The sequence below is a fragment of the Sphingopyxis sp. H115 genome, from assembly GCF_001468465.1.
In the GTDB taxonomy this organism is placed as follows: domain Bacteria; phylum Pseudomonadota; class Alphaproteobacteria; order Sphingomonadales; family Sphingomonadaceae; genus Sphingopyxis.
Genome location: NZ_LNSA01000001.1, coordinates 168,631 through 223,752, shown reverse-complemented (window position 1 = coordinate 223,752; position 55,122 = coordinate 168,631). Strand labels below are relative to the sequence as shown.

Sequence of the window (55,122 nt, the reverse complement as noted above, 5' to 3'; positions counted from 1 at the left end):
GACGCGGCGACGCGGATGAAGGCATTCATCGCCTATGCCGAAAAAGTCCCGGCGGCGGCGGCGCAGATCAAGGCGAACCTGAAACTTCCGCTGCCTGCGACCTTCGTCAAATATGGCACTGCCGGCTTCGGCGGCTTTGCCGATTATTATAAGGGCGACGCCAAGGCGGCGTTTGCCTCGGTCAAGGACGAAGCGCTGCAAAAGCAGTTCGACGAAGCGGTGGCCAAGGCCGGCGCGGCGATGACCGACCTTGCCGAATATGTCGGATCACAGCCCGGCACCCCCGACGGCTATGCGCTCGGCGCCGACAAATTTGCGAAGATGATCCTGACCAACGAAGGCGTCGACACCCCGCTCGACGAGCTTGAGCGCATTGGCCAGGCCGACCTCAAGCGCAACCAGGATGCGCTGAAGGCCGCCTGCGCCACCTATGCTGCGGGGATGACGATCACCGATTGCATGAAGAAGATGAACGCCGACAAGCCCGCCGACGGCCCCGTCGCCGAGGCACGGCGCCAGCTCCCGGTCCTGCGCGCCTTCTTGGTCGAAAAGGATATCGTATCGATCCCGGGAACCGAACAGGCGCAGGTCGAGGAATCGCCGCCCTACAACCGGCAAAACAGCGCTTATATCGACATTCCGGGACCTTATGAGAAAGGCCTGCCGTCGGTCTACTACATCTCGCCGCCCGATCCGGCGTGGGACAAGGCAACGCAGGACGCGTTCATTCCTGGCAAGAAGGACCTGCTTTTTACCTCAGTGCACGAGGTGTGGCCGGGCCACTTCCTCAATTTCCTCCATTCGAACCGCGCCGAAAGCATCTTCGGCAAGCTGTTCGTGGGCTATGCCTTTGCCGAAGGTTGGGCACATTATACCGAGGAGATGATGTGGGATGCTGGGCTCGGCGAAGGCGATCTCGAAACGCATATCGGCCAGCTGTCGAACGCGCTCCTGCGCGATTGCCGCTACCTCTCGGCGATCGGCCTGCACACCAAGGGCATGACCGTCGCGGAGTCCGAAAAGCTGTTCAAGGAACAATGCTATCAGGACGAGGGCAATTCGCGGCAGCAGGCGGCGCGCGGCACCTATGACCCCGCTTACCTCAACTACACCATGGGCAAGCTGATGATTCGCAAGCTCCGCGAGGATTGGACCAAAGGCGACCGGACGAAATGGAAGGCATTTCATGACGAATTCCTGTCCTACGGCGGCCCGCCGATTCCGATGGTTCGCGCGGCGATGATGAAGGAAGAGGCGCCCAGGGCGGTATTCTGAAGTCTGGCTGGAAAATCGATTGACGGACGGCTAGCCTCTTCACAACAGGGGGCTAGCCGATGGTCGATGTGTTCATTTCCTACTCGCGCGACAACAAGGCGCGGGTCGCGGATATCGCAGCTGCGGTCGCGGCGGCGGGCTATGACGTTTGGTGGGACGCCGAACTGCCGCCGCACCGGTCCTATGGCGACGTGATCGCCGAAAAGATCGGCAGCGCCAAAGCGGCGATCGTCGTCTGGTCGCACACATCGGCGCAGTCCGAATGGGTACGCGCCGAGGCAGACGTCGCGCGTAACCAGAAAAAGCTGGTGCAGACGGCGATCGACGATGTGATGCCGCCGCTGCCCTTCAACCAGATCCAGTTTGCCGATCTCAGCGACTGGCACGGCGACCCGGACCATCGCGGCTGGCGAAAAGTCCTGATGAGCCTTGAGGAACTGTGCGGTCGCGAGGCTGCGGCACCGGTTGCGGCACCAAAGTCGCCTCCGACGCCCAAGGGCAGGGACGCCGAAGCCCGCCCGGCGGGGCACAAGACATCCTTCCTGCCGTGGGCACTGCTGGGCCTTGCGACCATTGCGGTCGCGCTGCTCGCATGGAAATTGTTGCAACCGGCCGCAACGCCCCCGGAAAAATCGGAAGCAGCGATCGCGGCCATATCGTCGACACCGACCTCCGATGAGCCCGCCGCCCAGGCCGATCGCCAGCCTGCCGAAGCCTTCACGCTCGCCGCCACGATCGAGGACCCGGACGGCTTCACCAATATCCGGGCAGGAAAAAGCACAAAGACCGCGATCGTCGGCAAGGTGCTGGAGGGTGAGAAGTTCCTCACATATAGCCAGCCGGGGCAGTGGTGGCGCGTCCGCAAGGCCGACGGCACCACCGGCTTCATGTTCCGCAAATATATCCGGCTGATCGAGGGCGGCGCGGCTGCCGCGCCTATCGTCGCGGCGCCAACCGGCGTCGGCGGCAGCGGGGTCGTCATCCCGGATTCCGCCGACCGGCTGCTGAGTGCGGAAGAGCTAGGCAATTACAGCGCACTGGAGCTTCGCATCGCCCGCAACGAGATATTCGCGCGGCATGGGTTGCGGTTCAGGGATCCCGCCCTCCAAGCCCATTTCGCCCAGTTCGGCTGGTATCGCGCCACGACCGATAATGTATCGTTGTCGCCCACCGAAAAGGCCAATGTCGCATTGCTGAAATCGGCGGAGGACGCGGCACGATGAACGACGCGGCCGCTGTCGAGGCGGACGTCGCACATCGGCTGGGCGAAGGCGATGCACTGAGCGCGTTCGACCGCGCTGCGGCGGCGCGGCGTGACGGGACGGATAGCCCGCGCCTGCGTTACTTGATGGTCCGCGCGCTTGCCGCCTCGGGCGACAGTCAGGGCGCGATGCGCCTGTACGAACGGTTAGACCTGGCCGTGTCGGGCGACGTCGACAGCCTTGCGCTCGCCGGGCGGATCTGGAAGGACGATGCCTTCGATCGCGTCGGCGCGGCGCGGACCAAATCGCTGCAACATGCTGCAGCCGCCTATGATCACGCCTGGCAGGCCTCGGGGGCGTCTTTCCCTGCGATCAATGCGGCGAGCCTTTATGCGATGCTCGGCGAAAAGGAACGCGCCGCCGCCCTTGCCGCACCGATCGCCGCGAACGGCGCCGCCGAAACCTATTGGGACCGCGCGACGCTGGTCGAGGCACTGCTGCTACTGAACCGCGGGGACGAGGCGCTCGTTCACGCGCGCGCGGCCCATGCGGAAGCTGGCCCCCGTGCGGGCGACCGCGCGTCGACATGCCGCCAGATTGCGCGGCTGGCGGACTGCGGTGTTGTCGAAGCCGCGTTGGCGCGACAGATTGTCGACCTGCTGCGTCCGCCGCCCGTCGGTGTCTATTGCGGCCGCATGTTCCGGGCGGGGGGAGTTGGGGAAGCCAACGCCCGCGCCGCCATTGCGTCGGTCTTCGATGCGCAGCCGCTATCGGCGCTGATCGGCCCCCTCGCCTGCGGCGCCGACATATTATTTGCCGAAGAAGCCTTGGCACGGGGGATCGACCTGACGGTTGTCTTGCCGTTCGCCGAAGACGATTTCATTGCCCAGTCGGTCGCATCGGGCGGACACGAATGGGTCGCACGCTATGTCCGTTGCCGCGACAGCGCATCGATGGTCCATTTCGCGAGCAGCGCGCGTTATGTCAGCGACGATTGCCAGTTCATTCTGGGATCGCACACGATGATGGGCCTCGCCAAATTGCGCGCGCGCGAACTGGAGACGAGCGCGATCCAGCTCGCCGTCGTCGATCCTGCGGTTGCGGCGCGGCCCGCCACCTCGATCGCCGGCACCAATGCCGATATCGCCCTGTGGCAACGCCACGGCGGCGAGACGCTGACGATCCCGGTCGGCGATCTTGACCGCAATCTCGATTTTCCGGCGGCGCCCAAGCCGCCCGAAGATACGCGGCGTGGCCTCTACGCGATATTATTTGCCGATTTTGCTGGTTTCTCGAAACTCGGCGAAGCCGAACTGCCAATTTTCGCGCGCGAAGTGATGGGCGGCATCGGCTGCATCCTCGACGATTTCGGCGAGGCCGTTCTGTTTCGCAACACCTGGGGCGACGCGGTTTACGCGATCATCGACGATCCCGCGACGGCGGCGCGCATCGCGCTGGCGATGCAGCAAAAGCTGGACGTCCTCCCACCCGAACTCGGCCTCGAAGGGAAAAAGGCCGGGATGCGGACCGGTATTCACTTCGGTCCGATCTATCGCGGTCTCGATCCGGTGGTCGGCAACGAGCTGTGGTATGGCACCGAAGTCACCCGCACCGCACGGATCGAACCGGTCACGCTCGTCGGGCAGGTCTATTGCACCCAGCCGCTTGCGGCGATGCTCGCGCTCGGTAACGCGCGCGACTTCGATTGCGATTATGTCGGCAAGGTCCGGCTCGCAAAGGATTATGGCGATCTGGCGCTCTACCGTCTGTCGCGTCGATCAGCCTGACGGCGCGCGCAGCCGCGCGACGAAAAAGCCGTCGAGCCCGCCCTCTTCTGCCAGCAACCCCGGCAGCGTGCGGATGAATCCATCGCGGTCGGGGACAATGGCAGCGGGCAGTTCGCCGGCGCGCGGGGCTTCCACCGACCAGCTGGGATTGGCTTTCAGGAAGGCCGATATCTGCTCCTCTCCTTCGGCCCGCTCGAGCGAGCAGGTGGCATAAACCAGCACCCCCCCGGGCTTGACCCAGTTTGCCGCGCGCGCGAGCAGGGCGGCCTGCAACGACGCCATTTCGTCGATCTGGCGCGGTTCGATCCGGTGCAGGACGTCAGGATGGCGGCGAAAGATGCCGGTCGCCGAACAGGGCGCATCGAGCAGGATCGCATCGACCGGCGCAACAGGTTCCCAAGAGCGAATATCGCCTTGGACGATTTCCGCCGACAGGCCGGTGCGCGCCATGTTGGCGCCCAGCCGTTCCAGACGCTTTGTGCTGGCGTCGACCGCGATGATCTTCCACCCCGCCGCGGCGAGCTGCATCGTCTTTCCGCCGGGCGCGGCGCAGAGGTCGAGGACGGTGCGACCTTCGCCAGTGCCGAGCAGCCGCGCGGGCAGGCTGGCGGCCAGGTCCTGCACCCACCAGCCGCCTTCGCCATATCCGGGCAAGGATTCGACCGCTTGGCCGCGCGGCAACCGGCGCTGGCGGGGAGCAAGCGAAACAGCTTCGGGCCATTCGCGGGGATCGGGCTCGACCGCGAAGCTTAGGTCGATCGGCGGCGGGGCGCTCCAGCCGGCCTCGGCCGCTTCGACCATGGCCAGCCCCCATTGTTCGGCCCAACGCTCGGCTGTCGCGAGGGGCAGGGTGGCGCGGTCGGGGAGTTGCCATTCTTCCGTTTGCGCGCGCGACAGGATCGCATGAACTAGCCGCCGCGGCCCGCCGTCGACAAGCGGCAGCGCGGTCGAGACCACCGCATGCCCCGGACTTTTGAGTACCAGCAACTGTGCGAGCGCAATCCTCAGCACCGCACGCGATTTGACATCATCGGGCAGGATTTGCGCCGTGGCGCCATCGATCAGCGCGTCGATGTCGACCATCCAGCGCAGCGCTTCGGACGCGATGGCGATCGCAAAAGCCCGGTCGGGACCGGTAAGCCCCTGCGCAGCGGCATGCATAGCAACGTCCAGCGGATCACCGCGACGCAAAATCGCATCCATCAGCCGCAACGCGGCGCGGCGTGGCGACATGCCCGGCGGCTCGGCTTCGCGCGGCGAGCGGCGGCGGACGGGTCGCCGGTCAGCCATGAAGGGCAATGCTGTGGTTGGCGTGGCGCACGATCGATCCTATACTATATCATCATGGCCGACAGCAGACCGAATATGACCATTGGCGGAACACCACGGGCTGTAAAGCGCCCGGCGCATGTCAAGGCGCCTGCCGAATGGACGAACAGCGCCGTGCCGGTGCCCGAACCGATCCGGGAGGACAAGGCCGAAGACCAACCCGGCGGCCGCAATCCGGTGCGCTATGGCGATTGGGAGCTGAAAGGGCTGGCGATCGATTTCTGACGCCGGCGCGAAGTCAAGAGGCTCGACAATATGCAAAATGGCCGCCCCGGTTGAGGCGGCCATATGCATCCGGCGTCAAACGGTCGGTAGTTCCATGACGGCGGGCATCTTGCCGGCCTTGACCTGTTCCGCAAAGATTTCGCGCATCAGTTGCAGCGAGAAAAGATGCGCGAAGATCAGCGCGAGAATGCCGTTCTGCGTCAGCTTGCGCAGGACGTCGCCGCGCAGTTCGCGCAGCTTGTTCTCGTCTACCATCTGGAAACCGCGATAGACAAAGGGCTTGTCATTGCCTTCCTGCTGGATTGCGACTTCGCCGTCCATCAGAAGGTCGGCCTTTTTCAGTTCTTCCATGAAAAAGCCGGTGCGCTGGCCCGCTTCTTCGAAATTCTTGCAGAATTCGAGGACCGCTTGAACCGACGCGGTCGGCTGGCCATTCTCGAACAGCGGATCGCCTTCGTCGAACTTGCCGATCGCTTCCGAGGTCGGGTCGAAGCAAAGCGACAATTCGTCCGAACCTTCCTGCAGGCGCGCGAGCAGGAAGGGATAGCGGCGCACATAGGCGGGAACGTAGACGGGGTTCAGCAGCTTGCCATCGTCGTCGACGAAGGTGTTAACGCCCTCGTTGAGACCCATCAGCGCCAGCGGAACCGGATTGTCGCCCGCCGAGAAAACGATCGGGTAATAGCGGCAGGCCGAAACGAATTCGTCGGAGGTCAGCGGAATGGCATGCTGTTTGACAAGGAAATCGGCCTTGTCGAGCGGGCGGGCGCGATAGTCGGCATGCTCGACGCTCGAAAGCGGGGAGAGATCTTTATAAAAAAGGGGCAAGTTGGCAGGTGCGGGCGCGGTGGCCATGGTCGAACTCCGGTAAAAGTCCCGCGGAACGGGACGCAAAAAGATAAAGCGCCTTATTGACACGCGCCGCTACGCGCAAGGGGGCGATGGCGGCGAAAGATGGTCAGGCGATGAGTTTGCCGGGATTGAAAAGGCCGTAGGGGTCGAGCCCTGCCTTGATCCCGCGCAGCGCCGCCAGTCGCGCCGTGCTGTCGAGTTCGGCGAGGATGTCGCGTTTCATCTGGCCGATACCATGTTCGGCCGAAATTGATCCGCCGAGCTCGATGACATGCGAATAGACGAGCCGGCTGACTGCTGAGCCATGCTCGGCGAGCCAGGCCACCCCATCGACATCGAGCGGCGGCTGAACGTGATGATGGACATTGCCGTCGCCCAAGTGGCCGAAAGACAAGGCGCGGACGCCGGGGTAGACCGCCGCAAGCCGGCGCGGGCTTTCGGCGATGAAGGCCGGCATCAGGTCGACCGGGACGCTGATATCATGCTGTAGCGCCGGCCCTTCGGCCCGTTCGGCTTCCGAAATGGAATCGCGCAGGCGCCAGAAATCCTCGCTCTCGCGATCGCTCTTGGCGATGACGGCATCGTTGGCCAGTCCGAGGTCGATCGCGGCGGCAAGTTGCGCTTCGAGCGCCTCACCCAGCGCCGCATCCTTTTCGCCTGCCAGTTCGAGCAGGACGTACCACGGATGCTGGCCGGCGAGCGGCGCGCGCGTGTTCGGGATATGGCGCAGGACATCGTCAAGGCAGGTCTGCGGGATAATTTCATATCCCTCGAGTTCGCGTCCCAGCGCCGGGTCGAGGCGGCGGAGCAGCAAAAGCGCGATTTCGGGTGAATCGATACCGATCCAGGCGGTTCGCCGGGCGGCGGCGGCGGGAACCAGATGCAGAGCGGCGGCCGTGACGATGCCGAGCGTCCCCTCCGCGCCGCAAAACAGATGCCGCAGATCGTAACCGCGATTGTCCTTCTTGAGCGGGGCGAGACCATCGAAAATGCTCCCGTCGGGCAAGACCGCTTCGATTCCTGCGAGCAGCGCACGCATTGTCCCGTGGCGCAGCACCTGCGTTCCCCCGGCATTGGTCGATACCAGCCCGCCGATGGTCGCCGACCCCTTGCCGCCCAGCGTCAACGGAAAGCGGAGCTCGTGCGCAAGGACGGCGTCATGGAGATTCTCCAGGATGACCCCGGCTTCCGCCACCGCGACCTGCGCGGTCCCATCGATATCGCGCACGCGGTTCATGCGGCGCAAGCTGACCAGCAACTGGTCGCCGCTCGAATCGGGCGTGGCGCCGCCAACCATGCCGCTGTTGCCGCCCTGGGGCACGAGCGCGGCGCCCGCGTCGGCGCAGAGGCGGACGATGGCCGCGACCTCAGCGGTGGTCGCCGGGGACAGCATCGCAGCCGCCGCTCCCCGATATTTCCCGCGCCAATCGGTGAGCCAAGGCGCCAGGGCGTCGGCATCGACGCTGAAACCCTTTGGCCCGAGCAGATCGGCGAGGCGCGCGAGCAACGCCGTTGACGGCGGGCGCGTCATGTCCTTTCACCTTGGACATGTCCACGGTGGAAGCAGCGCAGGGATCGACAGCAGTTCATTTGATGTTCAATCATCCTTGTTAAAAGCCGCGATGGACGAATAGTATGTTTTCGTCCAGCGGGCATGGACGCGGGAGCCACGGGTGAGCAGCATCTTCTGTCAGGACGCCGAAACAGCGGCAACGCGGCTGTGCTGACTGCGGCATTTCTGTGGATCGCGGCTGCACCGGCGGTCGATGCAACGACGCCCCCCATGCTGCCCGAGCCGCTCGTCCCGATATCGGCGCCGCTTCCTGAACAGAACACTTCCTTCTGGCAAATGGTGATCGAACAGCAGTTGATCATTCGCGTGCCCGCCCGGCGCTCGCCGCTCAACAATTTTGCGGCGGGCCCCGCGCCGTCGCGGCGGGCGACCGAAATCCCGATCGTCTGGAAAGAAAAGAAGGCGCCGAAATGCGTTGCGATGCGCAATATCATGGGAATGCAGGCAGTTCAGCGTGACAGCATCGACCTGATTACCCGGCAGAAGCAGCGGTTACGCGCGCAGCTCAATAGGGGGTGCCGCGCGCTCGACTTTTATGCCGGTTTCTACATGCAGGGCAGCAAGGACGGGCAGCTTTGCGAGGATCGCGACCAGATCCACGCGCGGACGGGCGCGAAGTGCGAGATAGACAAATTTCGCCTGATGGTTCCGGTGCCTGACGACGATTGATCGCGTTTATCGCGGCCTTTCCTTGACTTTTCTTCGTCATTTGCCCTAGGCGCGCGGCAACGTTCGCCTGCGTGGGAGGCCGGACGCCACCTCTTTTTCCGGACATGCGACCTTATGAAATTTGCCGACCTCGGCCTTTCCGACGAACTTTTGCGCGCCATCGACGAGGCGGGCTATAGCGAAGCGACGCCGATTCAGGCGGGCGCGATCCCGTCGGTGCTGATGATGCGCGACATGATCGGCATCGCGCAGACCGGTACCGGCAAGACCGCATCTTTCGTGTTGCCGATGATCGACATTCTTGCGCATGGCCGCGCTCGCGCGCTGATGCCGCGCTCGCTGATCCTCGAACCCACGCGCGAACTTGCGGCGCAGGTCGCGGAAAACTTTGAAAAATACGGCAAGCACCACAAGCTTTCGATGGCGTTGCTTATCGGCGGCGTCCAGATGGGGGATCAGGTCAAGGCGCTCGAAAAGGGTGTCGACGTGCTGATCGCCACCCCGGGCCGCCTGATGGATTTGTTCGAACGCGGCAAGATACTGCTCACCGGCTGCAACCTGCTCGTGATCGACGAAGCCGACCGCATGCTCGACATGGGCTTCATCCCAGACATCGAGAATATCTGCACCAAGCTGCCCGCGAATCGCCAGACGCTGCTTTTCTCGGCAACGATGCCGCCGCCGATCAAGAAGCTGGCCGACAAATTCCTGTCGAACCCGAAGACGATCGAGGTCGCGCGACCGGCGAGCCGGAACGAGAATATTGAGCAGTTCCTCGTCAAGACGTCGGAACGGGGCAAACGCGACACGCTCCGCGGCCTTATCGAAGCTGAGGATATCCATACCGCGATCATCTTCTGCAATCGCAAGACCACCGTACGCGAACTGGCCAAATCGCTCCAGCGTTACCGCTACAAGGCGGGTGAAATCCACGGCGATATGGATCAGTCGAGCCGCATCGCCGAACTTGATCGGTTCAAGAACGGCACGATCAACATCCTCGTCGCGTCGGATGTCGCCGCGCGCGGGCTCGACGTCAAAGGCGTCAGCCACGTCTTCAACTTCGACGCGCCCTGGCATCCCGACGACTATGTTCACCGCATCGGCCGCACCGGCCGCGCGGGCGCAAAGGGGCGGGCCTTCACGCTCGTCACCCCCTCCGACGACGAGGCGATCGACAATATCCAGAAGCTGACCGGATACAAAATTCCGGTGCACACCGGAGACGCGTCAGAAACGGAAGCTGCCGCCAGCGAACAGGGCAAGGAAATTGCCGAATCGACCCGCGGCCGATCGGCTCGCGGTGGACGCGGGAAAGGTGCGGCGAAGGCGGAAAAAGCTGCCAAGCCCGCGTCCGCGCCGGTCGAGACGAAGGCTGCCAAATCGCCCCGCGGCGACCGCAAGCCTGCACCTTCGGCTCGTCGGGACGATCAGGATGGCCCTGACGACGGCTGGAATGGCCCGATGCCGGACTTCCTATCGGTGGGCTTTGGCAGCTGATGTCGGGTTGCCGCCGGCCGGGGCTGATCAGAGCCTGACCAGCATCTTTCCGATGTTGCGCCCCGAAAACAGCCCGAGGAACGCCTCGGGCGCCGCTGCCAGTCCATCATGTACCGTTTCGCGGATCGTCACCGCCCCGCTGGCGATCAAGCCGCCCATATCGGCGTAAAATTCTTCCATACAATCGATGAACTGGTCGGTGTAAATAAAGCCTTCCATCCGTATCCGTGCGGGGATCGACCGGACCAGATATTTCATCTCCTGGGCCTTGCCGTCGTTGTAGACGTCGATCATGCCGCAAATTGCGAAGCGCGCGAAATCGTTTGCTGTCGCAAAGGCCGCGTCGAGATGCTCTCCCCCGACATTGTCGAAATAGACATCGATACCCGATTTCCCGAGCCGTTCGAGCGCCGCGCCGAGCTGCGGCAGCACCGGCCCCGCCTTATAATCAATGGTCGCGTCTGCGCCGAGATCGTCCACCCACGCACATTTGTTCGAACCGCCCGCCGATCCGATCACGGTCATCTCGCGCGCCTTGGCGATCTGGACAACGGCCGAACCGACCGCACCTGCTGCCGCCGACACGAAAACCGTGTCGCCAGGCTTCGCTGCTGCAATGCGCAAGAGGCCGATCCACGCTGTCCCGCCGGTCAGTCCCATATTGTGAAGAAAGGTTTGCGGCGTCATGCCCGCCGCCAGCGCCGCCGCCGGGAGCTTGTTCGGCATCATGTCGAGGCCGATGATGCCGCCGTCGCGCCAACCGCCCATATGGAGGATCAGGTCGCCCGGCGTAAAACCTTCCATCCGGCTTTCGACCACCTCGCCGATCGCGCCGCCGGTCATCGGCTGGTCGATCTGAAAACTGGCGGCATAGCTTTTGGCGTCATTCATGCGGCCACGCATATAGGGATCGACCGACAGCCACAGGTTGCGCACGCGGAGCTGGTCGACTTCGAGTGCGCTGTCAGGCAAGTCCCGCAGCGAAAAATTTTCCATCGTCGGCAGCCCGTGAGGTCGGCTGCTCAAATGCCATGCCTTGGCCATCGGAATCCCCCCATTCCCATATTCGACGGCGATCGCCAGAAAAGCCGTTGCCTCCGCGATGCGGTGCCGTTAAGACCCCGCCCGTCGCGGGGCCGTAGCTCAGATGGGAGAGCGCTGCAATCGCACTGCAGAGGTCAGGGGTTCGATTCCCCTCGGCTCCACCAGCGACCTTTTGCTTCGCACGCCGTCGATATTCGCGATCGTTAGTGGCGGGGCCTATGCCAATCCCTCATAAATTCCGTAAACCCAGCGGTTACGATATGGGAATTGGGCGCTGGCGGCGCTGCCCGATCCGACCTGGATCCTGCAAGCGACGCCTCGCGTAACTCACACCGTGGCCGATGGCGCTGCATCGACGGGTTTCGCCGCGCCGCGAAGCCATTGTCGCGCAGCGCGGATCGCCCGGGTTCGCCAGAAGACAAGCAGCAACGCGAGGACCGCCGCCCACGGCAGGATGGCCGCGCCCAGGACGAGAATAAACGACAGCATCACGCTGCCGCTGTGGACGAGCATGTTGAGCGCGTCGCTGAACGGGTTGCCATAGCCGATCCCCGGCAAACCGCCCGTACCGACATAATCGAATTGCATCGGGGTGGTGGCAAGCGTGGCTTCGCCCGAGCGTCGCGAGTCGCGCTCGCCATCCAGCTGTCGGCGCATTCCGGCGATCTGTTGTTGCAGTTCGGCACGCTCGCGGTCGCCAAGGCCGCCCTGTTTGAGACGATTTTCGAGGCGCGCGATTTCGGCATTCAGGTCGGCGCTGCGTTGCTGCGACTCGCTGATCCGGGTTCCGATATCTTCGCCGCTGATCCGCGTCGCCGCGAGCACGCCTTCAGCCTTTTGGACGCTAGAAAGCGCGTCGCGTCCGAACTTGCGGGCGATCGCCGGATCGAGCTTGAACAGGAGTTGCGCCTCGACCTCATTTTCGCGAACCAGCCGGTAACTCATGCCGGCGATGCGGCAGCGGTTGGTACCTAGCGCTTCACAAGCGGCCGCATGTTCTTCCTGGACCTGGGCGATCCGATTGTCATCGAGCCGGAAGGCATAGGAATAGTTGAACGCAACGCCGGGCGCGGCAGAGACGCCGATATTGGGACTGCGCATTTCGGAGGGGAGGGCGTCGGCTCGGACCGGAACGGCGCGAGCGGAAGGCGACACGGTTTCCGACGGCTCCATCGGAACCACGTCATAAGACGGGGCATGGCTAACGGATTCCGAGTTTTTTTCGGAACAGCCGATCAGGGCGAGCGCCATCGCGCCCGCTAAGGGCTTGGTTTTCATGAAGTCTCTCCCAACATGCGACTCGCAGTCGCATGTAATGGCATATCATTATTGAAAGAGTAGACAATCTATTTCAGTCAAGCTTGACGAAGCTGTCGAGTACCCGCTTGCTGCCGGCCTGATCGAATTCGACCTCGAGCTTGTTGCCGTCGATGTCGATAATTTCGCCGTAACCGAATTTTTCGTGAAAAACGCGCGCCCCGATGGCGAGGTCCGATCGCGGCTTGGCTCCAACCGACGCCGCCGGTCCCTTTTCGCTGGGCGCGGGTGCGCGCGTGATTGTCGAGGATGAGGCGAGGGCACGCTGCCAGGCGGGGCCGCGCGTCATCGTGCGGGCGGGTTGGCGCTCGGCAACATGGGCGAAGGGATCGCCCTGCGCCAACCAATTGGCGCGCCACAGGCTCTGCCCGCCGCCGAAGCTGTTTTCGCTGTCGACATGTTCGGGCGGGATTTCGGCGATGAAGCGGCTGGGGATACTGCTCATCCATTGGCCATAGATGCGGCGGTTCGCGGCGTGATAGATGCTGGCGCGCTGGCGGGCGCGGGTGATCGCGACATAGGCGAGCCGGCGCTCTTCTTCGAGGCTGGCGGTGCCGCCTTCGTCCATCGCGCGCTGCGACGGAAAGACGCCATCTTCCCACCCGGCAAGGAAAACATGATCGAATTCGAGGCCCTTCGCCGCGTGGATCGTCATGATCGTGACCGTCTCAGTCTGGTCGTCATTGTCGCGGTCCATGACGAGGCTGACATGCTCGAGAAATTCCTCGAGCGTTTCATATTCCTCCATCGCGCGGACGAGTTCGGAGAGGTTTTCGAGGCGTCCCGCGGCCTCGGCGCTGCGGTCGGCTTGAAGCATCGCAGTATAGCCCGATTCGTCGAGGATCAGCTGGGTCAACTCAGGATGCGAAAGCTCGTTCGCCTTGCCCTGCCAGCCGCGCATCATCGCGATGAAATTCGCGAGTTGGCGGCGCGCCTGCGGCGTCAGCTCATCGGTTTCGGTGATGCGCGCGGCGGCGTGGAACAGCGGTGCGCGCTCAGCCCGTGCGAACTGGTGGATGCGTTGCAGCGCCTTGTCCCCGAGTCCGCGCTTGGGGACATTGACAATGCGTTCGAACGCAAGATCGTCCGCGGGCGACTGGACGAGCCGCAGATAGGCGAGCGCATCGCGGATCTCGGCGCGTTCGTAAAAGCGGAATCCGCCGACGATGCGATACGGCATGCCGATCGCGATGAAACGGTCTTCGAACTCGCGCGTCTGGAACTGCGCGCGGACAAGGATCGCGGCGCGGTCGAGACTGACCTTGCGATGCTGAAGCGTCTCAAGTTCCTCGCCGATCCGCCGCGCCTCCTCTGGGCCGTCCCACACGCCGACGACGCGCAGCTTGTCGCCCGGTTCGAGTTCGGTCCAGAGCGTCTTGCCGAGGCGATCGCTATTCTGTGCGATCAACGCCGAGGCGGCAGCCAGGATTTGAGGGGTCGACCGATAATTTTGTTCGAGCCGGATCACGGTCGCGCCGGGGAAATCCTTTTCGAAGCGCAGGATGTTGGCCACTTCGGCTCCGCGCCACGAATAGATCGACTGGTCGTCGTCGCCGACGCAGCAGATATTCTTGCGCGCCTGCGCAAGCAGGCGGAGCCAGAGATATTGGCTCGCATTGGTGTCCTGATATTCGTCGACGAGCACATATTTGAAGCGTTGCTGATAGTGTTCGAGTACGTCGCGGTGCGTCTTCAGGATCACCAGCATATGGAGTAGCAGGTCGCCGAAGTCGCAGGCGTTGAGCGTCTTCAGCCGCGCCTGATAGCGCGCATAGAAATGCTGCCCTTTGCCGTCGGCATAGGCGTCCTTGTCGGCGGCATCGAGATCGGCGGGGGTAAGGCCGCGGTTCTTCCATTTGTCGATGAGGCCGGCAAGCTGCCGCGCCGGCCAGCGTTTCTCGTCGAGCCCCTCGGCCTGGATGAGCTGTTTGAGAACGCGAAGCTGATCGTCGGTGTCGAGGATGGTGAAATTGCTCTGGAGGCCCACGAGTTCGGCGTGGCGGCGCAGCATCTTGGCCGCGATGCTGTGAAAGGTGCCGAGCCACGGCATCCCCTCGACCGCGTCGCCGATCATCCGCCCGATCCGCTCCCGCATCTCGCGCGCCGCCTTGTTGGTGAAGGTGACGGCAAGGATTTCGGATGGCCAGGCGCGACGCGTCGCGATGATATGGGCGAGGCGCGCGGTCAGCGCCGCGGTCTTGCCGGTGCCGGCCCCGGCAAGCATCAGCACCGGGCCCTCGGTCGTCAGTACCGCCTGCCGCTGCGGGCCGTTGAGGCCACGCAGATAGGGCGGATCCGACGGATCGGGGCGGGTTAGGTCGGGCGTCGAGGCAGGCGGAATGTTCACGCGCGAACGATTAGGGAACAGCGGCGGCGCTGTCCAGCACGGGCGATGCGCTTTTCACCTTGCGCGAGGCGCCCCATCATGTCCAAAGCGGCCCGAGCCAAACTTTGGAGGGCCGTCGGCCTTGGATCTCGCACCCTATCGCGCGCATCGCCGTATTCTGACCGCGAGCCTTGTCGGCACCGCGGTCGAATTTTATGATTTCTATATCTATGGCACCGCGGCGGCGCTGGTGTTCGGGCCGCTATTCTTTCCGGAAAGTTCGGATTCGGCGCAGCTGATGTACAGCTTCATGACCTTCGGGCTCGCTTTTTTTGCGCGGCCGGTCGGCGCGGTCGTGTTCGGCCATTATGGCGACCGGATCGGACGCAAGTCGACTCTCGTTGCGTCATTGATGCTGATGGGCGCCTCGACTTTGCTGATCGCCTTCCTGCCCACTTATGCAATGGTCGGCTGGGTTGCGCCGCTTTTACTGTGCATATTGCGCTTTGGACAGGGCTTCGGGCTTGGCGGCGAATGGGGCGGGGCGGCGCTGCTCGCGGTCGAAAATGCGCCGCCGGGATGGAAGTCGCGGTTCGGCATGTTCCCCCAATTGGGTGCGCCGGTGGGTTTCATCGCTGCAAACGGATTGTTCCTGCTGCTCGGCCTTGGCCTCAGCGACGCCGATTTCACCGCCTGGGGTTGGCGCATCCCCTTTTTGCTGTCGGCCATACTCGTCGGACTGGGCCTGTGGGTTCGGCTCAAGATCGGCGAGACGCCCGATTTTGCGGAGGCGTTGGAAAAAAGGGCGCCGGTGGCGATGCCGATCGGCGACCTGTTCCGGCACCATCTGATTGCGACGCTTGCGGGGACTTTCGCAGTCGTCGCCTGTTTTGCAATCTTCTATCTGGCAACCAGTTTCGCACTCGGACATGGAACGCGGGCGCTGGGATATCCGAAGGAAGAATTCCTCCTCGTCCAGCTCGGCGCGATCCTGTTCATGGCGATCGGTATCGTCTTCGCGGGTTATTGGAGCGATGCTGCGAGCGAACAGAAAGTGCTGACGTGGGGCTGCGGCGCCACCATTCTCATCGGTTTCGCGTTCGGACCGGCGCTGGGTTCGGGAAACTGGTCGCTCGTCTTCCTCGGCCTCGCGTTGGCGCTGTTCGTCATGGGACTCGTCTATGGGCCGCTCGGAAGCTGGCTCACGGGGCTATTTCCGGTTCAGCTTCGCTACACTGGCGCGTCGGTCGCCTTCAATGCCGGCGGCATATTGGGCGGCGCGATGGCGCCGATCATTGCGCAGGCGCTCGCCGAGCGCGGCGGCACCGCGACGGTTGGCCTGTACCTGGCGCTCGCTGGCGTCGTAAGCTGGTTCGGCCTGCTAATGGTCCGCCGGACGGTTACCCCGGCCTGAGCAGTGTCAGCTTGGCCTTGCCGACCTTACGCGTCGCGTCGATCTCAAAGCCTGCGACATCGACGGCCTCGTTGTGCGCGGTCTCGATCGATATCCAGCTGTCGGCACCGATCCAGCCAAGGCGATTGAGCTTGTCGAGCGCGACGCTGCCCGCGCCCGTATCATAGGGGGCATCGATCATGAGCAGATCGTAACTGCGCCGCGCCGGCCCAAGGCCCAGGACCGAGCCGGCACGAATATCGGCGCGGGTGGTAGCGTCCAGCGTTTCGAGATTCTTGCGTAGCGCTTCGAGCGCGTCTCGGTCCTGTTCGGCGAACAGGCATTGCCCGGCACCGCGCGAGAGCGCCTCGATACCAAGCGCGCCCGACCCGGCAAACAGATCCGCAACGACGAGCCCCTCGAAACTGCCGAGACGGCTCGTCAACATAGAGAACAGCGTCTCGCGGGTACGGTCAGCGGTCGGGCGCGTCGCATCATTTTTGGGCGCGAGCAGCTTGCGACCGCGCCATTCCCCCGCGATGATCCGCATCATCCCATCTGCCGCCGGAATTTGAACAACTCGTCGCGCGGTACCACATCGACGGCGCCGAGCGGCATCCCGCCCAGTTCGAAGGCGCCATAGCGCGTCCGGATGAGCCGGCTGACCTGCAGCCCGAAATGTTCGAGCACCTTGCGGACTTCCCGATTCTTCCCTTCGGTCAGCGTCATTTCGATCCATTGGTTGCGTCCGGTCCGGCGTTCGAGATTCGCATCGATCTTGCCGTAACGGACTCCGTCGATCTCGATCCCCATCGCAAGCTCTTCGAGCTCAGCCTGACTAATGTCGCCGAACGCGCGCGCGCGGTAGGTGCGTTCGACCCCGCTCGCCGGCAATTCGAGCCGGCGCTTGAACTCCCCGTCATTGGTGAGCAGCAGCAGTCCCTCGGTATTATAGTCGAGGCGGCCGACAGGCATCAGGCGCGGCAGATCCTTGGGCAACAGGTCATAGATCGTCTTGCGCCCCTTGGGGTCGCGCGCGGCGGTAAGGCAGCCTGCGGGCTTGTGAAAGCGGTAGAGTCGCGTCGATACGGGCTTGGCGACCGGATTGCCGTCGACGGTCAGGCCGTCGAGCGATGCCAGCAGGGGGGCGGGCTGGACGATCTTCTCGCCATTCAGAGCGATCCGGCCTTCCTCGATCATACGTTCGACGTCGCGGCGCGAACCAACACCTGCGCGCGCCAGCAGCTTCGCGATCCGCTGCGGTCCGTCCTCGCGTTCGGCGTCGGCGGGTTTCTGTTTGAGCACCGATGCGGCGCCGCGCGCGGCGCGGCGTCCCTTGGGGGCGTCGCGATCGCCGGCGGATTTGGGCGCCGAGCGCGATGCGGAATGGGGAGGGCGGCGTGTGCTCATGGGAACAGATGCGGCTTTCTTGTCGTTATTGTCGGAGAATGGTGTTGCCTTGTGAGCACGCTCATAGCCGGAAAAGTGTCGCTTCGTCGATGGCAAGCAGAAGCAATCTTGCACGGCGGAAAGGAGCGAGTCATGGCGACATTAAAGGGAGTCCTCATGCTCTTTGGCCACCGCCCGACCTGCATCAAGCGTCTGCTGATCATCGAAGATGATCCGCTGACGGCTTTCGACAATGAGCACACGCTGAAAATCGGCGGGTACGATATTGTCGCGACGGTCGATTCGGGTGAAGCTGCGGTGGCCATCATGGCCGCAGAGCCAGTGGATGCGGTCGTTCTCGACCTTGGCCTCGCCGGACATATGACCGGACGCGAAGTGGCGCGCCTGGCGCGTGACCGCGGCATAGCGGTGCTGCTGGTAACGGGGCAGTGCCCTGCCGACGCCGAGGATATCGCGATCGCCTGTCTCGGCAAGCCGCACAGCGCGGCGGCGCTCGTATCAGCGCTGAAGGCGGTCGAAACAATGGCGTGCAAGAATCAGCCGCCGCGCAAGGTGGCCGGGTTGACGACCTTCTGGCGCCCTGCCACCGCCTGATGTGCGGCGGGGCGAGCGCAGAGGGCTGATCGGCCGCGATTTAGCCGCTTCCAATTTACCCCCGAAGCTTTAGGCCGTTGTTAAAATCGGCAATGACCGATCGGCACGCGGCAAAGGGGAATATCATGTCGACAGAGGCGGCGATGCCGGCACCGAAGAGCTGGCGCGACAGTTTGCGCCCCTATCTCGAACCCGCGCCGCTCGCCGCGTTGTTCCTCGGCATATCTTCGGGTTTCCCGTTTGCGATGATCGGCGCGACGCTGACGACGCGCCTTGCGCAGGACGGTATCGAGAAATCGTCGGTGACGGCCTTTGCACTGACCTTCCTGGCCTATAATCTCAAATGGGCGTGGGCGCCGGCAATCGACCGCTTCCGCATTCCAGTCCTCGGTCGGATCGGCCAGCGGCGGTCGTGGCTAATTCTCGTAGGCGCGTTGGTCTTTCTCGCAGTCACCGTGCTGGGGAACCTCGATCCCACTGCGTCGCTTGCGGTCGTGGCGCTAGCCGCGATCTCGGTAGGACTGGCCGGCGCGACCTTCGACATCATCATCGACGCCTATCGCATCGAACTGCTCGCGCCCGAACAATTGGGGACCGGTTCGGGCATGTCGCAATATGGCTGGCGCATCGGCGCCGCAGTGGCGGGCGCATTGGCGCTGGTCGTTGCCGAACGCGCGGGCTGGGGCGTCGCCTATATGGTGTGCGCGGCGCTGGTCCTGCCCGCGATCATCACCGGGCTGGTGATGGGCGAACCCGAACGCAAGATCGAACGTCATTGGCCAGCCTATCTGTCGCGCAGCTATTACGCGATTTTCATCTTGAGTTTCCCAATCGCTTTCTTCGTCGCGCGGCAGGTTGATCGATGGCTCGACGTCGACATCCTCACGCTGATGGTGCTCGTCGGCTATCTGTTCCCGCTGTTCGACCTCTCGGCCCGCCGCGCACGCGATATTGGATGGAGCGGGCAGGTGAACTGGATCATTGCGCTGCCGGCGCTGGCGCTCGCCGCGGTGCTGGCGACCGATTGGGGGATGATCGCCGCCTATGTGGGCGCGACAGTGCTGGGCGCCGCGCTGGCCATCGGCGCGCTTGTCATCGCGGCGCTCGTCGCCCTGCCGACCAAGTCACGGGAAGGCCAAGCGCCCGACAAGGGTGCGGTCGGTCCGCTCGCCGAGTTTTTCTCGCGCGAGGGGGCGATCCTGATCCTCTTCTTCCTGCTGCTCCACAAAATTGGTGACACGCTCGCCAATCTGACCTTCCGCCTGTTGTTCGAAGATTTGGGTTATACCAACGACGAAATCGCCTTCTATGACGTCGGCCTCGGCTTCTGGGCGCTGCTCGCCGGGGTGTTCGTCGGCGGCATCATCTATGCCCGGCTCGGCATGAAGCGGTCGGTGCTGCTCAGCCTTGTGCTGATGGCAATTTCCAATTTCAGCTTTGCAGGCCTGGCTGCCGCTGGGCACAGCAATTGGGGCATGGCGGGTGCGATCGGATTCGAGAATTTCGCGAGCGGGATCGGCGGGGTCTGCGTCGTCGCCTATCTGTCGGCGCTTGCCGACCTGCGCTTCACCGCGACCCATTTCGCGCTTTTCTCGGCAGCGGCGAGCATCCTCGGGCGCTTCCTGACCGGGACCAGCGCCGGCAAGCTGATCGAAGCGTTCGGTTATGTCGATTTTTACCTGCTGACGACCGTGCTCGCGGTGCCGGGTATCCTGATCTTCTGGTGGATGATGCGCTCCGGGCTGGTCGATCGCTCGATCGGGACGGCGGGCGAAATCGAGATACCCGAGGCCTCGGCGCAGACGATCAGTCCGGAAACTGAAAGTTCGCGCTGAGGACTTCGCCGGCAAGGTAAAGCGATCCCGCGATCAGCACGACATCACGCGCTGGATCAACATCGAGCCCGCGCAGCGCGTCGGCAACCGATGCGGCGGCTTTTGCGCCGGCACCGAAGGCCTCGGCGCCATGATGCTCGTGCCCCGGCACGGGAACGGCGGTCAGGCTGGCAAGGTGAGCCGCCAGTGGCGCGACGATCGCGGCAGGGTCCTTGTTCGCGAGCATCCCCGTGATCAGGTGGATACGCCGCGTCTCGCCCGCAAACTGACGCCCGAGCGCAAGGCCCGCATCGATATTGTGCGCGCCGTCGAGCCAGATATCGGTGTTTACGGGAAGCAGGCTGGCGAGGGGACCGGCTTCGAGGCGTTGCAGACGGCCCGGCCAGAAGGCGTCCGCGACGCCGCGCGCGATCGCTTCGTCGCTCGGCTGCGGACCGGTCGCAAAGCGCAGCATCGCGATCGCGAGCCCGGCGTTGTGCATCTGATGTTCGCCCGGCATCCGTGAGTGCAGTATCGGTGCAACGGAGCCCGATTTAGAAATCCAGCGAAACGCCTCGCCGTCGGCTTCGATCGCCCAGTCCTCGCCTTCGGGGAAAAACGTCGCGCCAACATCGGCAACTTTCGCGGCGATGATCGCCTGCACATGCGGCGGATAAGCCAGCGTTGCCACCGGCGTACCGGATTTGACGATGCCCGCCTTTTCCCACGCGATGCGCATGGCTGGATCGTCGGGCGTCCCAGCTTCGGGAGCAAGGAGGAACGCCTCGTGATCGATGCCGAGCGATGCGATGCCGGCGACTGCAGGAGGCGGGATGATATTCGTTGCATCGAGCCGCCCGCCGAGCCCGACCTCTATGATGCAATCGTCTGCGGGATTGCGCGCGAAGGCGAGGAAGGCGGCGGCGGTGGTGATTTCGAAGAAGCTCGCCTGTAAATCCGCGGCTTCGTCGAGGACTTCTTCGAGCAAAGCGGCGAGCAGCGCGTTGTCGATCAGCGTGCCCGCGAGGCGGATGCGCTCGTTGAAGCGGACGAGATGCGGGCTGGTATAGGCATGGACGCGGCGTCCCTGCGCTTCGAGAATCGCGCGAAGATAGGCGCAGGTCGATCCCTTGCCGTTGGTTCCCGCGACGTGGAAGGTGCGGGGGAGTTGGGTCTGCGGGTTGCCGAGGCGTGCGCACAGTTTAGCGATGCGCTCGAGCCCAAGGATGTCGCGGCCCGGCGACAGCGCGGCGAGGCGGTCGAGTTGGGTCTGGACCGCGGGATCGGAGCTATGGGCGTTGTCGGGCATGTCGAAGCCTTGATGGTGCCTGTCGCGCCTTCGTCATGCCGGACGTGGCCCGCCATCCATTTCCGCGTCGCCGAATGGATCCCGGATCAAGCCCGGGGTGACGAAAGGGGGTTAGACTGGCATGCTTTAAGCCGCCTTCTCCGGCGCCAGAAAGCCGATCAGGCGCCCAAGCGTCTCAGGCAGATCCTTGCGATGCACGACCATATCGATCATCCCGTGATCGAGCAGATATTCGGCGCGCTGGAAGCCTTCGGGCAGTTTTTCGCGGATCGTATTTTCGATCACGCGCTGGCCTGCGAAGCCGATCAGCGCCTTGGGTTCGCTGATCTGCACATCGCCGAGCATCGCGTAGCTGGCGGTGACGCCGCCGGTCGTCGGGTCGGTGAGCAGTACGATGTAGGGCAGGCCCGCACGGCGCAGGCGCGCGAGCGCCACCGTCGCGCGCGGCATCTGCATCAGCGACAGCGTGCCTTCCTGCATCCGCGCACCGCCGGCTGCGGTGATCGCGATATAGGGAACACCGCGCTTGATCGCAGCCTCGACACCCGCGACGAACGCCTCACCCACGGCGACGCCCATCGACCCACCCATGAAGGCGAAATCCTGAACACCGATGACCGCGCCCTGCCCCGAGATGCGGCCAAAGGCGTTCTGATAGGCGTCGCGATCGCCGGTCTGCGCCCGCGCCGCCTTGATGCGGTCGACATATTTCTTGGTGTCGCGGAACTTGAGCGGATCTTCGGGCGCGGCTGGGGCGGCGATCATCTCGTGCAGCCCACCGTCGAACAACTGCGCAAAGCGCTCCTTGGCGCCGATACGGTCGTGATGGTCGCAGCGCGGGCAGACGTTGAGATTGTCTTCCCATTCCTTGACGAACACCATCTGCTGACACTGGCGGCATTTGTGCCAGAGATTGTCCGCGGTATCGCGCTTGGCGGTAAAGGGCAGGGCGTTGCGGACGCGGTCGAGCCAGCTCATGCGGCGATCTCCTTGGCGCTATGAATAGCATCGGCGAGGGTGCGGGTGAAAGCCTCGACATGCGGCGCCGCGGCGTCGCCATGCTCGGCGATGATGTCGATAAAGGCCGATCCGACGACGACGCCGTCGGCGACGCGTGCGATCTGCGCGGCCTGTTCGGGGGTACGGACGCCGAAGCCGACCGCAACGGGCAGGTCGGTCGCGGCCTTGAGGCGCGCGACGGCCTCGTCGATGCTTGCCTGCGCGGCCTGTTGCTGGCCGGTGATGCCGGCGACCGAGACATAATAGAGGAAACCGCCCGCGCCATCGAGGACGGCGGGCAGGCGCGCGGTGTCGGTGGTCGGGGTGGCGAGGCGGATCAGATCGATGCCCGCGGCGCGAAGCGCGGGGCCGAGTTCAGGGTCTTCTTCCGCGGGAACATCGACGCAGATCACGCCATCGACTCCCGACTTGGCGCATTCGGCGGCGAACCAGTCGCCGCCGCGGATCGTCATCGGGTTAGCATAGCCCATCAGGACGAGCGGGGTGTCGGGGTGGCGCTGGCGGAAGGCGGCGGCTTGTCCAAAGATGTCGGCGGTGGTCGTGCCCTTGGCGAGGCTACGCAGGTTTGCCTGCTGGATCGCCGGGCCATCAGCCATCGGATCGGTGAAGGGCATGCCAAGCTCGATCACATCGGCCCCCCCAGCGACGAGCGCGTCGAGGTTCGCGGCGGTATCACCATCGCCGCCCGTGATGAAGGCGACGAGCGCGGGATGGGGTTTGGCGAAAGTGGCGGCGAAGCGGGTCATTCGTCTCTTTCGTTTCTGCTAGGCCATAACAAAATCAGCAGTAAGGGGGATAACAGATAGGCCGCGATCATTTTAGCACCGCGGCGTTGATCGAGTTGATCCGCAAGCCAAGGCCATTCCACAATTTCGTTCAGGTAGTAAAGCAGGGGCATCACACAGATTACACCCACGATCCAGAACAGTGCGATCGCGTGTCGCCTTTGCTTCAAAGCTTCACCCCCAACGCCTCGGCGACAGTGAAGATGTCCTTGTCGCCACGGCCCGAGCAATTGACGATGATGATCTTGTCCTTGCCCAGCGTCGGCGCGATGCGTTCGGCGGCGGCGATGGCGTGGGCGGACTCTAGCGCGGGGATGATGCCTTCGAGCTTGGTGAGCTTCTGGAAGCTCGCCAGCGCCTCGTCATCGGTGACGGGTTCGTAGCGGACGCGGCCGATGTCGTGGAGCCAGCTATGTTCGGGGCCGATGCCCGGATAGTCGAGGCCCGCCGAGATGCTGTGCGCCTCGGTGATCTGGCCGTCGTTGTCCTGGAGCAGATAGGTCTTGTTGCCGTGGAGGATGCCGGGCTTGCCGCCCGCGAGGCTGGCCGCATGCTTGCCGTCCAAGCCTTCGCCCGCGGCTTCGACGCCGACGATCTCGACATCGGCGTCGTCGAGGAAGGGATGGAACAGGCCGATCGCGTTCGATCCGCCGCCGACGGGGGCGATCAGCATGTCGGGCAGGCGGCCCTCCGCCTGCAAAATCTGTGTCCGAGCCTCGTCGCCGATCACCGACTGGAAATCGCGGACAAGCTCGGGATAGGGGTGCGGTCCAGCGACGGTGCCGATGATGTAGAAAGTATCATGGACGTTCGCGACCCAGTGGCGCAGCGCTTCGTTCATCGCGTCCTTCAGCGTCTTGGCGCCGCTTTCGACCGCGACGACTTCGGCGCCGAGCAGCTTCATGCGGAACACATTGGGCTGTTGCCGCGCGACATCGACCGCGCCCATGAAGATGGTGCACGGCAGGCCGAACAGCGCGGCGACGGTCGCGGTCGCGACGCCGTGCTGGCCCGCGCCGGTCTCGGCGATGATCTTGGTCTTGCCCATGCGCTTGGCGAGCAGGATCTGGCCGATGCAATTGTTGATCTTGTGCGCGCCGGTGTGGTTCAGGTCTTCGCGCTTGAGATAGATTTTGGCGCCGCCCAAGTGCTCGGTCAGCCGCTGCGCGAACCACAGCGGGCTCGGACGGCCGACATAGTTTGTCAGCAGGTAATCGAACTCGGCCTTGAACGCCGGGTCAGCCTGCGCCGCGCGATAATGGTGTTCGAGGTCGAGGATCAGCGGCATTAGGGTTTCGGCGACATAGCGGCCGCCGAACTGGCCGAAATGACCGCGCTCGTCGGGGCCGGTACGAAGGCTGTTGGGCAGGGTCGGGGCGTCGGTCATCGTCATATCCATCGGTTACGGGTGGGCATTCACTCGAAGAGCAGGTCTCAAGCGATCCGCGCCATCGTTTTCCGGTGCGCAGGACGAGGGGGTGCGACGTCGTCATCTGCCGACCGCTTTAAGGAAAGCGGCGATCTTGTCCATATCCTTGACGCCCGGCGCGCTTTCGACGCCCGACGAGACATCGACGAGCGGCGCGCCGGTTTCGGCGATCGCCTGCGCGACATTGGCCGGGGTCAGGCCGCCGGCGATGCCCCAATCCATCGTATGTCGATGATTTTTGAGGAGCGACCAGTCGAAGCGGGTTCCGGTGCCGCCGGGTAGCGACGCAGCCGGCGCATCGAAGAGGATGCGATCGGCGACGCCACGATATTGTTGCACCCGTTCGAGTGTGCCGGCGTCCTTCAGTCCCACCGCCTTCCATATCTCGGCGGGAACCAGTCGCTTTACGACCGCGAGCCATTCGGGCGTCTCGCTGCCGTGGAACTGGATGATGTCGGGCCGCACCATGCCCAGCGCCTCGCCCGTCAGCTTTTGCGACGCGTTGACGAGCAGCAAAGCGACTTTCACACGCGAGCCGGCAAGCTTGCGGAGGTCCGCCGCCGCTTTCAGGTCGAGGTGGCGCTGGCTCGGTTCATAATGGACAAGACCGATGTGGGTGGCGCCGAGACGAATGGCGAGGTCGACGCCTTGGGGCGTAGTCAGCCCGCAAATCTTCACCAGAGGAGGCATAAAAGCTCTTAAAGCGTCGCTTCGATTTCGCGCGCGGCGAGATCAGGGTCGGCCGACTGGCTGATCGGGCGACCGACGACGAGGATCGAAGCTCCGTCCGACATAGCCTGCGCGGGCGTGACGACCCGTTTCTGGTCACCGATTTTGCCATTCGCGGGGCGAACCCCGGGGACGACGAAAAATCCGCCGGGCCAAGCCTTGCGCGCGGCCTTCACTTCTTGCCCCGAACAGACGATGCCGTCGCATCCGGATTCGCGAGCGAGTGCGGCGAGGCGCACGACTTGATCGTGCGGAGTGCCGCCGACGCCGATATCCTCAAGGTCGGGGGCGTCGAGGCTGGTCAGGACCGTGACGGCCACGACCTTTGTATTGAGGCCGGCGACCGCTTTCGCTTCTTCGAGCATCGCGCGTCCGCCCGCCGCGTGAACCGTAAGCACTGCGGGTTCGAGCGGGCGAAGCGCCTGAATCGCCTTGGCGACCGTGTTCGGTATGTCGTGGAGCTTGAGATCGAGGAAGATTGGCAGGCCAAGCTTTGCCATTTCATGCACGCCATGATGGCCGTTGGCACAAAAGAACTCGAGTCCGAGCTTCAGCCCGCCGACGTGGCGCCGTACCTTCTGCGCCAATGTCAGTGCGGCATCGAGGTGCGGGGTATCGATGGCGAGGTAAAGCGGAGAGGTCATGGCTTGTCCGATGGAAATAGGTCGGTGGGGGCTGGCGGGATATCGTTCACCGGAGTCGTCGCCGGTGTAACCTCTACGGGCCGGTTTGCGAGTGCGCGGAGATCCGCTGCCTGCCGCTCGCTGGCGTCGAGGCGACGCTTCAGCGACCAACGGGTCGTGCGGAGCGCGATCCACATCGGCACGCTCCCGATCAGAAAGCTCGCAAGAATGACGAGGGGCAGCTTGGTTTCGGCTTCCCAACCGGGCCAGATCGTCACAGTCACAACCTGCCAGTTCGCCATCGCAAAGATCACCAACACGGCGGTCAGCAAAATCCAGATGATTGTCCGCAGGATTCCCACTTGCCTTGCTCCTTCACTGGTCCCGCGTCGACCCTAAGACAGATTAGCGCGGGATTCCAGCGTCACTATGCGCCGAACACCCGGTCGAAGATCGTATCGACATGCTTCATATGATAGCCAAGGTCGAACAGCGCGGTCAGGGCGTCGTCCGACAGCTTTGCCGCAACATCGGCGTCAGCCTTAAGCAGCTCGAGCAGCGAGAGCTGGCCGTCCGATTCCCAGACCTTCATCGCGTTGCGCTGGACGAGCGCGTAGCTGTCTTCGCGGCTCGCACCCGCCTGCGTCAGCGCGAGCAGCACCCGCTGCGAGTGGACGAGGCCGCCCATGCGGTCGAGATTCTTCTGCATACGCTCAGGATAGACGAGCAATTTGTCGATGACGCCGGTGAGGCGCGCGAGCGCGAAGTCGAGCGTAATCGTCGCGTCGGGACCGATAAAGCGTTCGACCGACGAATGGCTGATGTCGCGTTCATGCCACAGCGCGACATTTTCCATCGCGGGGATGGCGGCACTACGCACCATGCGGGCGAGGCCGGTCAGATTCTCGGTCAGCACCGGGTTGCGCTTGTGCGGCATCGCCGACGAGCCCTTTTGGCCGGGCGAGAAATATTCCTCGGCCTCGAGCACTTCGGTACGCTGGAGATGGCGAACCTCGACCGACAGGCGCTCGATGGACGATGCAATGACGCCGAGCACGGCGAAGAACATCGCATGGCGATCGCGCGGAATTACCTGGGTCGAGACGGGCTCGATCGAAAGGCCGAGCTTGGCGGCGACATGCGCTTCGACGCGCGGGTCGATATTGGCGAAGGTGCCGACGGCGCCCGAGATGGCGCAGGTGGCAATTTCGGCGCGCGCAGCCTGCAGGCGGAGCTTGCAGCGCGAGAATTCGGCATAAGCTTCGGCAAGCTTGAGCCCGAAGGTGACGGGCTCAGCGTGGATTCCGTGGCTGCGGCCAATCGTCGGGGTGAGCTTGTGCTCATAGGCGCGGCGCTTGATCGCCTCTAGCAGCGCGTCGAGGTCGGCGAGCAGGATGTCCGCAGCCTGGCTGAGCTGGACCGCAAGGCAGGTGTCTAGAACGTCGCTCGACGTCATACCCTGGTGCATGAAGCGCGCTTCGTCTCCGACATTCTCGGCGACCCACGTGAGGAAGGCGATGACGTCATGCTTGGTGACCGCTTCGATCGCGTCGATCGCGGCGACGTCGATAATTGGATTTGTTGCCCACCAGTCCCACAGCGCCTTCGCGGCCGATTTCGGAACGGTGCCGAGTTCCGCGAGCGCGTCGGTCGCGTGCGCTTCGATCTCGAACCAGATGCGAAAGCGATTCTCGGCCGACCAGATCGCGGTCATTTCCGGCCGTGCGTAACGCGGAACCATTGAATTTCCTTCCTTTTCCGGCGGCTTGTCGCGGAATCCCCGCGAAACCGGGTCGGGGCGCCCCGTAGCAGGGACGGGGCGTTTCGCCAAACCCCGCCGATACGCAACTTAGCGAAAACATGGCGGGTTGATCGTTCGCCCCATCAGAAAGGCGACCGATCCATCAAGGTTGCCGATACAGGAGAATGAATGTGTTGAAAGAAATGCTTTTCATCGGCGCTGCCGCCATCAGCTTCCCCGCTCTGGCCCAGACTACGCCCCCAGCAGGCGAGGACCCGGCTCCGACGACCCAGACGCCGCCTGCTCCGGTCGATACGACTGCTCCGGCGCCCGACAGCACCCCCATGGACGAGGCCAAGCCTGCTGATGAGGCCCCGACCGAGGACGCAATTCCGAGCGACACGCCGCCCGCGGCCGAGCCGACCCCGCCGGTCGACCAGCCCGCTCCGGACGATGAGGAAAAGCCTGAATCGGAACCGGAATAACCCGCTACACTGGAGATTGATCATGTTGAAACAGATGCTTTTGATCGGCGCCGCCGCCGCGAGTTTTCCGGCTCTGGCCCAGACGACTGCACCGGCATCGGATCCGATGAACCCGCCGACGACCACCCAGCCGACACCCGCTCCCGGCACCACCAATCCGGCTCCGGCTCCGGCGCCTGATGCGTCGGCTCCCCCGGCCGCGCCGAGCGAGCCGGCGCCTTCGGGAACCGCAGCCACGCCGACCCAGATCGCTCAGATCGTCGAACAGGAGTTCCCGACCTATGACGGGGACAAGAATGGCGATCTCAACGAGGCCGAATTCGGCGCGTGGATGAAAAAGCTGCGCGCCGCGACCGACCCGAGTGTCGATCCCGAATCGGCCGATGTCAAAAGCTGGATCGGCCAGGCTTTTGCTTCGGCTGATGGCGATAAGTCGGGCGGTGTGAACAAGACCGAATTGACCGGTTTTCTGTCGCGCGGCGCTTGATCGTCCTCTCACACCGGGTGGTGCAGCCGTCGGTACGATCCGGCGGCTGCATCACTGTGCGGGCGGCCTATTCGGGCTGGTCGACCGATATGATCGTGAGACAATGTTCGATGCCACCACGGTCGGGCCAATTGATCGATTGCCCGACGCTGAGGCCGATAAGGCCCGCGCCGACAGGGGTCAAAATCGACATTCGTCCCTCCGCAATGTCGGCATCGGCGGGATATACCAAGCGCACCGTCCGCTTGGCACCGCTCTTTTCGTCGACGAATGTTACGCTTGAACCCATGGTGACGACGTCAGGGGCGATTTGGGAGCGCTCGCAAATCGCTGCGCGATCGATTTCGTCGAGTAGTAGGTCATAGAAGCGGGCCGAGTCGCGTTGCTGCTGCAGCGTCAGTTCGGTCAGTGCGTCGGCTTCGCTGTCAATCATGCGGATATGGGGCATCTTGGCCCTGCTTTTCTTGATATTCATGGCGCGGACTTTCCGGTGGGCGCGCGGCCGAAGCCACACGCGAACAACGTTTTTACGGAAACTGCCCCGGGGCCCGGGGTAATAGCGCCGGAACCCGGGGCTAAATGCCCGCGAGAAGCTGTCCCCCGTGATGGCGGAAGCGGAAGAGGCCGCATCGAATCTGCATGACTGCGACGATGTCCAAGATCGCTACCGGAGTCAAATCGGGCTCACAGCAAACCCAGTGCGCGGAAACTGCGATAATCGGAGCCGCCGATAATGATATGATCGTGCAGCGCGATCCCCAGCTTGGCCGCTGCGGCCGCGATTTCGCGCGTTATGGCGATGTCCTGCCGGCTCGGTTCGGGGCTTCCGCTCGGATGATTGTGAACCAGGATGATCGCCGAGGCGCCGAGTTCCAGCGCGCGCTTGATTACCTCGCGCACATAGATTGCCGACTGATCGATCGATCCTTCGCTCGCCAATTCGTCGCGGATCAGCATGTTGCGCGAATTGAGATAGAGGACGCGGACGCGCTCGATGTCGATCGGCCCCATGTCGGCGCGCAGCCAGTCGAGCAACGCATCCCAGCTGGAAAGCAGGGGCTTATCGCGAAATTCGTCCTTCAGCAGCCGAAGACTCGTCGCTTGGGCGATCTTGAGAGCGGCGATGCCGGTGTCGCCGAGTCTGTCAATCCGACGCAGCGATTCGGGATCGGCGCTCACGAGCTGCGCCACCGACCCGAATTCGCGCAGCAGCGCTTTCGCCAGCGGTTTGGTGTCGCGGCGAGGGATCGCAAGGGCGAGGAGATATTCGATCAATTCATAGTCAGCGAGGCCGCTTGGATCGTCGAGCAGGCGAGACCGCAAACGCGAACGATGGCCCAAATGATCCGGCGTGTCCCCCATGGGCTCGCATTAACCGCCTTGTGACGCGCACTCAACGCTCATAGGACAGGATGATGGCGAACCGGACCAATTTCCTGCATCGAAACGGGATTTCCGGCGTTCGTGCCTTGAACAACATGCGGGTCGAGGGACGAGATTTAGCAGCCATGACGTCATCGGCGAACGATCATGACTGAACCGGAAGACGCGATCGCGCCGAAGTGGAAGCATCGAACGCTGCTCTTCAAGAAGCGCTGGATGACCGCTGGCGCGGTCGTGATCGTCGTTGGCGCGGTGTGGATCGCGCGCGAACCGATCGCCGACAAATTTATTCGCGATCAGCTCGGTAGCCGCGACGTCCCCGCGCAATACCGGATCGACCGGATCGGCTTCCGCAGCGAAATCCTGTCGAACATTGTCATCGGTGACCCGAAACGCCCCGACCTGACGGCGAGGAAGGTCGAGGTACTGCTCGGCTATGGCTGGTCGGGGCCCTATGTCTCGGAGATCCGCGCTGACGGTGTCCGGCTCTACGGCCGCTTCGTCGACGGGCAACTCTCGTTCGGCGCGCTCGACAAGTTTCGCGATCCCGACAGCACCGACCCCTTCGCCTTGCCCGACCTGTCGGTTGCGCTGCGCGATGCGCGGTCGCGTGTCGAAACGCCGTGGGGCAATATCGGCGCCGCGCTGAACGGCGACGGCAATCTGAGGCGCGATTTTACCGGCAAGCTGGCGCTGGTCGCACCCAGAGTGGTGGCAGCGGGATGCAGGGGCAGCGGGATAAGCTTTTACGGGACTTTGCGCGTCCGCGCCATCCGGCCGCAACTTGTCGGACCGCTGCGTGGGCGGACGCTACGCTGCGCCGACGGCAGCGTCACCGCATCGGCGCCCCAGATCGGACTCGACCTGTCGCTCTCCGAAGACCTCCAAAGCTGGAAAGGTACCGCCGATGCCAGCATCGCGCAGCTTGTCGCGGGCCCGCTGCAAGCCGACCGGCTGGGCGTGCTGGCGCGTTTCGAAGGCAGCGCCGTCAAAACCGATCTCGCCATTGATGCCGATATGGCGCGCCTCCGCGGAACCGATTTCGCCGCGGCAACCGTTAGCCTCGACGCCAAGGGCAGCGTGGGCAGCGCCGCGCCCAAATTCGACGGTCGAGTTAGCTTCGGGCGCGCAAGCGGCAGCGCGGCGCTCCGCCGGTCGCTTGCCGACAGCGCGCGCGGACTTGCCGGAACGCCAATCGGGCCGCTCGCTGCGAAAGCCGTCGGTGCGTTGAGCCGCGTGCTGGCCGATGCGAGCGGCAGCGCGGGTTTCGAACTGGCGGGTGAGGGGCCGACAGCGCGCGTCGACCTGATCGCTCCCGAATTGACGAGCGCAAGCGGCGCGCATTTCTTCGGCAGCGCCGACAGCCGTGTCGGTTATCTTTATGGCACCGACGAGCCCGCCGTGATTGCGACGGGGCGTTGGAGCATCGCGGGCGGCGGATTGCCCTCGGGGACGCTAAGCATCGATCGCAGCGCCGAAGGAAAAGTTAAGGGGCTGGCCAGTTTCGATCCCTATAGCGCCGATACCGCGCGGCTCGCCCTGACGCCGGTGCGCTTTTCGGGCGGCGCCGGCCAGCCAATGCGCTTTGAAACCGCGGCAACGCTGTCGGGGCCGCTCGCTGGCGGGCGCTTGGAACAGCTGACGATGCCGCTGCGCGGCTATCTCGCGCCCACGGGTGCGCTCGCCTTCGACGGCGGATGCAGCCGCGTCGCCATCGACCGGGTCGCGATCAGCGGCTTTCGATTCGGCCGAAGCACGGTCGACCTGTGCAGTCGTCCTGGGGCGCCGCTGCTCAGTGCCGGTAACGACGGGCTGCGCGGCAATATCCGCATTCCCGGCATCGCCTTGCGCGGATCGAGCGGCAGTTCGCCATTCAGCTTGAAAAGCGGGCCGGCGTCCGTCGACCTATCCACGATGCGCTGGTCGCTGGCACGCGCCGATATCCGGCTGGGCGAGGGGGAAAGCGTGACGCGCTTTGCCGCCGATAGCCTGACTGGACGATCGACGCCGCAAGGAATGGCCGGAGACCTTCGCGGCGCGAGCGGCAAGATTGGTGCGGTGCCGCTCAATATGCGCGAGATTGCCGGGCAATGGCGCTTTGCGGAGGGCGCGCTGACGCTCGATGGCGGGCTGCTGCTCACCGACGCGGCGCCAGAGCCGCGTTTCTTTCCGCTTGTCAGCGACGATTCGACGCTGCGTTTCGCGAATGGCGTCATCGAAGCGAAAGCAGGCTTCAACGAGCAAAAGACGGGGAAGAAAATCCTCGATACGCTGATCCGCCACCGGCTGGCCGATAGCATCGGCTCGGCCGACCTGACGGTGAAGGAACTGCGCTTCAACGATGCGTTCCAGCCCGATCAACTGACCAGCTTGGCGCTGGGCGTCGTTGCCAATGTGCAGGGTTCGGTGGTGGGCGACGGCAGGATCGACTGGACCGCCGACGGGGTCACGAGCCGAGGAACTTTCGCCACCGCCGACGCGAGCCTCGCCGCCGCCTTCGGCCCCGTGACGGGGTTGACGACGACGCTCAGCTTCGACGATTTGATCGGGCTCAAGTCGGCACCGGGACAGATCGCGAAGATTGAGGAGATCAATCCGGGGATTCCCGTAATTGACGGTGAGATCGAATATCGTCTTCTCGGCGACAACCGCGTTCGCATCGAGGGCGGAAGCTGGCCCTTTGGCGGCGGCAGGTTGCTGCTCCATCCGACGACGCTCGATTTCAATGCAGACAAGGCTCGCCGGCTGAGTTTCGACATCGTCGGGGTTGATGCCGCAGTATTCCTGCAAAGTTTCGGTTTCGACAATATCAATGCGACGGGCGTGTTCGACGGAACCCTTCCGGTTGAATTCGACGGGCTGGGCGGCCGTATTGTGGGCGGCCGCATCGATTCGCGCGCCGGCGGCGGCACGCTTGCCTATGTCGGCGAATTGTCCAACCGCAATCTTGGTACCATCGCCAATTTTGCCTTTGGCGCGCTGCGCAGCCTGAAATATGACGATCTGACGATCATATTGAACGGGGACCTCGACGGCGAAATGGTGACCGATATCCGTTTCGGCGGTGTGGGGCAGGGGGAAGGTGCGACACGCAACTTCTTGACCAATCAGGTTGCGAAGCTCCCTCTCGTCTTCAACGTGAAGATCCGCGCGCCTTTCCGCCAACTGCTGACGTCGGCCAAGGGGTTTTACGACCCCTCGTTGCTGATCGAACAGAATCTGCCGACGCTGATGCGCGCGCAGGAAGAAGCCGAAAAAGCAAAGATCGTCCCCGTTCAGCCCCCAGAAAGCGAGCCCGTGCAATGAATATGACCAAGACTGGAGCGAGGAGGTTTGCCATAAGCGGTCGGAGTCTGGCGGTAATCACGGGAATGTCGGCCCTCGCGGGCTGTGTCCAGATCGATACCCCCGACAAGCCGATCGAGATCAATCTGAACATCAACATCCGTCAGGAAGTGGTGTACAGGCTGGATGGCGATGCCAAGAAGCTCATCGAGCAGAATAGCGAGATATTCTGATGGGGAAGAATGAGATGCGTATGATGACGTGGAAACCGACCGGCCTGGCCCTTGCCGCGATTGCAGCGACCGCTGCGGTGGCTCTTGGGGTACCGTCGGCGATGGCCCAGCGCGATCCGGCTTACGCCGCCGCGCGCGCCGCCGGCCAGATCGGCGAGCAACCCGACGGCTATCTTGGTTTTGCGACGACGCCGACCCCCGCGATCCGCGCCCTGGTTCAGGACCTGAACATCAAGCGCAAAGCGGCTTATACCGCGAGCGCGCAATCGACCGGCAGCACCGTCGAGCAATTCGCTTTTACCAGCGGCTGCAACCTGATCGCCAAGACCAAGCCGGGCGAGAAATATCAGACCCCAGGCGGCGCGTGGAAAACGCGCGATGCGAGCCCGCCCGAACGCGATGCGCGCTGCCCGTAATCGAAATCGAACAATGGGGCCCAAGGGGCTCCCACATGCCGCCGCGCCCCTAAACGCGGCGGCATTTTTGTGCGCACAAGCAGAAGCATTGACTTAATCCGGCGTCGTTCCTAAACGGACCGCGCCTTAGGGGTCCCCCGAATTTTCGGGCCTTTTTTCGCAGGCGGAATCGGACGTTTCCGGTTCTGTTTCAGGAGGATGGCACAAATGACGGGGAACGGCAGCGATCCGGAACCAGCTTCGGAGGATTCGCGCCTGGTCTCGCTCGAAGAGCGATTGGACCGGGCCGAAGCCGCAGAAGCGAAACGGACCGCAGTGAACGCCGGACCGGAATCCGACGCCAATTACCGGCTCGGCAACCGCGTTCTGGCTGAACTGCTGGGCGGACTGATCGGCGGAGCCTTGTTCGGCTGGCTGATCGACCGCTTCGCGGGAACGTCACCCTGGGGCCTGTTGGGGATGTTGTTCATGGGGATCGTCGTGGCCTTCCGGAATATCATCCGCATCTCTTCGACGCCTCGCAACTAGCGGGGCGCAAACGAAATTCTTCGGCGGGACGGCTTCAAGCCGCCTCGCCATATGCGTGGAGTGAATAGTGGCGGCGGAATCCGGCAAGATCGACCCGATGCACCAGTTCGAGGTGACCCCGCTCGGCGGCGGCTTCAACCTTGGGGGGCACGAAGTCGTGTTCACGAACAGCGCGCTATGGATGGTGGTTGCGGCGATCACGCTCGGCCTGTTCATGTGGGGCGGGATGCGCCGCCAGCTCGTTCCGGGCCGCTGGCAGGCCGCGGTCGAAGGCTTCACCGGCTTTATTTCCAGCATGATGATGGCGAATATCGGCACCGAAGGGCGTAGATATACGCCCTATGTCTTCTCGCTCTTCATGTTCATCCTCTTCTGCAACCTGCTCGGTATGTTGCCGCTGGGCGTGCTGGGGCTCCACCCCTTCACCGTCACCAGCCACATCGCGATCACCGGCGTTCTCGCGCTGATCAGTTTCGCTATCGTCCTTGTCGTGGGTTTCTGGCGCCATGGCCTGCATTTCTTTTCGCTCTTCGTGCCGCATGGCACGCCGCTGCCGATGATTCCGATCATCGCGCCGATCGAGTTCGTGTCGTTCATGGTCCGCCCGTTCAGCCTCGGCCTGCGGCTATTCGTCGCGATGACTGCGGGGCACGTGCTACTTAAAGTGCTTTCGGGCTTCGTGATCAATGGTTTCAACGCCGAAACGCTGTGGCTCGGATCGATCGTCTCGGTGCTCAGCTTCACGCTGATGATCGGTATCAGCGCGCTCGAGCTGCTCGTTGCCGGCATCCAGGCCTATGTTTTCGCCCTGTTGACTTCGCTGTACATCAACGACGCAGTCAACCTTCACTAATTTTGTTTTATAATAAACATTTACACCAAGGAGTTATTACAATGGACGCAGAAGCAGCAAAGCTGATCGGTGCCGGTCTGGCCGCTATCGGTGCCGGCATGGCCGCCATCGGTGTGGGTAACGTGTTCGGCAGCTTCCTCGAAAGCGCGCTGCGCAACCCCGCTGCGGCCGATGGTCAGCAGGGTCGCCTGTTCATCGGCTTCGCCGCCGCCGAACTTCTCGGCCTGCTGGCGTTCGTCGTCGCGATGATCCTGCTCTTCGTCGTCTGATTTCGACGATATTTGGCGAGGCCGGCCCCCGCGGGATCGGCCTCGCCGCAGGTTTCTTGAATAATTTAAGGTTCGCCTTTCATGCCCCAGATAGCCCAGCTAACCGCTGACAATTGGTATCTTGCCTCGCAGCTCTTCTGGCTGCTGGTCGTGTTCGCCGGCATTTATGTCGTGATCGGCCGCGGTATGCTGCCCAAGATCGAAGCGACGGTGGATGCGCGCGACCGCAAGGTTGCCGACGATCTGGCGGCGGCGAAGGCGGCCCATGCCGCGGCCGATGCGCTCGAGGAAAACTATCGCCAACAGGGCGATGCCAGCCGCGCGGCCGCGCAGAAGGCCGTGGCCGAAGCTAAGGACAAGGCCGCGAAAGACGCCGAAAAGCGTCTTGCGAAGGTCGATGCCGAATTGGGCGAGAAGCTGTCGGCCGCCGAAACGGATGTTGCCGCAGCACGTAAGTCGGCCATGGCGGAAATCGAATCGGTTGCGGCCGAAGCGGCAAGCGACCTCGTCGCCAAGCTGTCGGGCGCCAAGGTTGCGGCTGGCGATGCGAAGGCGGCGGTGAAGGCGGTGCTCCATGGATAATTTCCTTATCATCCTTTCGGAAGCCGCCGGTGAGGCCCATGCCACGCCCAAGGCGTTCGGTATGGATGCGACCGTCTGGGTCTCGATCGCGATGCTCGTCTTCCTGGGTATTCTCGTCTGGAAGGGCGTTCCGGGCGCGATCGGCGCGATGCTCGACAAACGCATCGCAGAGATTTCGAAGCAGCTGAACGAAGCGGAACAGCTGCGCCTCGACGCCGAATCGCTGAAGGCCGAATATGAGGCGAAGCTTGCTGACGCCGCGCGGGAAGCCGACGAGATGCGTGCGCGCGCCGATGCCGAGGCCGAGGCGCTCGTCGCCAAGGCCAAGGCCGACGCGACCGCGCTGATCGCGCGCCGCAAGCAGATGGCCGAAGACCGCATAGCCGCGGCTGAGGCTGGTGCGCTTGCTGAAGTCCGCACCGCTGCGGCCAAGGCAGCGACCGAGGCGGCTGCAAAGCTGATCGCAGACAAGCATGATGCGGTCGCCGACAAGGCGCTTATCGATCGGGCTATCGCGGACGTCGCTAAGGCCTGACCCGCTACACTACTCAAGAATATGAAGCGCCCGCGGATTCCCGCGGGCGTTTTGTTTTTCGGCTATTCCGATCCGGCCAGGCCGGCGACCCATGCTTTTGTCGCCGGACAATTGTCCATTGCCCGACGATAGGCGTCGCGCGCAGTCGTTCGGGCGATATAGTCCAGTTCGGCGGCGGCGAAGTCGAAACCGATCGTTCGCTGGGCGAATTCGAGCGCGTATGTCACCGAGATATCGGCGGCGGTGAAGCGATCCCCCGCGATATAGGGCGCACGAGCGAGCTGGCGGCTCACCAGACCAAATCGGCTTTTGAAGCTATCGAGCGCCTATCCCGTCGTCCAGTTCTCGCGCTCTTTTTCCGGGGCTAGGATGGTCGTCGCAATGATCGTGTTGACCGGCCCGGCCAGTCCCGCTTCCCCCATGTGAAGGAACTGCTGATAGACCGGAAATCTGGATTCATCTGGCGCCGGAGCCAATGAGCCGGGGCCATACCGCGCGAGCAGATATTCGATGATCGCGATCGATTCGACCATCACCGCGTCGCCATCGACGATCGCGGGAATGAAGCCGGCGGGATTGATCGCGAGAAACTCGGTGTCCTTTTCGAGCCCGTCGAGCAAATCGACCTGTCGCAGCCGATAGGGAAGGCCCATCTCTTCGAGCAGCCAGGCGATTCGGAAGCCGCGGCCCTCGCCATAAAGGGTGATCATTGGCCGTTGCCTCTTAAAACCTGATCATGATCCGGCGCGCGAGCGCGGGCGAGACGCTGTGCACCAGCTGGAGCAGCTTCACCATCCCGACATTCACCTCACTTTTTCCCGTGCGGATTCCGCGAATGATCTCGGCAGCACAGTCGTGCGCGCTCATCTTCTTGCCCGTGCGGCCCGCGGTCATGTTCGTTTCGACGACGGGGGGCAGCGCCTCGATCACGCGGACATTGCTGTCTTTGAGCAGGTGGCGGATCGCCTGCGTATAGCTGCGCAATCCCGCCTTGGTCGCGCAATAGATCGACCCACCCGCGCGCGGCGCGATCGCGAGGCCCGAGGTGACGTTGACGATGGCGGCCTCGGGCTGGGCCCGGAGCGTTGGCAAGAGCCGCGTGCAGAGCGCGATCGGCGCGTCGAGGTTGGTGCGGATGCAATGCGCCGCGCTTTCGAGCGTCTCGGGCCTGTCGAGTTCATACTCGCTGCCGACCCCCGCATTGTTGACGAGCAGGGCCAGCGGCCTGTGCGCAACGCCGCTGACGACCGTATCGACGCCCGCCGGGACCGAAAGGTCGCCCGCAATCGTGCCGAAACCGAGCGCCGCCATCGCCTGCAATTTTTCCGCCGAGCGACCTGTGACGATGACGTCGGCGCCAGCGGCCTGAAGCTGGAGCGCGATCTCGCGCCCGATGCCGTCGCTGCCGCCGGTGACCAGTGCGAGCTTTCCATGCAAATCCATGCGACCCCTCCCATGAGCTTTTACCTCGCGCACTATGGCGGGTCGCATCGCCATCGCCTACATGGAAAATCATGGCCCGCCCGAATGCTCCCGACCGATTCAACGAAGAAAAAGCGACCTATGTGATCCGCGGCGGCGGCGAGGAGGGCGGCCAGCCCGACCTCGAACGCGGCGCCGAAGCGATCCGCAGCGTCGTGCGCAAATTGCCGGCGCGGCCCGGGGTGTACAGGATGCTCGATGCGCGCGGCGACGTGCTCTATGTCGGCAAGGCGCGCGCGCTTAAGAACCGGGTGAGCAATTACACCCAGGTCGCGCGGCTGCCACAGCGGTTGCAGCGCATGGTGTCGCAGACGCGCGCGATGGAGATCGTCACGACGACCAGCGAGGCCGAGGCGCTGCTGCTCGAGGCGCAGTTGATCAAGCGCTATCGCCCGCCGTATAATGTGCTGCTGCGCGACGACAAAAGCTTTCCCTTCATCCTGCTGCGCACCGATCATGATTTCCCGCGCGTGCAAAAGCATCGCGGCGCGCGGCGCGCCAAGGGGCGTTATTACGGCCCGTTCGCGAGCGCGGGGTCGGTGGGCCAGACGCTCAACGCGCTACAGAAGACCTTCCTGCTGAGGAGCTGCACCGACAGCTTCTTCGCCAACCGCTCGCGCCCGTGCCTGCTCTATCAGATCAAGCGGTGCAGCGCGCCGTGCGTCGACCGCATTTCGAAGGATGATTATGCAGGGCTGGTGAGCGACGCGCAGGACTTTCTCGAAGGCCGCTCGACCGCTGTGCAGAAGCGGTTGGGCGACGCGATGACCAAGGCCGCCGACGCGATGGATTATGAGCAGGCGGCGGTGATCCGCGACCGGCTGAAATCACTGACCTTCATCCAGGGCAGCCAGTCGGTGCATGCCGACGGGCTCGGCGACGCCGATGTTTTCGCGCTCGCCGCGAAGGGCGGGCAGCTATGCATCGCGGGCTTCTTCATCCGCGGCGGGCAGAATTGGGGGCACCGCAGCTTTTTTCCGGCGCATATCGCGGGCGTGCCCGAGAGCGAAGTGATGGCGAGCTTCCTGATGCAATTCTACGAAGGCGTGCCGCCGCCGAAGCTGATCCTCGTCGATCGCGAGCCCGACGAGTGCGAATTGCTCGCCGAGGCGCTGGGCGAGAGCGCGAACCGGAGGGTCGAAATCAGCGTGCCGCAGCGCGGCAACCGCCGCCGCCTGCTCGAACAGGCGGTCCGCAATGCCGGCGAGGAACTCGATCGGCGGCTGGCGGAAAGCAGCAGCCAGGCGAAGCTCGGGCGCGAACTTGCCGAATTGTTCGATCTGGAGAGCCCGCCGCGGCGCATCGAAATCTACGACAACAGCCATATCCAGGGCACCAACGCGCTGGGTGCGATGGTCGTCGCGGGCCCCGAGGGCTGGATCAAGGGCGCCTATCGCAAGTTCAACATCAAGCGCGCCGAGACACAGCCGGGCGACGATTTCGCGATGATGCGCGAGGTGTTCGAGCGCCGTTTCGCACGCGCGATCGAGGAGGACCCCGAACGGACGAAGGGCGAATGGCCCGACCTCGTGCTGATCGACGGCGGAAAGGGGCAGGTATCGGCGGCGGGCGCGGTGCTCGCCGAACTCGGCATCGATGACCTTACTTATGTCGGCGTCGCCAAGGGGCCCGACCGCAACGCGGGGCGCGAGACCTTCTACCACCCTGACGGGCGTGAATTCACGCTGCCGCCTAACAATGCGGTGCTCTTCTACATCCAGCGGCTGCGTGACGAGGCGCATCGTTTCGCGATCGGCGCGCACCGCCAGAAACGCGCCAAGGCGATGGGCACCTCGCCGCTCGACGAGGTGCCCGGCATCGGCCCGGCGCGCAAGAAGGCGCTGCTGATGCATTTTGGCACCGCGCGAGCGGTGCGCGGAGCCAGTCTGGAAGATTTGCAGAAAGCGCCGGGCGTCAGCGCAGCGGTCGCGCAAGCGGTGCATGATTTCTATCATTCGGGACGGTGAGAGGAAGAGGATGGATTTTGCAGCAGCCATGCCGCTGGCGGGAACGCTCGGGGTCACGATCGCCGAGGGCAGTAAGGAGCGCGTCGCGGGCAAGCTACCCGTGCGGCCCGACATTTGCACTGCGGGCGGCATCGTCCATGGCGGGGCGATCATGGCGTTTGCCGACTGCCTTGGAGCCGTAGGTGCCTTCCTGACGCTGCCCGAAGGCGCCAGCGGCACAACGACGATCGAGAGCAAGACCAATTTCCTCGGTGCCGGGCCGGTCGGGGCTACGCTCGTTGGTGAGGCGACCCCGGTGAAGATCGGCAAGCGGCTGTCGGTATGGCAGACGCGCATCCGCACCGAGGATGGCGCCGAGGTCGCGCTGGTGACCCAGACGCAGATGGTGCTTTGGCCGGCCTGACCGCCGAGGCAATCGTCTGCGCGGTACGCGCGCATGGCGAGCATGGCGTGATCCTGCGCGCGCTGACCGGTGAGGCCGGGCTGGTCGCGGGTTATGTGCGTGGCGGGCGGTCGACGCGGTTGCGGCCGATCTTGATTCCGGGGAATCTGGTCGCGCTCGAACTGCGCGCACGGACCGAAGAGCAGCTGGGCGGTGCGACTGCCGAACTGCTCGAAAGCCGCGCGCCGTTGCTCGCCGAGCCGCTCGCGGCGGCAGCGATCAACTGGACGACGAGCCTCACAGCATCGGTTCTGCCGGAAAGCCAGCCTTACCCAGTGCTTTATTCGGCGCTGTCCGCGGTTCTGGACGCAATTGGCGTTGCCTCATCCGCCCGTCAATGGGCGGCCGCGCTGGCGCGTTACGAACTCCTGTTGCTGGCAGAACTGGGTTTCGGATTGAATCTGGAGGAATGCGTCGTAACGGGTTCGCGCGACGAACTCGCCTTCGTCAGCCCCAAATCGGGCGGTGCGGTCAGCGTCGGCGCGGCCGCAGGGTATGAAGACCGCCTCTTTCGCCTGCCACCCTTCCTGTGCGGACAGGATGCCCGCCCGTCGATGGGTGATGTGCTCGACGGCCTCGCCGTTACCGGACATTTCCTCGACCGCGATGTCCTCGACGGGCGAAACCGCGACTTGCTGACCGTAAGGGAAAGATTGATCGACCGGCTGGGCAGGGCGGTTGCGTGACGCCGCGCCGCTGTCTAAGCGGCTGGCGAGACACGAAAGGGCGACATAGTGCAAATCCTGCTGCTGGCTGGCGACGGTATCGGTCCGGAAATCATGACGGAGGCCGAGAAGGTCCTTGCCGCGCTCGCGCTTCCCGTGACGCTCGACCGTGCACTCGTCGGCGGGGCGGCCTATGAAGCGACCGGCCATCCGCTGCCGTCCGAAACGCTCGCCAAGGCGAAGGCAGCGGATGCCATCCTCTTCGGCGCCGTCGGCGACCCCCGTTTCGACAATGTCGAACGCCATTTGCGTCCCGAACAGGCGATCCTCGGCCTACGCGCCGAGCTCGGTCTCTTCGCCAATCTGCGCCCTGCCAAGCTGTTCGCGGGGCTCGAAGGCAGCTCGGCGCTGCGACCCGAAGTCGCCTCGGCAATCGACCTCTTGATCGTCCGCGAGCTGAATGGCGACGTCTATTTCGGCGAAAAGGGCACGCGCACGACGTCAAGTGGCGAGCGCGAAGGCTATGACGTCATGTCGTATAGCGAAAGCGAAGTGCGGCGCATCGCGCATGTCGCCTTCCGCGCGGCGCAGGGGCGGGCCAAGCGGCTCTGCTCGGTCGACAAGGCGAATGTGCTCGAAACCTCGCAGCTGTGGCGCGATGTGGTGATCGAGGTCGCGAAGAATTATCCCGACGTCGAACTTACCCATATGTATGTCGATAATGCCGCGATGCAGCTGGTGCGCAATCCGGGGCAGTTTGACGTCGTCGTCACCGGCAACTTGTTCGGCGATATCCTGTCCGACCAAGCGTCAATGTGCGTCGGGTCGATCGGTCTCCTCGCGTCGGCGTCGCTGAGCGAAGGCAAGCAGGGGCTGTACGAGCCGATTCATGGCAGCGCCCCCGACATCGCGGGCAAGGGCATCGCCAACCCGCTCGCGATGATCCTGTCGCTCGCGATGCTGCTCCGCCACTCGGGCGGAGACGAGGCGAGCGCGACGCGGATCGAGGCCGCGGTGGCCGAGGTACTGGCGGACGGTGCGCGCGGTGCGGATCTGGGAGGCAATATGGGAACGGCGGCATTGGGCGACGCGGTTGTTTCGGCTTTGAACGGATAGATGAGATGAAAAAGACAACGGGTTTCGACCGCCGCAAGACGAAGAGCTGGCACCCTGCGACGCAAGCAGTGCGCGGCGGGACGTGGCGCAGCGAGCATGGCGAAACCTCGGAAGCGCTCTTCCTCTCGTCCGGCTACACCTATGACAGCGCCGAGGAAGTCGCGGCGCGCTTCGCCGGCGAAGAACAGGGCATGACCTATTCGCGCCTGCAAAACCCGACGGTCGCGATGCTCGAGGAGCGGATCGCACTGATGGAAGGGGCCGAGGCGTGCCGGGCGCAAGCGACGGGTATGGCCGCGATGACGACGGCCTTGCTCTGCCAGCTGTCGGCGGGGGATCATGTCGTCGCCGCCAAGGCGGCCTTCGGCTCATGCCGCTGGCTCGTCGATCATCTCTGTCCGCGCTTTGGGATCGAAACGACCGTCGTCGACGGTCGCGATAACGATGCGTGGGAAAGGGCAATCAGGCCGAACACGAAGGTGTTTTTCTTTGAAACCCCAGCGAATCCGACGATGGATATCGTCGACATGAAGCACGTCTGCGCGCTGGCGAAGGCGCACGGTGTCACGACGGTGGTCGACAATGCCTTTGCAACGAGCGTGCTCCAGCGGCCCATGAACTTCGGCGCCGATGTCGTCGCCTATTCGGCGACCAAGCTGATGGACGGGCAGGGGCGCGTGCTCGCCGGCGCGGTTTGCGGGTCGGACAAGTTCATCAATGACGTGCTGCTGCCGTTCCAGCGTAACACTGGGCCGAACCTGTCGCCGTTCAACGCGTGGGTCGTGCTTAAAGGGCTTGAAACACTTGATCTGCGTGCGCGGCGCCAATCCGAAAACGCGCTCGCGGTCGGCAAATTCGTCGAAAGCCGCGTTCCGCGCATCCTGCATCCGGGGCTCGCGAGCCACCCGCAGCACAATCTGGCGATGAGCCAGATGGAGGCATGCGGACCGATCTTTTCCTTCGTTCTCGAAGGACGCGAACAGGCGATGGCGCTGCTCAACGCGCTCGAACTTGTTGATATCTCGAACAATATCGGCGACTCTCGTAGCCTTTGCTGCCATCCGGCGTCGACAACCCACTATAGCGTCAGCGCCGAGGCGCGCGCCGATATGGGCGTGGTCGAGGGCATGCTGCGGATCAATATCGGGCTTGAAGACCCGCGCGATGTGATTGCCGATCTGGACCAGGCATTGACCAAGGTCGGGCTTTGAGCGACGTTGGCGCCTCGATGATCGACTCTTTCTTTCCCTTTGCGGCGACCACCGGGTCGATCACCGTACGCGTGGCGGTCAGCTACCTGCCCGAACAATCGCACCCGGCGCTCGGCCGCTGGTTTTGGGCCTATCACGTCCGCGTCGAAAATCGTGGCGACGATGCGGTGCAGTTGATCAGCCGCCATTGGCGGATCAGCGACGGGCGCGGTCAGGTCAGCGAAGTCGAAGGCGAAGGGGTCGTCGGCGAGCAGCCATTGATACTTCCCGGCGGCGCTTACGACTATGTTTCGGGCTGCCCGCTTCCCACCCCCGAGGGATCGATGGTTGGCAGCTATGCGATGGAGTTGGGCGACGGCTCGCAGATGCTCGTCGCCATCCCGCACTTTCCGCTCCAGGCGCCCGCGACCGCGTCATGAAGCGCACGCACCTGCCCCTCAACGCGCTCCGCGTCTTCGACGCCGCTGCCCGGCACCTGAGCTTCACGCGCGCCGCCGACGAACTGGCGGTGACCCCCGCCGCGGTGGGGCAGCAGATTCGTGCGCTCGAAGATATGCTCGGCGTCGTGCTGTTCCGGCGCACGCCCAAGGGGCTGGAGCTCACCGGCGAAGCTAATGCCGGGCTCGATGCGCTGCGTCAGGGTTTTTTGCAGTTCGAAGAATCGGTGCGCGCGATGCAGGCAGGCCAATCGTCGCAGTCGCTGACAATTGCAGCGCCGCGCGACCTGACCGCCAAATGGCTCGCGCCGCGGCTCGCCCGCTACAGCCAGCAGGCGCCCGATGTGCGCTTCACGCTCGTGTCGGCCGATAGCGGCATCGACTTCACCGAAGCCAATCTCGACCTTGCGATCTTCTGGACCGATGGGGCGGGTGAGCATGAGGGCGTTGCGCTTTCCGATCCGCTGATGGTTACCGTCGCGGGCCCGGGAAGCGAGAGCGAGACGCGCATCGCGTGGCCGGGCTGTCCCGCCGAAGAGGGTGAACCAGCGCTGCGGCTCGGCGATGCGGGGCTCGCGATCGACGCGGCGGCAAACGGGCTGGGGCAGGCGAGCGTCCCCGCTATGCTCGCCGAAGCTGACATCGCAGCTGGCCGCGTTCACCTCGTGCGCGAGGCTTTTCCGGTCAAGCGCGGCTATTGGCTTGTCGCCCCGACCCCGCAATGGCGGCAGGCCAAGGTCAAGGCGCTCGTCGCCGCGCTGACCGCCTGATCATTTCGCCGCGAGCGCCAGTAGCCGCGTGACCAACCCGACCATAGTGTCGGTCGCCACCGCCGCGTCGGGATTGTTCCAGCTCGCTGTCACGACGAACCATTTGCTGTCGGATTTGCGCTGTCCGAGCAGGCTCATGGATATCACCCCGAGTTCGGATCCCCCTTTGTAGCCTAGATAGGCCCAAGGTTCGGCGGGGCCAGCGCCGCCTACGCCATTATTGATTGCCATCGCGGCGAGAGCGGTATCCGAGCCGCGTGCGCGAAGGTCGATCATCGCGCGGACGATGTCGTTGGGGCTGGCGAACCATTCGAGACTGTCGATGAAGCGCGGGCCGCCCGAAAAGCTGATCCCATCGACGTTGGGCAGGATCAGCCGGTCGGCATTTGCATCGATCAACGTCCGCTGTGCCTTGTCGTCGCCGGCAATAAAGGTGGCACGTTCTGCCGCGAAATTGTCGCCCTTGAGGGCGAAGGCTTCGACCGTGGTCAGGAAGGGGATGTTGCGCGAGGCCGCGCTGTGCCCCGCAGCGCGCATCCGCGCCTCGATATTTTCGCGGCCGAGCAGGTGGATCAGCGTATCGGTGGCGCTGTTGTCGCTGACCGACATCATCCAGTTGGCGAGGCTCTGTACAGTAACAGGCGTGTCTTTCGGCCAGTTCGCGGTCCCGGCGGAAGAGAAGCTTTGGTGCGAAAGCGGAACGACCTCGGACCACTGCCGCTTGCCTGCCGCGACCTGCGCCGCCAGCTCGTCGAGGATATAGAGTTTGAAAGTCGAACCGATCGCGAACTGCGTGTCGGCGCGTGCCGAGGCAACCGGCCTGATCGCTTCGCCGTCGATCTCGGCGACGAGGAAACCAGCGCGGCCTGGGAGCTCCGCGATTTCCGCCGCGACCTTTTCGAAGCTGTCGTTAGCCGCCGTGAAGTTGGTGATGCGCAAACCGGAGACGCGCGCATCGGTGCCAGGGCCGACTTCCAGCGCAATCGTCGCTACACCCTTTTCGAAGCGGAGCAAGACGGTGCCCGCGCGGCCGTTGGATGTCGTTACCTTATCAACGGACAGCGGCTTGCCATATTGCGCGACGAGGCCTGCGGTTATCGCCTTAAACTGCGCTTCGGATATGGCGGTCTGGAAGGTTGTATCGAAATAGTCGGCAAAGGCGACGCGCTCGGTGAGCAGGTTGACGAGCTGCGCCGCGCGCCGCTCGAAGGCAGTGTCCGCTACCTCCGCCATTTCGGTCGACTGGATCGCATGCGCGGCGGTCGGCCCCGTCAGCACGGCGGCGCATAGGGCCGCGAGCAGCATCTTGGTCATCGGCTATCTCCGTCAAAAATGGTTGTATGATCGATCCGCGCGATCCGCTCGCGTAGTATGGCTGCGGCGCGGCGGTTAAGGATCCATACCCCGCCGAACACCAGCAACTGGAGCGCGACGACGAAGAGGAATACGAGCGAGTCGCCCATCCCGCTTGCCTTGGCCTGTCCGAGCATGAAGACCAGCAGGCCCGGGACGAAAGGCGCGAGATACCAGCGGCCGACGCGGGCGAGCATATGCTCCTCGCGTACCAGCCGTTCACGGTAATAGCCGCTGATGTCCTGCGCCTCGGCGTCCGGATCGGGCCGCGACGTGCGACGGGCGAGCTGCCACGCGACGACCAGCGCGCCCGCGATGACGAGCAAGCTGCCGATCTTGATCAGCGGTTCGGAGAAGATCGCGGCGTACAGGGCAAAAACGACGATCACTAACGCAGTTGCGGCATATTCGCGTCGATTGCGGCGGCGTATGGCGTCGCCAAATCGTCCCGCCTGGCGCTTGATCTCTTCGAGTGCGAGCGGTTCGAAGGCGGGCTGGCTGTCGTGCCAGAGGGCATGGAGCCCCTTGTCGGAAAAATCGGTCATCTTGCGTCTCCGGCGCCGGCAAAGCGGCGCGTCAGCATGGATTTGAAACGATGGACCTTCGCCGCGACCACATCGGGCGACACGCCCGTAACCGTGCCGATCTCCGCCGCGGCAACACCCTCCAGATAGAGAAGCAATATCTGGCGGTCGGGCGGATCAAGCCGATCGATGATCGACAGGATAAGCGCCATTGCGTGTTCGCTGTCGGCGTGTTCGAACGGCGTCGCGGCGGCGTCGGCGATCTCGACATCCTCAATCGAAGACCAGCCGCGCTGCGCATGCCGTTTATTCGCGAGCATGTGCGAGGTAGCGCGATTGTGTGCGACGCGCCACACCCAGGTGCTGAGCGAGCAGCGGCCGTCGAAGGTGGCAAAACTCTGCCACAGCGCGACCTGTAATTCCTGCTCGAGATCACGCCGCAACTCGGCATCGGCTTCATAGCCGCGCGCGAGCCGGGCCAGCGCGCCGCCGAAGCGGTCGATCGCTTCCGCGAAAAGCCGATCCTGATCCCCCTCGGCCACTCCTTTCTCCCATCGTTCGTGTCGCATATCCCTTTAGTCGGCAGGGCAGCGGTTTTCTGACGGAAGGAACGAATTTTTTTCGTCAGGCGTCGATTGCCGCCTCGTCGAGCGTCGCAGCATTAGCCTGGATGAACTGGAAGCGATGCTCGGGATGCTTGCCCATCAGCCGGTCGACCAGGTCCTTAACCTGGTGCCGTTCCTCATATTCCTGCGGCAGCGTAACGCGCAGCAGGCTGCGCGTCGCCGGGTCCATCGTCGTTTCCTTCAATTGGCCGGGGTTCATTTCGCCCAAGCCCTTGAAGCGGCCGACATCGACCTTCTTGCCCTTGAACATAGTCGCCTCGAGCTCGGCGCGGTGCGCGTCGTCGCGCGCATAGGCCGAAATATTCCCTGCGGTCAGGCGATAGAGCGGCGGCTGCGCAAGGTAGACATGGCCCTCGCGCACGATGTCGGGCATTTCCTGGAAGAAAAAGGTCATCAGCAACGTCGCGATATGCGCGCCGTCGACGTCGGCATCGGTCATGATCACGATTTTCTCGTAGCGCAGGCGATCGGCGTCGCAATCCTTGCGCATCCCGCAGCCAAGCGCGAGCGCGAGGTCGGCGATTTCCTGATTGGCGCGAATCTTGTCCGCGCTGGCGCTCGCGACGTTCAATATCTTGCCGCGGATCGGAAGAATCGCCTGGGTCTTGCGGTCGCGCGCCTGCTTGGCGCTGCCGCCGGCGCTGTCGCCTTCGACGATGAACAATTCCGTGCCTTCGGGGCCGTCGTTCGCGCAGTCGGTGAGCTTTCCAGGCAGGCGCAGCTTGCGGCCGCTGGTCGCTGTCTTGCGCTTGACCTCGCGTTCGGCCTTGCGCTTCAACCGCTCGTCCATTCGGTCGAGGACAAGGCCGAGCAGCGCGCGGCCGCGATCCATATTGTCCGACAGGAAATGGTCGAAATGGTCGCGCACGGCATTTTCGGTGAAGCGCGCGGCTTCGGGGCTCGAAAGACGGTCCTTGGTCTGGCTCTGGAACTGCGGCTCGCGGATGAAGACCGACAGCATCATCTCGCCGCCGTTGAACACATCCTCGGCGGTGATCTGCGCCGCCTTCTTCTGCCCGATCAGTTCGCCAAAGGCACGCAGACCCTTGGTCAGCGCCGCGCGGAGCCCTGCCTCATGGGTGCCGCCCGCCGGGGTCGGGATGGTGTTGCAATACCAGCTGTAAGATCCGTCGGACCAGAGCGGCCAGGCGATCGCCCATTCGGCGCGGCCCTGCTCACCGGGAAATTCCTGCCGCCCCACGAAAGGCTCGGCAGTTGCGCATTCACGCGTACCGATCTGTTCCTTCAAATGGTCGGCGAGGCCGCCAGGGAACTGGAACACCGCCTCGGCGGGGGTGTCGTCGCCGATCAGCTCGGCGGCGCATTTCCAGCGGATTTCGACGCCAGCGAACAAATAGGCTTTCGACCGCGCCATGCGATAGAGACGCTGCGGCTTGAAACGGCCATGCTCGCCGAAGATTTCGGGATCGGGGACGAAGGACACGCTCGTCCCGCGGCGATTGGGGGTCGGGCCTAGCTCTTCTAGCCCGCCAAGCGGAGCGCCGCGCGAAAAGCGCTGGCGATAGAGCAGCTTGTTGCGTGCAACCTCGATCACCGTGTCGGTCGACAGGGCGTTGACAACGCTGACGCCAACGCCGTGGAGGCCGCCCGACGTCGCATAGGCCTTGCCTTCGAACTTCCCGCCCGAGTGCAGCATGGTCATAATGACCTCGAGTGCCGACTTGCCCGGGAACTTCGGGTGCGGATCGACGGGCATGCCACGTCCATTGTCGACGACGGTCAGCCGGTTGCCGGCATCGAGCGTGATCTCAATGCGCGTCGCGTGGCCCGCGACGGCTTCGTCCATGCTGTTGTCGATGACTTCGGCGGCAAGGTGATGGAGCGCGCGCTCGTCGGTGCCACCGATATACATGCCCGGACGCCGACGCACGGGTTCGAGCCCTTCCAGCACCTCGATCTGCGAAGCATTGTAGCTCTCGTTGGTGGGGCTCGCGGCGTCGAACAAATCGTGACTCATGCCTCCGCTATAGGGGGCTGGAAAGGCGGCTGGCAAGGCCGCTTTTCGGCGCTTCCGCTTCACTCGGTTCATCCCGTTTCTGTGCAATTGGGGAACTTTGAATGAACGTGGCGGGTTGGGGAGCCGACTGCAAAGTCATTCAAAAAGTGGAGCAAAAAATGAAGAACCTCTCTCTCCTCGCCGCGCTTGCGGCCGGTGCGGCGGCGATGCCCGCCATGGCCCAGGATGATCGCGACACCTCGCAGGATTTCGATGGGCCCTATGTCAGCATCGTTGGCGGCGCGACGCTGCAGGGTAGCGACCGCGGCGAAACACTCGTATTCGACACCGACCGCGACGGCACCTATGGCGACCAAGTGACGACTTCGGGCGGTGCGAACGCCTTTTCGCCGGGCTTCTGCAACGGCGCCGCAACCACCAGCACGCCCGGCGCCGGGTGCAAGAACGACAAGGACGGTCCGGAATATTTCGGGCGACTGGGATATGACAAGCGCATGGGCAATTTCGTCCTCGGCGCAGTCGTCGAGGCCGGACGCAGCGAGGCGCGCGACAGCGTCAGCGGCTTTTCCACGACGCCTGCGCGCTACACGATGAGCCGCGAAGCCGATTGGCAGGCCGGCGCTCGGCTCCGCGCCGGCTATACGCCCGGCGGCGGCGCGCTGTTTTATGTGACCGGCGGCGGCGCCTATGCGAAGCTCGACAATCGTTTCACGACGAGCAACACCGCGAACAGCTTTGCCGACAACGGACGGACCAATGCCTGGGGCTATTCCGCCGGTGGCGGCGCCGAAGTCATGGTGACCAAGAATATCGCGGTCGGGCTCGAATATCTTTACACCGACCTCAAGGACAAGGACTATGTCGTGAACGTCGGGGCGGGCACCGCGCCGCCGACCAATCCCTTCCTGCTCGATGGCGGCGGTACCGACATCCAGCGCAGCAGCGCGCATTTCCGCACGCACAGCGTGCGTGGTTCGCTCAGTTTCCGCTTCTGACCTCTTGGGAGCGGAACCGGGAGGCGTCGGATCGAGAGGTCCGGCGCCTTTCGTGTGTCAGGAACCCGGCGCAGCAAAAATGGCGAAATTGCCATTGGCGCTACTGACCAGGCGACCGTCTTGATGCAGCTTCGCTTCGATGTTGGCGACGCGCTTGCCGCGGTGCAGCACCTGCGCTTCGCAGGTCAGGCGCCCTTCACCCACGCGTATGTGGTAGTTGAACTTGATTTCGAGCGTCGCGCACCATTGATCATCGGGCAGGAGGCTGGTCAGCGCCCCCCCCATGGCGGTGTCGGCGAGCGAATAGGCGACGCCGCCATGCGCCGCGCCTTGCGGGCTGAAATGCCGCTGCGGTTCGATATCGATCGCCATCGTGCAGCGACCATCGCCGCGCTCGACCATTTGCATGCCGAGCGCGCGGGCAAATTCGAAATCCTGCCCGAAGGGCCGCACCGGGCGCCCTTAACGAACCCGGGGGCCGCCAAAGGGCGGGGGCGGGGGCGGGCGACGCGTGCCGCGCGGCAACTGCGCCTGATAGGCACGGCCGCAATGTTCGACGCAATAAGGGAAGCCGGGGTTCACCGCTTCGCCGCAGAAATGGAAATCGGGTTCCCCCGGATGCCCCATCGGCCAGCGGCAAATGCGGTCGTTGAGGTCGAGCAGGCTCGTCTTGTCGGCGATTTCGGGGCTCGGCTTCGCGGGTACCAGCCGGCGCGGCGGCGCGGGCGGAATCGGCGCCTGCTGGTCGCCCGGGCCTTGGCGAATGAAGCCGCCGGGACCGATCGACACGATACGCGGCGCGTCGGGCTTCGGCGCCGTATCCGCACCCTCTTCGTTCGACGCCGCGACGGCGGGCCTTGGCTCGATTTTCGGAGCGACAGCGACAGGCCGTTGTGCCGAAGGCGCAGCGGGGCGAGCTGCGGCAACGGGCGCGGCGGCCTTGGGCGCAGGGGGCGCCGCAGGCCTCGAAGGCTTCGCTACCTTTTCGGTTGCCTTCACGGGTGACGGGCGCGATTTCAGGCCGAGGCGGTGCGCCTTGCCGATCACTGCGTTGCGGCTTACGCCGCCCAATTCGTCGGCGATCTGGCTGGCAGTCAGCCCTTTTTCCCACATGCTGCGCAAGCTTTCGATGCGCTCATCGGTCCATGACATGTTCAATTCCTTATCATTGCCCGCCGCGGGCGATTTGGCGACCCGGATTGCCGGCCCTTCAGAACCGGCAGCAGTCGCTGCCCAGCTTGCGGTAAGATCGGGGAGGCGATAGGCGAGAACGCCATGAACGACCAGCCCCAAATTTCGCGCCCCGACTCGACAAATCCCGACGCGCCCGCAAGCTTTGCCGAACCCGGCGTGCCTCATATCTACACCCTGAACGTTCCGGGTATGCAGGCGCTATATGTCAAAGAGGTAAGGCGGTTTTTCAAGGTCCAGCTGCAAACTATCTGGGCTCCTGCGATTACGACGCTCCTGTTCCTCGTTATTTTTACCGTTGCACTGGGCGGTGCAGGCCGGACAGTCATTGGCGTACCGTTCGCCGATTTTATTGCACCCGGGCTTATCATGATGGCGATGCTCCAGAACAGCTTCGCCAATTCCAGTTTCTCGCTGCTCGTCGGCAAAATTCAGGGGACGATCGTCGATTATCTGATGCCGCCGCTTGCGGTCGGCGAGCTGATTATCGCGCTGGTCGGCGCCGCAATCACCCGCGCGATCCTCGTCGGGCTGGCGCTTTGGTTCGCGATGCTTTTTTGGCCCGGCGTCCATGTCGGACCCGATCATTTGTGGGCGGTGGCCCTGTTCGGCGTCCTAGGAGCAATGATGCTCGGTTTTCTGGGCTTGATCACCTCGGTCTGGGCCGAAAAATTCGACCATGCGGCCGCCGTGACCAATTTCGTCGTGACCCCGCTCGCGCTCTTGTCGGGCACATTCTATTCGGTCGACAAACTTGCGCCCTGGTTCCAGACGATCGCGCACGGCAACCCCGTCTATTACGCGATCATGGGCTTTCGCTATGGCTTTATCGGCACGGTCGATTCGACGATCGCCAACCCGATCCTTACCGCGGTGCTGATGCTCTTCGCGGTCAATATCGTACTCGGCGTCGTCACCTATCGCCTGCTCGCGTCAGGCTGGAAACTGAAGGCGTGAACCATTTAGTGGCGGTGGAGCGCGCGAACGCGGTAGCGTCCCTGGTCGAGCCCGTCGAACATCGCTTCGATCTGCGGATGATCGATGGGACCGCCATCGCCATCAGCGATTAGATTTTGTTGGCTTACATAGGCAATGTAGGATGAATCGCCGTTTTCGGCGAGCAAGTGGTAATAGGGTTGCTCTTTCGAGGGGCGGATTTCCTCGGGGATTGCTTCGTACCATTCGTCAGTGTTCGCAAAGACGGGGTCGATGTCAAACACGACGCCGCGAAAGTCGAACATGCGATGGCGCACGATGTCGCCCGGCGCAAATCGCGCGCGGCCGATCAGCGGGGCAGTAACGGTTGCAGGAAGTTCGGAAGAGGACTCGGGTGTCATAGGGTCAATCTATGGCGGTTTACGCGTGTTTCAAGTCCGTTACATTCGCACGGGCCGCGCTTTGCCGAATCGGCTGTGATCAGCGTTACAGATGGACTGGCCAATCGGGCTAAATTGCTCCTCTGGCTTGTGCATTTCCCGTTCGGGATGCGGGCCGCATCTTCAGGGGAGAAGCATTATGGCTGACATTCCACCCAATATGTCCGGACCTTCATCCGGCATCGTCCAGCGCGCGAAAGATATCCTGCTCAAGCCGAAGGAAACATGGCCGGTCATCGCAGCCGAACCGGCAACGACGCAGTCGATATATGTCCCTTATGTTGTCCTGCTCGCGGCGATCGGGCCGATCGCGCAGTTCGTCGGCGGGCAGGTTTTCGGTTTTACCGCCTTTGGCGTCACTTATCACCCGCCGATCGGAAGCGCATTGGGTTCGGCGATTTTATCCTACGGCCTGACGCTCGCGACCGTCTTCATCCTCGCGCTCGTCATCGACGGGCTGGCACCCAATTTCGGCGGGCAGAAGGACCAGACCCAAGCGCTGAAGGTCGCTGCCTATTCGGGGACCGCGGGCTGGGTCGGCGCGATCTTCGGGCTCATTCCCGCGCTCGGGCTGATCGGTGCACTGTTCGGCCTCTATGGCCTCTATCTTCTCTACCTCGGGCTTCCGGTGCTGATGAAGGCGCCCAAAGACAAAGCGCTTGGCTACACCGCGGTCGTCGTCATCGTCGCGATCGTGCTGTTCCTGATCGTCGGCGCCGTCGTCGCATCTTTGACCGCGCCGTCGCTGCTCAGCATCCGGGGCTGAGAACAACGCGGCCGTCCCGGGGCGGTCGTGGCCCGTGGTCGAATTCAGGAAAAAATGGAGGAGAGTGAGGGATTCGAACCCTCGGTACCGTTGCCGGCACTTCGCATTTCGAGTGCGACGCTTTCGACCACTCAGCCAACTCTCCTCGCTGAGAGGTGACGCCCCTAGCGGCGGTCCGCGAGACTTGCAACCCTCTCGTCACAATTTCGCGGGTCCGCCGCCGGAAGGGTGCGTCCGTCAGGGCTTGTCAGCCTCCCACCAATAGGGCTGGCGCTTGCGATCGCCCGTCTCGGCCTCGTTCATCGTCAGCGGATCGTAGAGCCGTCCGCCGAGCATCACCCGGTGGATCTTCTCGGTGTTGCGGATGTCCTGCGTCGGGTCGCCGTCGAGAATCAGAAGGTCGGCGAGCTTGCCCGCCTCTAGCGATCCGAGATCCTTGCCATAGCCCAATGAGGTCGCAGGCATGATCGTCGCGGCGCGCAGCGCGTCGATATTGCTCCAGCCCCCGCGTACGAAGGACCAGATTTCCCAATGCGCGCCCAAACCTGACTGCTGGCCGTGCGCTCCGATCGAGACCATCCGGCCCGTCTGAGCGATCTTCCAAGACTGGCGGGCCGAATCATCGTCGACATAGTCGCTTTCGGGGGCGATCACGCGGCGCTTGTTGTTTGCAGCCAATTCGGCCGGCGGCGCGTGCCTCGTCAGGATCGGCTGTTCCCACACATTGGTGTGCGCGCGCCAATAGGGATCGCCCGCCGGTCCGCCGTATGTGACGACGAGCGTCGGCGTATAATCGACATTGGTCTGGCCCCAGAGCTGGACGAGGTCATTGTAGAAAACATGCAGCGGGACATTATGCTCGACAGTCGAATTGCCGTCCTGGATCAGCGTTACATCCTGCGTGAAGAGCGATCCGCCCTCGGGCACGACCTCCATGCCTTCGGCCTGCGCGGCTTTGACGACCATCTGGCGCTGTTCCCGGCGCGGCTGGTTATAGTTTTTGACGCTGTGGGCGCCCTGCGCCTTTAACCGGCGTACATGCGCGAGTGCATCCTCGTAGCTTTCGATCTCGGCGTAAATGCCCGCCGCTTTCGCGCCATAGATGACTTCACCGGTCGAAAAGATGCGCGGCGCGAGGATCAGACCGGCGCGCTGCATTTCGGAGGAGACGAAGATTTCCGACGCACGTGACGACGGATTGTGGCTCGTGGTCGTTCCCAT

At 63.8% G+C, this 55,122-nt stretch carries 57 protein-coding genes, 2 tRNA genes and 1 pseudogene (2 of these 60 cut by a window edge); 30 read left to right on the top strand and 30 right to left on the bottom strand.

Annotated features, from left to right (window positions below; genetic code table 11):
* The 3 genes in view from ATE71_RS01100 to ATE71_RS01090 are tightly spaced (at most 59 nt apart) and all read left to right on the top strand, a layout consistent with a single transcriptional unit that may run on beyond the window.
* Positions 1–1,275 carry the 3' portion of a DUF885 domain-containing protein gene (locus ATE71_RS01100; protein WP_082665007.1) on the top strand. The gene continues 447 nt to the left of window position 1, outside the view, so 1,275 of the gene's 1,722 nt are visible here — the last part of the coding sequence; the start codon falls outside the window, past its left edge; its stop codon occupies positions 1,273–1,275.
* A 59-nt stretch (positions 1,276–1,334) separates the two neighbouring features.
* On the top strand, positions 1,335–2,498 hold the full coding sequence (locus ATE71_RS01095; protein ID WP_058801512.1) for a TIR domain-containing protein: 1,164 nt from the start codon (positions 1,335–1,337) through the stop codon (positions 2,496–2,498).
* Positions 2,495–4,264, top strand: coding sequence for an adenylate/guanylate cyclase domain-containing protein (locus tag ATE71_RS01090; protein ID WP_058801511.1), 1,770 nt, complete (start codon positions 2,495–2,497; stop codon positions 4,262–4,264). Before ATE71_RS01095 ends, ATE71_RS01090 begins: the two co-directional genes overlap by 4 nt.
* Here the strand turns inward: ATE71_RS01090 and ATE71_RS01085 are convergent.
* Complete coding sequence (locus ATE71_RS01085) at positions 4,256–5,554, bottom strand: RsmB/NOP family class I SAM-dependent RNA methyltransferase (protein ID WP_058801510.1); 1,299 nt, start codon at positions 5,552–5,554, stop codon at positions 4,256–4,258. The two genes, ATE71_RS01090 and ATE71_RS01085, sit on opposite strands and share 9 nt — an antisense overlap.
* Positions 5,555–5,629: 75 nt before the next feature.
* Between ATE71_RS01085 and ATE71_RS01080 the strand changes: the two genes are divergently transcribed.
* The gene (locus ATE71_RS01080) at positions 5,630–5,818 is read left to right on the top strand and encodes a DUF1674 domain-containing protein (RefSeq protein ID WP_082665018.1); all 189 of its coding nucleotides are present in this window, start codon (positions 5,630–5,632) and stop codon (positions 5,816–5,818) included.
* 75 nt (positions 5,819–5,893) lie between these two features.
* On the opposite strand, the gene ATE71_RS01075 is transcribed toward ATE71_RS01080, so the two are convergent.
* Positions 5,894–6,673 (bottom strand): SapC family protein, encoded by a 780-nt coding sequence (locus ATE71_RS01075; RefSeq protein ID WP_058801508.1) that lies wholly within the window; start codon positions 6,671–6,673, stop codon positions 5,894–5,896.
* A 103-nt stretch (positions 6,674–6,776) separates the two neighbouring features.
* Complete coding sequence (locus ATE71_RS01070) at positions 6,777–8,201, bottom strand: FAD-binding oxidoreductase (protein ID WP_058801507.1); 1,425 nt, start codon at positions 8,199–8,201, stop codon at positions 6,777–6,779.
* 123 nt (positions 8,202–8,324) lie between these two features.
* On the opposite strand from ATE71_RS01070, the gene ATE71_RS01065 reads away from it, so the two are divergent.
* Complete coding sequence (locus tag ATE71_RS01065; protein WP_235587852.1) at positions 8,325–8,912, top strand: hypothetical protein; 588 nt, start codon at positions 8,325–8,327, stop codon at positions 8,910–8,912.
* A 114-nt stretch (positions 8,913–9,026) separates the two neighbouring features.
* Positions 9,027–10,412, top strand: coding sequence for a DEAD/DEAH box helicase (locus tag ATE71_RS01060; protein WP_058801506.1), 1,386 nt, complete (start codon positions 9,027–9,029; stop codon positions 10,410–10,412).
* Between the two features lie 27 nt (positions 10,413–10,439).
* Here the strand turns inward: ATE71_RS01060 and ATE71_RS01055 are convergent, their stop codons facing one another.
* On the bottom strand, positions 10,440–11,456 hold the full coding sequence (locus tag ATE71_RS01055; protein ID WP_082665006.1) for an NADP-dependent oxidoreductase: 1,017 nt from the start codon (positions 11,454–11,456) through the stop codon (positions 10,440–10,442).
* Between the two features lie 88 nt (positions 11,457–11,544).
* On the opposite strand from ATE71_RS01055, the gene ATE71_RS01050 reads away from it, so the two are divergent.
* Positions 11,545–11,620: transfer RNA gene (locus ATE71_RS01050), tRNA-Ala, on the top strand.
* A 163-nt stretch (positions 11,621–11,783) separates the two neighbouring features.
* On the opposite strand, the gene ATE71_RS01045 is transcribed toward ATE71_RS01050, so the two are convergent.
* Together ATE71_RS01045 and ATE71_RS01040 are read right to left on the bottom strand one after the other, a co-directional pair.
* Entirely contained in the window at positions 11,784–12,734 is a 951-nt protein-coding gene (locus ATE71_RS01045) for a DUF4349 domain-containing protein (RefSeq protein WP_082665005.1), read from the bottom strand.
* A gap of 73 nt (positions 12,735–12,807) precedes the next feature.
* Positions 12,808–15,120: an ATP-dependent helicase gene (locus ATE71_RS01040; protein WP_152998580.1), complete on the bottom strand. Its 2,313-nt coding sequence runs from the start codon at positions 15,118–15,120 to the stop codon at positions 12,808–12,810.
* A 121-nt stretch (positions 15,121–15,241) separates the two neighbouring features.
* Here ATE71_RS01040 and ATE71_RS01035 point away from each other — a divergent pair, with 121 nt between their 5' ends.
* The gene (locus ATE71_RS01035; protein WP_235587851.1) at positions 15,242–16,513 is read left to right on the top strand and encodes an MFS transporter; all 1,272 of its coding nucleotides are present in this window, start codon (positions 15,242–15,244) and stop codon (positions 16,511–16,513) included.
* Here ATE71_RS01035 and rsmD read toward each other — a convergent pair.
* Complete coding sequence (gene rsmD / locus ATE71_RS01030) at positions 16,500–17,042, bottom strand: 16S rRNA (guanine(966)-N(2))-methyltransferase RsmD (RefSeq protein WP_058801635.1); 543 nt, start codon at positions 17,040–17,042, stop codon at positions 16,500–16,502. The genes ATE71_RS01035 and rsmD overlap by 14 nt on opposite strands.
* A complete protein-coding gene (locus ATE71_RS01025; RefSeq protein ID WP_082665003.1) occupies positions 17,042–17,902 on the bottom strand; it encodes a pseudouridine synthase in 861 nt (286 codons plus the stop codon). Before ATE71_RS01025 ends, rsmD begins: the two co-directional genes overlap by 1 nt.
* 132 nt (positions 17,903–18,034) lie before the next feature.
* Between ATE71_RS01025 and ATE71_RS01020 the strand changes: the two genes are divergently transcribed.
* Together ATE71_RS01020 and ATE71_RS01015 are read left to right on the top strand one after the other, a co-directional pair.
* A complete protein-coding gene (locus ATE71_RS01020; RefSeq protein WP_235587850.1) occupies positions 18,035–18,496 on the top strand; it encodes a response regulator in 462 nt (153 codons plus the stop codon).
* A gap of 125 nt (positions 18,497–18,621) precedes the next feature.
* The gene (locus ATE71_RS01015; RefSeq protein WP_152998579.1) at positions 18,622–20,331 is read left to right on the top strand and encodes an AmpG family muropeptide MFS transporter; all 1,710 of its coding nucleotides are present in this window, start codon (positions 18,622–18,624) and stop codon (positions 20,329–20,331) included.
* Here the strand turns inward: ATE71_RS01015 and ATE71_RS01010 are convergent.
* The 8 genes from ATE71_RS01010 to purB form a co-directional block, all read right to left on the bottom strand.
* Positions 20,303–21,619 carry a bifunctional folylpolyglutamate synthase/dihydrofolate synthase gene (locus ATE71_RS01010; protein WP_058801503.1) on the bottom strand — a complete coding sequence of 439 codons (1,317 nt, stop codon included), beginning with the start codon at positions 21,617–21,619 and terminating at the stop codon, positions 20,303–20,305. The two genes, ATE71_RS01015 and ATE71_RS01010, sit on opposite strands and share 29 nt — an antisense overlap.
* Before the next feature lie 126 nt (positions 21,620–21,745).
* Positions 21,746–22,597 carry an acetyl-CoA carboxylase, carboxyltransferase subunit beta gene (accD, locus tag ATE71_RS01005; protein WP_058801502.1) on the bottom strand — a complete coding sequence of 284 codons (852 nt, stop codon included), beginning with the start codon at positions 22,595–22,597 and terminating at the stop codon, positions 21,746–21,748.
* Positions 22,594–23,385: a tryptophan synthase subunit alpha gene (gene trpA, locus ATE71_RS01000; protein ID WP_058801501.1), complete on the bottom strand. Its 792-nt coding sequence runs from the start codon at positions 23,383–23,385 to the stop codon at positions 22,594–22,596. Before trpA ends, accD begins: the two co-directional genes overlap by 4 nt.
* 205 nt (positions 23,386–23,590) lie before the next feature.
* Complete coding sequence (gene trpB / locus ATE71_RS00990; RefSeq protein ID WP_058801633.1) at positions 23,591–24,811, bottom strand: tryptophan synthase subunit beta; 1,221 nt, start codon at positions 24,809–24,811, stop codon at positions 23,591–23,593.
* Between the two features lie 102 nt (positions 24,812–24,913).
* The gene (locus ATE71_RS00985; RefSeq protein WP_058801499.1) at positions 24,914–25,543 is read right to left on the bottom strand and encodes a phosphoribosylanthranilate isomerase; all 630 of its coding nucleotides are present in this window, start codon (positions 25,541–25,543) and stop codon (positions 24,914–24,916) included.
* An 8-nt stretch (positions 25,544–25,551) separates the two neighbouring features.
* Positions 25,552–26,226 carry an orotidine-5'-phosphate decarboxylase gene (gene pyrF / locus ATE71_RS00980; RefSeq protein ID WP_058801498.1) on the bottom strand — a complete coding sequence of 225 codons (675 nt, stop codon included), beginning with the start codon at positions 26,224–26,226 and terminating at the stop codon, positions 25,552–25,554.
* Entirely contained in the window at positions 26,223–26,567 is a 345-nt protein-coding gene (locus ATE71_RS00975; RefSeq protein ID WP_058801497.1) for a lipopolysaccharide assembly protein LapA domain-containing protein, read from the bottom strand. Before ATE71_RS00975 ends, pyrF begins: the two co-directional genes overlap by 4 nt.
* Positions 26,568–26,632: 65 nt before the next feature.
* Positions 26,633–27,946: an adenylosuccinate lyase gene (gene purB, locus ATE71_RS00970; RefSeq protein WP_058801496.1), complete on the bottom strand. Its 1,314-nt coding sequence runs from the start codon at positions 27,944–27,946 to the stop codon at positions 26,633–26,635.
* 191 nt (positions 27,947–28,137) lie between these two features.
* Here purB and ATE71_RS00965 point away from each other — a divergent pair, with 191 nt between their 5' ends.
* Together ATE71_RS00965 and ATE71_RS00960 are read left to right on the top strand one after the other, a co-directional pair.
* Positions 28,138–28,431 (top strand): hypothetical protein, encoded by a 294-nt coding sequence (locus tag ATE71_RS00965; protein WP_152998578.1) that lies wholly within the window; start codon positions 28,138–28,140, stop codon positions 28,429–28,431.
* 22 nt (positions 28,432–28,453) lie between these two features.
* Positions 28,454–28,918 (top strand): hypothetical protein, encoded by a 465-nt coding sequence (locus ATE71_RS00960; RefSeq protein WP_058801494.1) that lies wholly within the window; start codon positions 28,454–28,456, stop codon positions 28,916–28,918.
* A 67-nt stretch (positions 28,919–28,985) separates the two neighbouring features.
* Here the strand turns inward: ATE71_RS00960 and rnk are convergent, their stop codons facing one another.
* Positions 28,986–29,393, bottom strand: coding sequence for a nucleoside diphosphate kinase regulator (gene rnk, locus ATE71_RS00955; protein ID WP_058801493.1), 408 nt, complete (start codon positions 29,391–29,393; stop codon positions 28,986–28,988).
* 209 nt (positions 29,394–29,602) lie between these two features.
* Positions 29,603–30,280 carry a RadC family protein gene (radC, locus tag ATE71_RS00950; RefSeq protein ID WP_058801492.1) on the bottom strand — a complete coding sequence of 226 codons (678 nt, stop codon included), beginning with the start codon at positions 30,278–30,280 and terminating at the stop codon, positions 29,603–29,605.
* Between the two features lie 168 nt (positions 30,281–30,448).
* On the opposite strand from radC, the gene ATE71_RS00945 reads away from it, so the two are divergent.
* From ATE71_RS00945 to ATE71_RS00910, 8 genes are all read left to right on the top strand, one after another.
* Positions 30,449–33,607, top strand: coding sequence for a YdbH domain-containing protein (locus ATE71_RS00945; RefSeq protein ID WP_058801491.1), 3,159 nt, complete (start codon positions 30,449–30,451; stop codon positions 33,605–33,607).
* A 65-nt stretch (positions 33,608–33,672) separates the two neighbouring features.
* Complete coding sequence (locus tag ATE71_RS00940; RefSeq protein ID WP_160327990.1) at positions 33,673–33,819, top strand: YnbE family lipoprotein; 147 nt, start codon at positions 33,673–33,675, stop codon at positions 33,817–33,819.
* Positions 33,820–33,839: 20 nt separating this feature from the next.
* Complete coding sequence (locus ATE71_RS00935; protein WP_414892329.1) at positions 33,840–34,235, top strand: YdbL family protein; 396 nt, start codon at positions 33,840–33,842, stop codon at positions 34,233–34,235.
* A gap of 207 nt (positions 34,236–34,442) precedes the next feature.
* On the top strand, positions 34,443–34,763 hold the full coding sequence (locus ATE71_RS00930; RefSeq protein WP_058801631.1) for an AtpZ/AtpI family protein: 321 nt from the start codon (positions 34,443–34,445) through the stop codon (positions 34,761–34,763).
* A gap of 67 nt (positions 34,764–34,830) precedes the next feature.
* The gene (locus ATE71_RS00925) at positions 34,831–35,616 is read left to right on the top strand and encodes a F0F1 ATP synthase subunit A (RefSeq protein WP_058801489.1); all 786 of its coding nucleotides are present in this window, start codon (positions 34,831–34,833) and stop codon (positions 35,614–35,616) included.
* A gap of 41 nt (positions 35,617–35,657) precedes the next feature.
* Positions 35,658–35,885, top strand: coding sequence for a F0F1 ATP synthase subunit C (locus ATE71_RS00920; RefSeq protein WP_003044110.1), 228 nt, complete (start codon positions 35,658–35,660; stop codon positions 35,883–35,885).
* Between the two features lie 81 nt (positions 35,886–35,966).
* Positions 35,967–36,467: an ATPase gene (locus ATE71_RS00915; RefSeq protein ID WP_058801488.1), complete on the top strand. Its 501-nt coding sequence runs from the start codon at positions 35,967–35,969 to the stop codon at positions 36,465–36,467.
* A complete protein-coding gene (locus ATE71_RS00910; protein ID WP_058801487.1) occupies positions 36,460–37,002 on the top strand; it encodes an ATP synthase subunit B in 543 nt (180 codons plus the stop codon). The genes ATE71_RS00915 and ATE71_RS00910 overlap by 8 nt, the downstream gene beginning before the upstream one ends.
* Positions 37,003–37,064: 62 nt before the next feature.
* Here ATE71_RS00910 and ATE71_RS22655 read toward each other — a convergent pair.
* The 3 genes and pseudogenes from ATE71_RS22655 to ATE71_RS00900 form a co-directional block, all read right to left on the bottom strand.
* Positions 37,065–37,307 (bottom strand): annotated as a pseudogene (locus tag ATE71_RS22655) (glutathione S-transferase C-terminal domain-containing protein); the annotation flags it as partial.
* A gap of 21 nt (positions 37,308–37,328) precedes the next feature.
* The gene (locus ATE71_RS22650; protein WP_201022899.1) at positions 37,329–37,712 is read right to left on the bottom strand and encodes a glutathione S-transferase family protein; all 384 of its coding nucleotides are present in this window, start codon (positions 37,710–37,712) and stop codon (positions 37,329–37,331) included.
* A 13-nt stretch (positions 37,713–37,725) separates the two neighbouring features.
* Entirely contained in the window at positions 37,726–38,445 is a 720-nt protein-coding gene (locus tag ATE71_RS00900; RefSeq protein ID WP_058801486.1) for an SDR family oxidoreductase, read from the bottom strand.
* A gap of 71 nt (positions 38,446–38,516) precedes the next feature.
* Here ATE71_RS00900 and uvrC point away from each other — a divergent pair, with 71 nt between their 5' ends.
* Genes uvrC through ATE71_RS00865 form a run of 7 tightly spaced genes read left to right on the top strand, consistent with a single transcriptional unit; the run spans position 38,517 to position 45,092 of the window.
* A complete protein-coding gene (gene uvrC / locus ATE71_RS00895; protein ID WP_058801485.1) occupies positions 38,517–40,451 on the top strand; it encodes an excinuclease ABC subunit UvrC in 1,935 nt (644 codons plus the stop codon).
* Between the two features lie 10 nt (positions 40,452–40,461).
* Positions 40,462–40,854 carry a PaaI family thioesterase gene (locus ATE71_RS00890; RefSeq protein ID WP_058801484.1) on the top strand — a complete coding sequence of 131 codons (393 nt, stop codon included), beginning with the start codon at positions 40,462–40,464 and terminating at the stop codon, positions 40,852–40,854.
* Entirely contained in the window at positions 40,842–41,579 is a 738-nt protein-coding gene (gene recO, locus ATE71_RS00885; RefSeq protein ID WP_058801483.1) for a DNA repair protein RecO, read from the top strand. The genes ATE71_RS00890 and recO overlap by 13 nt, the downstream gene beginning before the upstream one ends.
* 48 nt (positions 41,580–41,627) lie before the next feature.
* Positions 41,628–42,674, top strand: coding sequence for a 3-isopropylmalate dehydrogenase (gene leuB / locus ATE71_RS00880; protein WP_058801482.1), 1,047 nt, complete (start codon positions 41,628–41,630; stop codon positions 42,672–42,674).
* A 5-nt stretch (positions 42,675–42,679) separates the two neighbouring features.
* Positions 42,680–43,885 carry a trans-sulfuration enzyme family protein gene (locus ATE71_RS00875; protein ID WP_058801481.1) on the top strand — a complete coding sequence of 402 codons (1,206 nt, stop codon included), beginning with the start codon at positions 42,680–42,682 and terminating at the stop codon, positions 43,883–43,885.
* 17 nt (positions 43,886–43,902) lie between these two features.
* Positions 43,903–44,304, top strand: a complete 402-nt coding sequence (gene apaG, locus ATE71_RS00870) for a Co2+/Mg2+ efflux protein ApaG (protein WP_058801630.1) — start codon at positions 43,903–43,905, stop codon at positions 44,302–44,304.
* Positions 44,301–45,092, top strand: a complete 792-nt coding sequence (locus tag ATE71_RS00865) for a LysR family transcriptional regulator (RefSeq protein WP_058801480.1) — start codon at positions 44,301–44,303, stop codon at positions 45,090–45,092. Before apaG ends, ATE71_RS00865 begins: the two co-directional genes overlap by 4 nt.
* Here the strand turns inward: ATE71_RS00865 and ATE71_RS00860 are convergent, their stop codons facing one another.
* The 4 genes from ATE71_RS00860 to parE form a co-directional block, all read right to left on the bottom strand.
* Positions 45,093–46,406, bottom strand: a complete 1,314-nt coding sequence (locus ATE71_RS00860) for a serine hydrolase (protein WP_058801479.1) — start codon at positions 46,404–46,406, stop codon at positions 45,093–45,095. It lies immediately after the preceding gene.
* Positions 46,403–46,990, bottom strand: coding sequence for a hypothetical protein (locus ATE71_RS00855; protein ID WP_058801478.1), 588 nt, complete (start codon positions 46,988–46,990; stop codon positions 46,403–46,405). The genes ATE71_RS00860 and ATE71_RS00855 overlap by 4 nt, the downstream gene beginning before the upstream one ends.
* Entirely contained in the window at positions 46,987–47,511 is a 525-nt protein-coding gene (locus tag ATE71_RS00850; protein WP_201022898.1) for an RNA polymerase sigma factor, read from the bottom strand. The genes ATE71_RS00855 and ATE71_RS00850 overlap by 4 nt, the downstream gene beginning before the upstream one ends.
* Positions 47,512–47,593: 82 nt before the next feature.
* Entirely contained in the window at positions 47,594–49,573 is a 1,980-nt protein-coding gene (gene parE / locus ATE71_RS00845; RefSeq protein WP_058801476.1) for a DNA topoisomerase IV subunit B, read from the bottom strand.
* A 158-nt stretch (positions 49,574–49,731) separates the two neighbouring features.
* On the opposite strand from parE, the gene ATE71_RS00840 reads away from it, so the two are divergent.
* Complete coding sequence (locus tag ATE71_RS00840) at positions 49,732–50,568, top strand: outer membrane protein (RefSeq protein ID WP_058801475.1); 837 nt, start codon at positions 49,732–49,734, stop codon at positions 50,566–50,568.
* 57 nt (positions 50,569–50,625) lie between these two features.
* On the opposite strand, the gene ATE71_RS00835 is transcribed toward ATE71_RS00840, so the two are convergent.
* Both ATE71_RS00835 and ATE71_RS00830 read right to left on the bottom strand, forming a co-directional pair.
* Entirely contained in the window at positions 50,626–51,021 is a 396-nt protein-coding gene (locus ATE71_RS00835; protein ID WP_058801474.1) for a PaaI family thioesterase, read from the bottom strand.
* Between the two features lie 9 nt (positions 51,022–51,030).
* A complete protein-coding gene (locus tag ATE71_RS00830) occupies positions 51,031–51,720 on the bottom strand; it encodes a GcrA family cell cycle regulator (RefSeq protein WP_058801473.1) in 690 nt (229 codons plus the stop codon).
* Positions 51,721–51,843: 123 nt separating this feature from the next.
* Between ATE71_RS00830 and ATE71_RS00825 the strand changes: the two genes are divergently transcribed.
* Complete coding sequence (locus ATE71_RS00825; protein WP_058801472.1) at positions 51,844–52,716, top strand: ABC transporter permease; 873 nt, start codon at positions 51,844–51,846, stop codon at positions 52,714–52,716.
* A gap of 5 nt (positions 52,717–52,721) precedes the next feature.
* Here the strand turns inward: ATE71_RS00825 and hspQ are convergent, their stop codons facing one another.
* Positions 52,722–53,096, bottom strand: coding sequence for a heat shock protein HspQ (gene hspQ / locus ATE71_RS00820; protein ID WP_058801471.1), 375 nt, complete (start codon positions 53,094–53,096; stop codon positions 52,722–52,724).
* A gap of 178 nt (positions 53,097–53,274) precedes the next feature.
* On the opposite strand from hspQ, the gene ATE71_RS00815 reads away from it, so the two are divergent.
* Positions 53,275–53,901, top strand: coding sequence for a Yip1 family protein (locus ATE71_RS00815; RefSeq protein WP_235587849.1), 627 nt, complete (start codon positions 53,275–53,277; stop codon positions 53,899–53,901).
* A 55-nt stretch (positions 53,902–53,956) separates the two neighbouring features.
* On the opposite strand, the gene ATE71_RS00810 is transcribed toward ATE71_RS00815, so the two are convergent.
* Both ATE71_RS00810 and ATE71_RS00805 read right to left on the bottom strand, forming a co-directional pair.
* Positions 53,957–54,046, bottom strand: a tRNA-Ser gene (locus ATE71_RS00810).
* 92 nt (positions 54,047–54,138) lie between these two features.
* On the bottom strand, positions 54,139–55,122 hold the final stretch of the coding sequence (locus tag ATE71_RS00805) for an amidohydrolase family protein (protein ID WP_058801469.1). Its footprint extends 2,256 nt past the window's final position; the window shows 984 of its 3,240 coding nt (coding positions 2,257–3,240); its start codon lies off the right edge, out of view; its stop codon occupies positions 54,139–54,141.

What these genes read in the sequence shown, in the direction of transcription:
- ATE71_RS01095 (WP_058801512.1), top strand. Translation starts at nt 1,335, where the DNA reads ATGGTCGATGTGTTCATTTCCTACTCGCGCGACAACAAGGCGCGGGTC.
- ATE71_RS01090 (WP_058801511.1), top strand. Translation starts at nt 2,495, where the DNA reads ATGAACGACGCGGCCGCTGTCGAGGCGGACGTCGCACATCGGCTGGGC.
- ATE71_RS01085 (WP_058801510.1), bottom strand. Translation starts at nt 5,554, where the DNA reads ATGGCTGACCGGCGACCCGTCCGCCGCCGCTCGCCGCGCGAAGCCGAG.
- ATE71_RS01080 (WP_082665018.1), top strand. Translation starts at nt 5,630, where the DNA reads ATGACCATTGGCGGAACACCACGGGCTGTAAAGCGCCCGGCGCATGTC.
- ATE71_RS01075 (WP_058801508.1), bottom strand. Translation starts at nt 6,673, where the DNA reads ATGGCCACCGCGCCCGCACCTGCCAACTTGCCCCTTTTTTATAAAGAT.
- ATE71_RS01070 (WP_058801507.1), bottom strand. Translation starts at nt 8,201, where the DNA reads ATGACGCGCCCGCCGTCAACGGCGTTGCTCGCGCGCCTCGCCGATCTG.
- ATE71_RS01065 (WP_235587852.1), top strand. Translation starts at nt 8,325, where the DNA reads ATGGACGCGGGAGCCACGGGTGAGCAGCATCTTCTGTCAGGACGCCGA.
- ATE71_RS01060 (WP_058801506.1), top strand. Translation starts at nt 9,027, where the DNA reads ATGAAATTTGCCGACCTCGGCCTTTCCGACGAACTTTTGCGCGCCATC.
- ATE71_RS01055 (WP_082665006.1), bottom strand. Translation starts at nt 11,456, where the DNA reads ATGGCCAAGGCATGGCATTTGAGCAGCCGACCTCACGGGCTGCCGACG.
- ATE71_RS01045 (WP_082665005.1), bottom strand. Translation starts at nt 12,734, where the DNA reads ATGAAAACCAAGCCCTTAGCGGGCGCGATGGCGCTCGCCCTGATCGGC.
- rsmD (WP_058801635.1), bottom strand. Translation starts at nt 17,042, where the DNA reads ATGCGGATCATCGCGGGGGAATGGCGCGGTCGCAAGCTGCTCGCGCCC.
- ATE71_RS01025 (WP_082665003.1), bottom strand. Translation starts at nt 17,902, where the DNA reads ATGAGCACACGCCGCCCTCCCCATTCCGCATCGCGCTCGGCGCCCAAA.
- ATE71_RS01020 (WP_235587850.1), top strand. Translation starts at nt 18,035, where the DNA reads ATGGCGACATTAAAGGGAGTCCTCATGCTCTTTGGCCACCGCCCGACC.
- ATE71_RS01015 (WP_152998579.1), top strand. Translation starts at nt 18,622, where the DNA reads ATGTCGACAGAGGCGGCGATGCCGGCACCGAAGAGCTGGCGCGACAGT.
- ATE71_RS01010 (WP_058801503.1), bottom strand. Translation starts at nt 21,619, where the DNA reads ATGCCCGACAACGCCCATAGCTCCGATCCCGCGGTCCAGACCCAACTC.
- accD (WP_058801502.1), bottom strand. Translation starts at nt 22,597, where the DNA reads ATGAGCTGGCTCGACCGCGTCCGCAACGCCCTGCCCTTTACCGCCAAG.
- trpA (WP_058801501.1), bottom strand. Translation starts at nt 23,385, where the DNA reads ATGACCCGCTTCGCCGCCACTTTCGCCAAACCCCATCCCGCGCTCGTC.
- trpB (WP_058801633.1), bottom strand. Translation starts at nt 24,811, where the DNA reads ATGACCGACGCCCCGACCCTGCCCAACAGCCTTCGTACCGGCCCCGAC.
- ATE71_RS00985 (WP_058801499.1), bottom strand. Translation starts at nt 25,543, where the DNA reads ATGCCTCCTCTGGTGAAGATTTGCGGGCTGACTACGCCCCAAGGCGTC.
- pyrF (WP_058801498.1), bottom strand. Translation starts at nt 26,226, where the DNA reads ATGACCTCTCCGCTTTACCTCGCCATCGATACCCCGCACCTCGATGCC.
- purB (WP_058801496.1), bottom strand. Translation starts at nt 27,946, where the DNA reads ATGGTTCCGCGTTACGCACGGCCGGAAATGACCGCGATCTGGTCGGCC.
- ATE71_RS00960 (WP_058801494.1), top strand. Translation starts at nt 28,454, where the DNA reads ATGTTGAAACAGATGCTTTTGATCGGCGCCGCCGCCGCGAGTTTTCCG.
- rnk (WP_058801493.1), bottom strand. Translation starts at nt 29,393, where the DNA reads ATGAATATCAAGAAAAGCAGGGCCAAGATGCCCCATATCCGCATGATT.
- radC (WP_058801492.1), bottom strand. Translation starts at nt 30,280, where the DNA reads ATGGGGGACACGCCGGATCATTTGGGCCATCGTTCGCGTTTGCGGTCT.
- ATE71_RS00945 (WP_058801491.1), top strand. Translation starts at nt 30,449, where the DNA reads ATGACTGAACCGGAAGACGCGATCGCGCCGAAGTGGAAGCATCGAACG.
- ATE71_RS00940 (WP_160327990.1), top strand. Translation starts at nt 33,673, where the DNA reads ATGTCGGCCCTCGCGGGCTGTGTCCAGATCGATACCCCCGACAAGCCG.
- ATE71_RS00935 (WP_414892329.1), top strand. Translation starts at nt 33,840, where the DNA reads ATGATGACGTGGAAACCGACCGGCCTGGCCCTTGCCGCGATTGCAGCG.
- ATE71_RS00930 (WP_058801631.1), top strand. Translation starts at nt 34,443, where the DNA reads ATGACGGGGAACGGCAGCGATCCGGAACCAGCTTCGGAGGATTCGCGC.
- ATE71_RS00920 (WP_003044110.1), top strand. Translation starts at nt 35,658, where the DNA reads ATGGACGCAGAAGCAGCAAAGCTGATCGGTGCCGGTCTGGCCGCTATC.
- ATE71_RS00915 (WP_058801488.1), top strand. Translation starts at nt 35,967, where the DNA reads ATGCCCCAGATAGCCCAGCTAACCGCTGACAATTGGTATCTTGCCTCG.
- ATE71_RS00910 (WP_058801487.1), top strand. Translation starts at nt 36,460, where the DNA reads ATGGATAATTTCCTTATCATCCTTTCGGAAGCCGCCGGTGAGGCCCAT.
- ATE71_RS22650 (WP_201022899.1), bottom strand. Translation starts at nt 37,712, where the DNA reads ATGATCACCCTTTATGGCGAGGGCCGCGGCTTCCGAATCGCCTGGCTG.
- ATE71_RS00900 (WP_058801486.1), bottom strand. Translation starts at nt 38,445, where the DNA reads ATGGATTTGCATGGAAAGCTCGCACTGGTCACCGGCGGCAGCGACGGC.
- uvrC (WP_058801485.1), top strand. Translation starts at nt 38,517, where the DNA reads ATGGCCCGCCCGAATGCTCCCGACCGATTCAACGAAGAAAAAGCGACC.
- ATE71_RS00890 (WP_058801484.1), top strand. Translation starts at nt 40,462, where the DNA reads ATGGATTTTGCAGCAGCCATGCCGCTGGCGGGAACGCTCGGGGTCACG.
- ATE71_RS00875 (WP_058801481.1), top strand. Translation starts at nt 42,680, where the DNA reads ATGAAAAAGACAACGGGTTTCGACCGCCGCAAGACGAAGAGCTGGCAC.
- apaG (WP_058801630.1), top strand. Translation starts at nt 43,903, where the DNA reads ATGATCGACTCTTTCTTTCCCTTTGCGGCGACCACCGGGTCGATCACC.
- ATE71_RS00865 (WP_058801480.1), top strand. Translation starts at nt 44,301, where the DNA reads ATGAAGCGCACGCACCTGCCCCTCAACGCGCTCCGCGTCTTCGACGCC.
- ATE71_RS00860 (WP_058801479.1), bottom strand. Translation starts at nt 46,406, where the DNA reads ATGACCAAGATGCTGCTCGCGGCCCTATGCGCCGCCGTGCTGACGGGG.
- ATE71_RS00855 (WP_058801478.1), bottom strand. Translation starts at nt 46,990, where the DNA reads ATGACCGATTTTTCCGACAAGGGGCTCCATGCCCTCTGGCACGACAGC.
- parE (WP_058801476.1), bottom strand. Translation starts at nt 49,573, where the DNA reads ATGAGTCACGATTTGTTCGACGCCGCGAGCCCCACCAACGAGAGCTAC.
- ATE71_RS00840 (WP_058801475.1), top strand. Translation starts at nt 49,732, where the DNA reads ATGAAGAACCTCTCTCTCCTCGCCGCGCTTGCGGCCGGTGCGGCGGCG.
- ATE71_RS00830 (WP_058801473.1), bottom strand. Translation starts at nt 51,720, where the DNA reads ATGTCATGGACCGATGAGCGCATCGAAAGCTTGCGCAGCATGTGGGAA.
- ATE71_RS00825 (WP_058801472.1), top strand. Translation starts at nt 51,844, where the DNA reads ATGAACGACCAGCCCCAAATTTCGCGCCCCGACTCGACAAATCCCGAC.
- hspQ (WP_058801471.1), bottom strand. Translation starts at nt 53,096, where the DNA reads ATGACACCCGAGTCCTCTTCCGAACTTCCTGCAACCGTTACTGCCCCG.
- ATE71_RS00815 (WP_235587849.1), top strand. Translation starts at nt 53,275, where the DNA reads ATGGCTGACATTCCACCCAATATGTCCGGACCTTCATCCGGCATCGTC.